At 65.4% G+C, this 55483-nt stretch carries 57 protein-coding genes (1 of these 57 cut by a window edge); 36 read left to right on the top strand and 21 right to left on the bottom strand.

The genetic code is table 11. The features are described 5' to 3' along the window. The 4 genes from FB478_RS03195 to FB478_RS03210 form a co-directional block, all read left to right on the top strand. Window positions 1–913 (top strand): DUF4389 domain-containing protein (locus tag FB478_RS03195; protein ID WP_144600038.1); only part of this gene is annotated, 913 nt, incomplete at its 5' end. A gap of 74 nt (window positions 914–987) precedes the next feature. Beyond that, the gene (locus FB478_RS03200) at window positions 988–1455 is read left to right on the top strand and encodes a universal stress protein (protein ID WP_056390546.1); all 468 of its coding nucleotides are present in this window, start codon (window positions 988–990) and stop codon (window positions 1453–1455) included. A 44-nt stretch (window positions 1456–1499) separates the two neighbouring features. Further along, entirely contained in the window at window positions 1500–2498 is a 999-nt protein-coding gene (locus FB478_RS03205; protein WP_056390549.1) for a polysaccharide deacetylase family protein, read from the top strand. Window positions 2499–2510: 12 nt separating this feature from the next. Next, a complete protein-coding gene (locus tag FB478_RS03210; protein ID WP_235509780.1) occupies window positions 2511–5327 on the top strand; it encodes an HAD-IC family P-type ATPase in 2817 nt (938 codons plus the stop codon). Here the strand turns inward: FB478_RS03210 and FB478_RS03215 are convergent. After that, window positions 5324–5986, bottom strand: coding sequence for a hypothetical protein (locus FB478_RS03215; protein WP_082581727.1), 663 nt, complete (start codon window positions 5984–5986; stop codon window positions 5324–5326). The two genes, FB478_RS03210 and FB478_RS03215, sit on opposite strands and share 4 nt — an antisense overlap. 258 nt (window positions 5987–6244) lie before the next feature. On the opposite strand from FB478_RS03215, the gene FB478_RS03220 reads away from it, so the two are divergent. The 3 genes from FB478_RS03220 to FB478_RS03230 are packed head-to-tail and all read left to right on the top strand — an operon-like array spanning window position 6245 to window position 7385. Next, window positions 6245–6502, top strand: a complete 258-nt coding sequence (locus FB478_RS03220; protein WP_082581719.1) for an SHOCT domain-containing protein — start codon at window positions 6245–6247, stop codon at window positions 6500–6502. Window positions 6503–6540: 38 nt separating this feature from the next. Continuing rightward, a complete protein-coding gene (locus tag FB478_RS03225) occupies window positions 6541–6858 on the top strand; it encodes a DUF3040 domain-containing protein (protein ID WP_018769383.1) in 318 nt (105 codons plus the stop codon). After that, entirely contained in the window at window positions 6855–7385 is a 531-nt protein-coding gene (locus FB478_RS03230) for a hemerythrin domain-containing protein (RefSeq protein ID WP_144599786.1), read from the top strand. The genes FB478_RS03225 and FB478_RS03230 overlap by 4 nt, the downstream gene beginning before the upstream one ends. Before the next feature lie 57 nt (window positions 7386–7442). On the opposite strand, the gene FB478_RS03240 is transcribed toward FB478_RS03230, so the two are convergent. Further along, entirely contained in the window at window positions 7443–7931 is a 489-nt protein-coding gene (locus tag FB478_RS03240) for a universal stress protein (RefSeq protein ID WP_144599787.1), read from the bottom strand. A 274-nt stretch (window positions 7932–8205) separates the two neighbouring features. Here FB478_RS03240 and FB478_RS03245 point away from each other — a divergent pair, with 274 nt between their 5' ends. Then, window positions 8206–8877 (top strand): response regulator transcription factor, encoded by a 672-nt coding sequence (locus FB478_RS03245; protein ID WP_051081367.1) that lies wholly within the window; start codon window positions 8206–8208, stop codon window positions 8875–8877. A gap of 9 nt (window positions 8878–8886) precedes the next feature. Here FB478_RS03245 and FB478_RS03250 read toward each other — a convergent pair whose 3' ends face one another. Next, window positions 8887–10569, bottom strand: a complete 1683-nt coding sequence (locus tag FB478_RS03250; RefSeq protein WP_018769387.1) for a GAF domain-containing sensor histidine kinase — start codon at window positions 10567–10569, stop codon at window positions 8887–8889. 240 nt (window positions 10570–10809) lie between these two features. On the opposite strand from FB478_RS03250, the gene FB478_RS03255 reads away from it, so the two are divergent. The 4 genes from FB478_RS03255 to FB478_RS03270 all read left to right on the top strand — a co-directional run bounded on the left by FB478_RS03255 (window position 10810) and on the right by FB478_RS03270 (window position 15259). Beyond that, window positions 10810–11268 (top strand): pyridoxamine 5'-phosphate oxidase family protein, encoded by a 459-nt coding sequence (locus tag FB478_RS03255; RefSeq protein WP_018769388.1) that lies wholly within the window; start codon window positions 10810–10812, stop codon window positions 11266–11268. 144 nt (window positions 11269–11412) lie between these two features. Next, window positions 11413–12279 carry a universal stress protein gene (locus tag FB478_RS03260; protein ID WP_018769389.1) on the top strand — a complete coding sequence of 289 codons (867 nt, stop codon included), beginning with the start codon at window positions 11413–11415 and terminating at the stop codon, window positions 12277–12279. A 24-nt stretch (window positions 12280–12303) separates the two neighbouring features. Then, window positions 12304–14823 carry a cation-translocating P-type ATPase gene (locus FB478_RS03265; RefSeq protein ID WP_261377344.1) on the top strand — a complete coding sequence of 840 codons (2520 nt, stop codon included), beginning with the start codon at window positions 12304–12306 and terminating at the stop codon, window positions 14821–14823. 13 nt (window positions 14824–14836) lie between these two features. Further along, a complete protein-coding gene (locus tag FB478_RS03270; protein WP_018769391.1) occupies window positions 14837–15259 on the top strand; it encodes an Hsp20/alpha crystallin family protein in 423 nt (140 codons plus the stop codon). Between the two features lie 122 nt (window positions 15260–15381). Here the strand turns inward: FB478_RS03270 and ppsA are convergent, their stop codons facing one another. The 4 genes from ppsA to FB478_RS03290 form a co-directional block, all read right to left on the bottom strand. Next, window positions 15382–17805, bottom strand: coding sequence for a phosphoenolpyruvate synthase (gene ppsA, locus FB478_RS03275; RefSeq protein WP_144599789.1), 2424 nt, complete (start codon window positions 17803–17805; stop codon window positions 15382–15384). 48 nt (window positions 17806–17853) lie between these two features. After that, window positions 17854–20409 carry a cation-transporting P-type ATPase gene (locus FB478_RS03280; protein WP_144599790.1) on the bottom strand — a complete coding sequence of 852 codons (2556 nt, stop codon included), beginning with the start codon at window positions 20407–20409 and terminating at the stop codon, window positions 17854–17856. Then, entirely contained in the window at window positions 20406–20867 is a 462-nt protein-coding gene (locus FB478_RS03285; protein WP_026265787.1) for a universal stress protein, read from the bottom strand. Before FB478_RS03285 ends, FB478_RS03280 begins: the two co-directional genes overlap by 4 nt. 106 nt (window positions 20868–20973) lie before the next feature. After that, entirely contained in the window at window positions 20974–22905 is a 1932-nt protein-coding gene (locus FB478_RS03290; protein ID WP_144599791.1) for a heavy metal translocating P-type ATPase, read from the bottom strand. Between the two features lie 183 nt (window positions 22906–23088). Between FB478_RS03290 and FB478_RS03295 the strand changes: the two genes are divergently transcribed. The 3 genes from FB478_RS03295 (at window position 23089) to FB478_RS03305 (ending at window position 24457) form a co-directional block, all read left to right on the top strand. Next, the gene (locus tag FB478_RS03295; RefSeq protein WP_056390564.1) at window positions 23089–23541 is read left to right on the top strand and encodes a flavodoxin domain-containing protein; all 453 of its coding nucleotides are present in this window, start codon (window positions 23089–23091) and stop codon (window positions 23539–23541) included. A gap of 17 nt (window positions 23542–23558) precedes the next feature. Further along, window positions 23559–23921 carry a DUF5655 domain-containing protein gene (locus tag FB478_RS03300; protein ID WP_018769397.1) on the top strand — a complete coding sequence of 121 codons (363 nt, stop codon included), beginning with the start codon at window positions 23559–23561 and terminating at the stop codon, window positions 23919–23921. Between the two features lie 65 nt (window positions 23922–23986). Further along, on the top strand, window positions 23987–24457 hold the full coding sequence (locus tag FB478_RS03305; protein WP_056390568.1) for a GyrI-like domain-containing protein: 471 nt from the start codon (window positions 23987–23989) through the stop codon (window positions 24455–24457). A 40-nt stretch (window positions 24458–24497) separates the two neighbouring features. On the opposite strand, the gene FB478_RS03310 is transcribed toward FB478_RS03305, so the two are convergent. Next, window positions 24498–24884: a hypothetical protein gene (locus FB478_RS03310; protein ID WP_056390848.1), complete on the bottom strand. Its 387-nt coding sequence runs from the start codon at window positions 24882–24884 to the stop codon at window positions 24498–24500. A gap of 286 nt (window positions 24885–25170) precedes the next feature. Here FB478_RS03310 and FB478_RS03315 point away from each other — a divergent pair, with 286 nt between their 5' ends. Next, complete coding sequence (locus FB478_RS03315; RefSeq protein ID WP_056390572.1) at window positions 25171–25443, top strand: DUF1508 domain-containing protein; 273 nt, start codon at window positions 25171–25173, stop codon at window positions 25441–25443. Window positions 25444–25476: 33 nt separating this feature from the next. Here FB478_RS03315 and FB478_RS03320 read toward each other — a convergent pair whose 3' ends face one another. Further along, entirely contained in the window at window positions 25477–26934 is a 1458-nt protein-coding gene (locus FB478_RS03320; protein ID WP_056390575.1) for a DUF5129 domain-containing protein, read from the bottom strand. A gap of 26 nt (window positions 26935–26960) precedes the next feature. On the opposite strand from FB478_RS03320, the gene FB478_RS03325 reads away from it, so the two are divergent. The 6 genes from FB478_RS03325 (at window position 26961) to FB478_RS03350 (ending at window position 31701) form a co-directional block, all read left to right on the top strand. Next, on the top strand, window positions 26961–27908 hold the full coding sequence (locus FB478_RS03325) for a universal stress protein (protein ID WP_223991733.1): 948 nt from the start codon (window positions 26961–26963) through the stop codon (window positions 27906–27908). Between the two features lie 64 nt (window positions 27909–27972). Next, window positions 27973–28497, top strand: coding sequence for a hypothetical protein (locus tag FB478_RS03330; protein WP_018769403.1), 525 nt, complete (start codon window positions 27973–27975; stop codon window positions 28495–28497). Next, on the top strand, window positions 28494–28685 hold the full coding sequence (locus FB478_RS03335; protein WP_018769404.1) for a hypothetical protein: 192 nt from the start codon (window positions 28494–28496) through the stop codon (window positions 28683–28685). Before FB478_RS03330 ends, FB478_RS03335 begins: the two co-directional genes overlap by 4 nt. 53 nt (window positions 28686–28738) lie before the next feature. Then, window positions 28739–29608: an HNH endonuclease gene (locus tag FB478_RS03340; RefSeq protein WP_018769405.1), complete on the top strand. Its 870-nt coding sequence runs from the start codon at window positions 28739–28741 to the stop codon at window positions 29606–29608. Window positions 29609–29639: 31 nt separating this feature from the next. Continuing rightward, window positions 29640–30725 carry an alpha/beta hydrolase gene (locus FB478_RS03345; protein WP_261377345.1) on the top strand — a complete coding sequence of 362 codons (1086 nt, stop codon included), beginning with the start codon at window positions 29640–29642 and terminating at the stop codon, window positions 30723–30725. Window positions 30726–30753: 28 nt separating this feature from the next. Further along, entirely contained in the window at window positions 30754–31701 is a 948-nt protein-coding gene (locus FB478_RS03350; protein WP_082581720.1) for an alpha/beta fold hydrolase, read from the top strand. A gap of 31 nt (window positions 31702–31732) precedes the next feature. Here FB478_RS03350 and FB478_RS03355 read toward each other — a convergent pair whose 3' ends face one another. After that, complete coding sequence (locus FB478_RS03355; protein WP_186447719.1) at window positions 31733–31885, bottom strand: hypothetical protein; 153 nt, start codon at window positions 31883–31885, stop codon at window positions 31733–31735. A 504-nt stretch (window positions 31886–32389) separates the two neighbouring features. On the opposite strand from FB478_RS03355, the gene FB478_RS21300 reads away from it, so the two are divergent. The 4 genes from FB478_RS21300 (at window position 32390) to FB478_RS03375 (ending at window position 34362) form a co-directional block, all read left to right on the top strand. Then, the gene (locus tag FB478_RS21300; RefSeq protein WP_261377346.1) at window positions 32390–32620 is read left to right on the top strand and encodes a DUF2087 domain-containing protein; all 231 of its coding nucleotides are present in this window, start codon (window positions 32390–32392) and stop codon (window positions 32618–32620) included. A 72-nt stretch (window positions 32621–32692) separates the two neighbouring features. Next, a complete protein-coding gene (locus tag FB478_RS03365; RefSeq protein WP_056390581.1) occupies window positions 32693–32971 on the top strand; it encodes a YciI family protein in 279 nt (92 codons plus the stop codon). A gap of 69 nt (window positions 32972–33040) precedes the next feature. Then, complete coding sequence (locus FB478_RS03370) at window positions 33041–33640, top strand: TMEM175 family protein (RefSeq protein ID WP_018769411.1); 600 nt, start codon at window positions 33041–33043, stop codon at window positions 33638–33640. A gap of 158 nt (window positions 33641–33798) precedes the next feature. Beyond that, complete coding sequence (locus tag FB478_RS03375; RefSeq protein WP_056390585.1) at window positions 33799–34362, top strand: hypothetical protein; 564 nt, start codon at window positions 33799–33801, stop codon at window positions 34360–34362. A 97-nt stretch (window positions 34363–34459) separates the two neighbouring features. On the opposite strand, the gene FB478_RS03380 is transcribed toward FB478_RS03375, so the two are convergent. Beyond that, complete coding sequence (locus tag FB478_RS03380) at window positions 34460–34675, bottom strand: hypothetical protein (protein ID WP_018769413.1); 216 nt, start codon at window positions 34673–34675, stop codon at window positions 34460–34462. Between the two features lie 262 nt (window positions 34676–34937). Between FB478_RS03380 and FB478_RS03385 the strand changes: the two genes are divergently transcribed. Together FB478_RS03385 and FB478_RS21035 are read left to right on the top strand one after the other, a co-directional pair. Further along, window positions 34938–35111 (top strand): CsbD family protein, encoded by a 174-nt coding sequence (locus FB478_RS03385; RefSeq protein WP_018769414.1) that lies wholly within the window; start codon window positions 34938–34940, stop codon window positions 35109–35111. A 283-nt stretch (window positions 35112–35394) separates the two neighbouring features. After that, window positions 35395–35571, top strand: a complete 177-nt coding sequence (locus FB478_RS21035; protein ID WP_018769415.1) for a hypothetical protein — start codon at window positions 35395–35397, stop codon at window positions 35569–35571. Window positions 35572–35697: 126 nt separating this feature from the next. On the opposite strand, the gene FB478_RS03390 is transcribed toward FB478_RS21035, so the two are convergent. From FB478_RS03390 to FB478_RS03410, 5 genes are all read right to left on the bottom strand, one after another. Beyond that, window positions 35698–36435 carry a PspA/IM30 family protein gene (locus FB478_RS03390; RefSeq protein WP_056390588.1) on the bottom strand — a complete coding sequence of 246 codons (738 nt, stop codon included), beginning with the start codon at window positions 36433–36435 and terminating at the stop codon, window positions 35698–35700. 93 nt (window positions 36436–36528) lie between these two features. Then, entirely contained in the window at window positions 36529–37761 is a 1233-nt protein-coding gene (locus FB478_RS03395; RefSeq protein WP_056390591.1) for an ABC transporter permease, read from the bottom strand. 8 nt (window positions 37762–37769) lie between these two features. Beyond that, complete coding sequence (locus FB478_RS03400) at window positions 37770–38696, bottom strand: ATP-binding cassette domain-containing protein (protein ID WP_018769418.1); 927 nt, start codon at window positions 38694–38696, stop codon at window positions 37770–37772. Between the two features lie 74 nt (window positions 38697–38770). After that, entirely contained in the window at window positions 38771–39580 is an 810-nt protein-coding gene (locus tag FB478_RS03405) for an IclR family transcriptional regulator (RefSeq protein WP_142072631.1), read from the bottom strand. A 37-nt stretch (window positions 39581–39617) separates the two neighbouring features. Beyond that, window positions 39618–40451 carry an NAD(P)-dependent oxidoreductase gene (locus FB478_RS03410; RefSeq protein ID WP_082581728.1) on the bottom strand — a complete coding sequence of 278 codons (834 nt, stop codon included), beginning with the start codon at window positions 40449–40451 and terminating at the stop codon, window positions 39618–39620. A gap of 99 nt (window positions 40452–40550) precedes the next feature. On the opposite strand from FB478_RS03410, the gene FB478_RS03415 reads away from it, so the two are divergent. From FB478_RS03415 to FB478_RS03435, 5 genes are read left to right on the top strand one after another with little or no spacing between them, the layout of a single operon-like run. Beyond that, window positions 40551–41882 carry an ABC transporter substrate-binding protein gene (locus FB478_RS03415; protein ID WP_144599792.1) on the top strand — a complete coding sequence of 444 codons (1332 nt, stop codon included), beginning with the start codon at window positions 40551–40553 and terminating at the stop codon, window positions 41880–41882. Beyond that, window positions 41879–42829 carry a carbohydrate ABC transporter permease gene (locus tag FB478_RS03420; RefSeq protein ID WP_056390598.1) on the top strand — a complete coding sequence of 317 codons (951 nt, stop codon included), beginning with the start codon at window positions 41879–41881 and terminating at the stop codon, window positions 42827–42829. The genes FB478_RS03415 and FB478_RS03420 overlap by 4 nt, the downstream gene beginning before the upstream one ends. Then, window positions 42826–43737, top strand: a complete 912-nt coding sequence (locus FB478_RS03425) for a carbohydrate ABC transporter permease (RefSeq protein WP_018769423.1) — start codon at window positions 42826–42828, stop codon at window positions 43735–43737. The genes FB478_RS03420 and FB478_RS03425 overlap by 4 nt, the downstream gene beginning before the upstream one ends. Before the next feature lie 40 nt (window positions 43738–43777). Continuing rightward, window positions 43778–45055 carry a glucarate dehydratase family protein gene (locus FB478_RS03430; RefSeq protein WP_144599793.1) on the top strand — a complete coding sequence of 426 codons (1278 nt, stop codon included), beginning with the start codon at window positions 43778–43780 and terminating at the stop codon, window positions 45053–45055. Between the two features lie 11 nt (window positions 45056–45066). Continuing rightward, a complete protein-coding gene (locus tag FB478_RS03435) occupies window positions 45067–46233 on the top strand; it encodes a hypothetical protein (protein ID WP_144600039.1) in 1167 nt (388 codons plus the stop codon). Window positions 46234–46256: 23 nt separating this feature from the next. Here the strand turns inward: FB478_RS03435 and FB478_RS03440 are convergent, their stop codons facing one another. Beyond that, window positions 46257–47132: a hypothetical protein gene (locus FB478_RS03440; RefSeq protein ID WP_056390603.1), complete on the bottom strand. Its 876-nt coding sequence runs from the start codon at window positions 47130–47132 to the stop codon at window positions 46257–46259. Further along, window positions 47116–48870, bottom strand: a complete 1755-nt coding sequence (locus tag FB478_RS03445) for an FAD-dependent oxidoreductase (RefSeq protein WP_144599794.1) — start codon at window positions 48868–48870, stop codon at window positions 47116–47118. The genes FB478_RS03440 and FB478_RS03445 overlap by 17 nt, the downstream gene beginning before the upstream one ends. A 233-nt stretch (window positions 48871–49103) precedes the next feature. On the opposite strand from FB478_RS03445, the gene FB478_RS03450 reads away from it, so the two are divergent. Together FB478_RS03450 and FB478_RS03455 are read left to right on the top strand one after the other, a co-directional pair. Further along, window positions 49104–49478 (top strand): UBP-type zinc finger domain-containing protein, encoded by a 375-nt coding sequence (locus tag FB478_RS03450; RefSeq protein ID WP_082581721.1) that lies wholly within the window; start codon window positions 49104–49106, stop codon window positions 49476–49478. Window positions 49479–49651: 173 nt separating this feature from the next. Next, window positions 49652–50206, top strand: coding sequence for a DUF3090 domain-containing protein (locus FB478_RS03455; RefSeq protein ID WP_056390609.1), 555 nt, complete (start codon window positions 49652–49654; stop codon window positions 50204–50206). 31 nt (window positions 50207–50237) lie between these two features. Here the strand turns inward: FB478_RS03455 and FB478_RS21040 are convergent, their stop codons facing one another. After that, window positions 50238–50636 carry a DUF4259 domain-containing protein gene (locus FB478_RS21040; protein WP_018769427.1) on the bottom strand — a complete coding sequence of 133 codons (399 nt, stop codon included), beginning with the start codon at window positions 50634–50636 and terminating at the stop codon, window positions 50238–50240. 174 nt (window positions 50637–50810) lie between these two features. Here FB478_RS21040 and FB478_RS03465 point away from each other — a divergent pair, with 174 nt between their 5' ends. Then, on the top strand, window positions 50811–52313 hold the full coding sequence (locus FB478_RS03465) for an HNH endonuclease signature motif containing protein (protein WP_144599796.1): 1503 nt from the start codon (window positions 50811–50813) through the stop codon (window positions 52311–52313). Window positions 52314–52389: 76 nt separating this feature from the next. Here the strand turns inward: FB478_RS03465 and nrdF are convergent, their stop codons facing one another. Both nrdF and nrdE read right to left on the bottom strand, forming a co-directional pair. After that, entirely contained in the window at window positions 52390–53364 is a 975-nt protein-coding gene (gene nrdF / locus FB478_RS03470; RefSeq protein WP_018769429.1) for a class 1b ribonucleoside-diphosphate reductase subunit beta, read from the bottom strand. A gap of 91 nt (window positions 53365–53455) precedes the next feature. Continuing rightward, a protein-coding gene (gene nrdE / locus FB478_RS03475; RefSeq protein ID WP_144599797.1) for a class 1b ribonucleoside-diphosphate reductase subunit alpha crosses the window boundary here: on the bottom strand, window positions 53456–55483 show its 3' portion. The gene runs 93 nt beyond the window's last position; 2028 of the gene's 2121 nt are visible here — the last part of the coding sequence; its start codon lies off the right edge, out of view — the gene reads right to left on this strand; its stop codon occupies window positions 53456–53458.

A 55483-nucleotide genomic window follows, 5' to 3' on the forward strand; every position in this document is an offset into this window, starting at 1 on the left:
GCAGGCGCCTGGGATGGCCGGACCGGGGATGCAGGCGCCTGGGATGGCCGGACCGGGGATGCAGGCGCCTGGGATGGCCGGACCGGGGATGCAGGCGCCTGGGATGGCCGGACCGGGGATGCAGGCAGTGCCGGCCGCACCCGGAGTGGTACCCCCGCCGCAGCCGTTCACCGTGGCAGCCGAAGACCGCCGCGCCTACCCCGCAAGGCTTTTCGGTGACATCGATCCGGGACTGTCACGATGGATGTGGCTGGTCAAGTGGTTCCTGGCCATACCGCATTTCATCCTTCTCTTCTTCCTCTGGTTTGCGTTCGTCATCACCACCATCGTGGCGGGCTTCGCCATCCTGTTCACCGGCCGGTACCCCAGGGCACTGTTCGACTTCAATGTGGGTGTCATGCGCTGGAACTGGCGGGTGGCCTTCTACGCCTACGCCGCCGTAGGCACCGACCTCTACCCGCCGTTTACGCTCAAGCGCACCAATTATCCTGCGGACTTTGACGTTGACTACCCGGAACGGCTGTCCCGCGGGCTGGTGCTGGTGAAATGGTGGCTCCTCTCGATCCCGCACCTGCTCCTGGTGGCCGCGTTTACCAATACAACGTGGCGGTGGCGGGCGGACAACACCTTCGTTGGCGCCACCTATGAGCAAAGTGCGGGACCGTCCCTGCTGGGACTGCTGGTTCTGGTCGCGGCAGTGATCCTGCTGTTCACCGGCCGCTACCAGCGCCCGCTGTTTGACTTCATCCTCGGCATCGACCGCTGGATCTACCGGGTCCTTGCCTACACAGCGCTGATGCGGGACGAATATCCACCATTCCGGCTGGACCAGGGAGCCACCGAACCTGAATGGCCCGGACCGGTGATTCCGCCGGCCGGGGCACCACCGGCGGGAGCCCCCGCGGCGCCGTGACCTTCGGCCCTAGCCCCGCAGCAGGCATCCGGGCATGATGGGCCTGACAGCGAGGGTCCGACGAGGGAGCAGACATGAGCATAGCCGGGGCACCAATTGCCAGGATCGTGGTGGGCGTCGACGGATCGGAACCGTCCCTGGAGGCACTTCGCCAGGCCCAACGGCTCGCCACTCCCCTCGGCGCCAAGGTCCAGGCGATCGCCTGCTGGGAGTACCCGCAGGTGTACTCGGGCTACGTCATGATGGGCATTGAGGGCTTCGAGGAAGGCGCCAAGAAGGTCCTGGACGACGCGATGGTGCAGGCTTTCGGCGCCGAGATGCCGGCCAACGTCACCTCGACCCTTGTCCGCGGCCATCCGCGTGAGGCGCTGATCGACGCCAGCCGGGACGCCGACATGATCGTGGTGGGGCGCCGCGGGCACGGCGGGTTCGGCGGCCTGCTCCTGGGCTCCGTCAGCTCCGCCATCGTGGCCCATGCCCACTGCCCGGTACTGGTGGTCCACACGCCCGAGAGCGGAGCCCACAGCTCCAAGGAGTCCTGAACGGTACGTCCGGGCGGGAAAGGTACTGACCTCCGGGACGGGTGATGGCATTGCCGCTCAGTGAGGCACGACGGCGGACACCCGCCATAGCGCTCGCCGCCGCCCTGGTGGTCCTCGCCATTTCACTGGCCCTGTTGCTCCCGGTGCCCTCGGCCGGTCCGCCGTCGGCATCACCGACGGCTCCCTCCCCGCTGCCCAGCGGCTCGAGCCAGCCCGGCACAGCCAGCCCAACCGTCTCCACCCCCGCGCCGGGGCCGCAGGAGACGGAGACACCCGAAGCGGGCCAGGCTCCCGTCGAGCCCCCGGTCGTCGTGCCGCCGGTTCCCGAACCGCAGCCCACGGAGCCACCGGCCGGCCCGACGCCACCCCGGGAGCCGGGTACTCCCCCGCAACCGGCGCCGTTCCCGGAATCCCTCCGCGGCCAGGACCTGACCGTCATCCCGGGGGCAGGCCGGGTGGTTGCCCTCACCTTCGATGCCGGAGCCAACGCGGCAGGACTGCCCAAAATCCTGCCTACCCTCGCCGCCAAGGGGGTCGCCGGGACGTTTTTCCTGACCGGCAACTGGGCGGCGAACAACCCGCAGGCCGTAGCGCAGATCGTGGCCGCCGGGCACCGGGTGGCCAACCACTCCATGACCCACCCGGGCTTCACCGGACTGGGCAACGACCAGATCTTCCAACAGGTGCGTGGTGCCGAGCAGGCCATCCTGGCAGCCGGCGCCGATCCAAGGCCGCTGTTCCGCTTCCCCTACGGCGAGCGGGACGCACGCACCATCGCTGCAGTCAACTCCCTGGGCTACGTGGCCGTCAGGTGGACCGTGGACACCCTGGGCTGGAAAGGCGCCAGTGGAGGTTCCAGCGTGCAGTCGGTGGCCGACCGCGTCCAGGCCGGCCTGCAGCCCGGTGAAATCGTCCTCATGCACATCGGGTCCAATCCCGACGACGGCACCACCCTCGACGCCGACGCCCTCCCCCGGATCATTGACCGCACCGCTGCCGCAGGATACGGCTTCACCACGCTCGATGCCCTGCCGGGGCAGTGAGGCCGCGGCACCATGGCGAAGACCCGGCCCTCCCGACGCGGGCACGTGCAGCCCCCGCGGCCGGAACCATCCTCCACCGGCCGCCAACCGGACGCTGTCCCTGATCCGGCACACCACGGGCTGCCGGTCCACGAGGTCGTCCTGCTGCTGGAAACGGATGCGGCCAGGGGCCTTGGCCAGGCGGAGGTAGCGCGCCGGCGCGCCCAGTTTGGCGCGAACGAGCTTCCCCGGTCCAGGGGCGGGGGAATCGCCCGCAAGCTGGGGCGCCAGTTCAACAACCCGCTGGTCTACGTCCTGTTGGCCGCCGCCGCCGTCACCGTGGTCCTTGGCGCGTTCCTGGACGCCGGCGTCATCCTCGCCGTAGTGCTGGTCAACACGCTGATCGGATTCGTCCAGGAAGTCCGGGCAGAAGCGGCCCTGGACGCCCTTCACTCGCTTGTCCGCACCCACGCCACCGTCATGCGCGGCGGCGAACGGAGGCAGGTTCCATCCGAGGACCTGGTCCCCGGCGACCTTGTGCTGCTGGAGGCCGGCGACAAGGTACCGGCTGACCTCCGCCTGGTGCGCCTGTCCGCCTTACGGGCGGACGAATCCGCGCTGACGGGAGAATCCGACCCCGTGCCCAAGGACGAGGTGGTCCTGCCCCCGGTCACGCCGGTGGCAGACCGGAGGAACATGCTGTACAGCGGCACCCTGGTGACCGCCGGCACGGGTGCGGGGGTCGTCGTCGCCATCGGCGGCGAAACCGAACTTGGCGAGATCCACCGCCTCATGGGGACGGTCCGGCCGGTGGCCACGCCGTTGACGGTCAAACTGGCACGCTTCAGCTCGACGCTCACCATAGCCATCCTGGCCCTCGCCGCCGTGGCCTTCCTTGCCGGGCTGGCACATGGCGAGCAGCCGGGGCAAATGTTTACTGCCGCCGTCGCCCTGGCCGTAGGAGCCATCCCCGAAGGCCTTCCTGCCGCCGTCACCGTGACGCTTGCCATTGGCGTCCGCCGCATGGCGCGCCGCCGGGCCGTGGTCCGCCGGCTGCCGGTGGTGGAAACGCTGGGCAGCACCACGGTGATCTGCTCGGACAAGACGGGCACCTTCACCGAGAACCAGATGACAGTCCGGGCACTCTGGACCCCTTCCGGGACGTATGACGTTACGGGTTCCGGCTACGGACCGGAGGGACGCATCGCCCCGTCGGCAGCACAGCACACCGGCGGCCGGCAGCACGTGGCGGATTCAGCGGAGCACCCGGCGGACGGGGACGCTGCGCTGCAGTGGTCCCTCCTGGGCGGTGCAGCCTGCAACGACGCCACCGTCCGCAGGGAGGGGCAGGGGTGGCACGTACGGGGGGACCCTACGGAGGCCGCAATGCTGGTGGCAGCAGGGAAGGGCGGGATGGACGTATCCGGCTTCCTGGCGGCCAACCCGCGGAAGCAGGAACTGCCGTTCACGTCGGAGCGGCAGTTCATGGCCACCCTGCACCTTTCCACGCTTCCGCACGGAGCCGGCGTGGTGTTCGTCAAAGGGGCCGCCGAACGGGTCCTTGACCTCTGCGGCACGGAAATGGACAGGTACGGTGCCAACAGGCCCCTCCACAGGCAGGCCGCGCTCAATGCCGCACATGCGCTCGCGGACAGCGGGCTCCGCGTGCTGGCCACGGCCATGATGCGCCTTCCCCCGGACAGCCGGCCTCTCTCCGCCATCCAATTGCGGGGCCGGATGACCCTGACCGGGCTCCAGGCCATGCACGACCCTCCCCGGGAAGCGGCCGCGGCGGCAGTGGCGGCCTGCCGGCGTGCCGGCGTGGCGGTCAAGATGATCACCGGAGACCACGTGCGGACTGCAGTGACCGTTGCCGCGGCGGTGGGCCTGGCCGCCGACCATGACAGCGGAACAGCCCTGACAGGCGCGGAGCTGGACGTCATTGCACCTGACCAGTTCGCCGATGCCGTGGAACGGGCCACGGTTTTCGCCCGGGTCTCGCCGGAACAGAAACTCCGCCTGATCGGGGCCCTGCAGTCCCGCGGACACGTGGCCGCCATGACCGGGGATGGCGTCAACGACGCACCGGCCCTCCGGCAGGCGAATGTCGGGATTTCGATGGGACGCACCGGAACGGAGGTGGCCAAGGAGGCATCGGACATCGTCCTCACCGATGACGACTTTGCCACCATTGAGGCCGCCGTTGAAGAAGGCCGGAATGTCTTCGACAACCTGACCAAATTCATCGTCTGGACCCTGCCCACCAACATGGCCGAGGGGCTGGTGATCCTCGTGGCCATCCTGCTGGGCGCAACGCTGCCCATCCTGCCCACCCAGATCCTCTGGATCAATATGACCACCGCTGTTGCCCTTGGACTCATGCTTGCCTTTGAGCCAAAGGAACCAGGACTGATGTCCAGGCCGCCACGGCCGCCGGACCGCCCCCTCCTGACGTGGGCGCTCACCGTGCGGATCCTGCTCGTTTCGGCCCTCCTCGTCGCCGGGGCATGGTGGCTCTTCGAACATGAATTGGCCGATGGTGCCTCTCTTGCACAGGCCCGGACGTCCGCCGTGAACCTTTTCGTGGGCGTGGAGGTGTCCTACCTCTTCAGCTGCCGGTCGCTGACCCGGCCGGCGTGGCGGATAAGCCCGTTCAGCAACCGCTGGCTCCTGGTCGGCGTCGCGGTGCAGGCGGCCGGCCAACTGGCACTCACGTATGCGCCGCTGATGAACGGGCTCTTCCACACCGCCCCCATCAGCGGCGAAGCGTGGCTGCGGATCCTTGGCCTGGCCCTGCTCGCATCCGTGGCAGTCGCCGTGGACAAGCGTTTGCGGCGCCGCGGCTTCTAGTGCGCATCCCCCGCGGCTGCAGCATCCGGCATAAGGCGCAGCAACACCAGGCCTGTGACCACGGCCATCACTGCCGCCATGAGGACCGCCGCCCCCACGCCAATCACCGCGATCAGCCAGGCAGGCTGGTCCGGCTGCCACAAAGGCGGGGCAACCAGCATGAACGCTGCAAGACCCGCCGCCCAGGCCGCGGCGTTGCCGGCGATCCACGGCCACGCCCGCCGGACATGGTGCCGCAGCTCAAACCACTGGGCAGTGCCAATGGATCCGAGCAGCAGGATTGCCGCCGCGCCACCCGCAGTCAGCCGGAGCGGAAGCGGCCAGTCCTGCCATTCCCCGAAGGTGGACGGCAGCATGCCCACGGACCAGGCGAATGCCGCGGCCACCGCGGTCAGCAGGACCCAGCGGGCCGCGGAGATCCCCGGCAACCGGTTCCGCAGGACGCGGACCTGGAACCATCCCAGGACAGCTCCTTCGGCGAGGCCGGCCAGTACCAGGAGTGCAAATTCCGCGCGCGGCCAGGCAGTGGCCGCAAGAAACCACGCAAGGACCGGGGCGAGGAAGCCCAAGCTCTCGCCCAGGGTCGCCCAGCCCACCCAACGGGTGAGGAACGCACGGCGGGCTGTCCCGCCGTCGTACGTGCTGTCCGCAACGGCCACGGTGCCATCCTCCCTTTCCGCTTTACTCTCCTGCAACGGAACCGGATGCTCATCCAGATTCACCGTGCCCGCGCCGCCACCGCCAGTGCCATAAGCCCCCGGTGCGGAAGTTCCGCACATTCCGGCAGCCGAGGACCGGAGCCTGGTACCCGGCCCCGGAACAGGACTAATGGCTCTGCCCTGGACACCGGCAGAAACCAATACTGGAAGGGAAGGCGGACGGCTGGCGTCCGCCTCCACTTCAGCGGAGGTCGTGACGTGTACGGCTGGAACGACGGCATGGGCCTGTGGGGCTATGTCCTGATGAGCATCAGCATGGTGGTGGTCTGGGGAGCAATCATCACCGGCATTGTCCTGCTGGCCCGTTCCCTGCGGGCTCCCTCCCCGGGTGCACCCCGGCCCCCGTCGCCACTAACGGCAGAAGACGTACTGGCCGAGCGTTTCGCGCGCGGCGAGATCGACGTCGCGGAATACCGGAACAGGCTGGCTGTCCTGCGCGGCCAGCCGGGTACCTGAGTTCCGGTTCCCGCAGGCAATGGATAGTGGGTGCAGCTGTGCCGCTCTCTGAATTTGAAAAACGCGAACTCGAACTGATCGGCCATGGCCTGGAGGAGGAAGACCCCGGATTCGCGGCCCTGCTCGGAAGGGATGCCTTCGTACTGTCGCTTCGCACCCGCGTCAGGCGCGGACTCCTGCTTTTCGCGGCGGGCGTGGGCGTCCTGCTCCTTGGCCTGGTGGTCCGGGCGCCCTACCTGGGCATCGCAGGCTTCGCCGTCATGAACGGCGGAGCGTACTGGGCCATCAAAGACCTCCGCTGGTCCTTGCGGGCCAACCACCGGCACGTCGCCCAACTGGAAGGCAACAACGAATGAACACCAACAGCGGTAACGGCACGGAAGCCGGCTCCGAGGCGCGTGCGCTGCAGGCGGTGGAAGCCCACCATGCCGACATGCTGCGGCAACTGAACGCGCTGGTGGGACTGCTGACGGAGGCCGTGGAGGCACGGGACCCTGCCGCCGGACAGGAAACGCAGGCTGCGTTGCTGGACTGGTGCGACACGGTGCTGGTGCCGCACGCCCTGGCAGAAGAAGGGCCGCTGTACAGCGGGCCCCACGGCCTGCCGGAAGCGAAGCTGCTGGTGGACGGCATGCTGGCCGAGCATCAGGTCATCGTGGGCCTGGTTGAAGAGCTCAGGACCGCCGAAGGCGTTGCTGCCGCCGTGGCCGCCGGGGCCATCCAACGGATTTTCGCCCTGCACCTGGACAAGGAGAACCGCCTCCTGATGCCCTTCATCATCCAATCCCCCGGCCTGTCACTCGCACGGGCAGTCGAAGGGCTTCACGAACTGGTGGGGGAAGGCGCGGCACACCATCATGGGGACGGCCAGCACAGCCACTAGGGCGGGATGACACGTACGACGGCGGGATGCCGGGTCGGTCAGTCAGGGCGCCTGCAATCAGGCCACCGGGTCAGGGCTCCCCGTCAGGGCGCTTGCCTGGCCGGTGTCCCCCGCGCCGTCCGCCTCCGGGGCGTGCACCACCAGCACGGGACAGTGGGCATGGCTCACGCACGTCGAACTGACGGAGCCAAGGACAAAGCTCCCATGTCCCCGCCTGCCCACGATCAGCAAGGAGGCGTTGCGGCTCGCGTCGATGAGTACCGGCCCTGGCTTACCCCGTACCAGGCGGGCATGCACGAAGGCCGGCAGCTCCCCGAATGCTTCTTCCAGTGCCTGCTGGAGGACCTGGTGGGCCGCGTACTTGAACCCTTCGATCCCTACGGCGAGGTAAACCCCGTAGCCGGCCGGGACGTCCCAGCAGGCCCAGGCCTCAACCGTCGCTGACAGGGGCTCCGCCATGGCCCGGGCCACCCGGAGCGCGGCGATGGAGGCGTCTGATCCATCCACCCCAACGATGATCCTGGGGTGCGTTTCAGGGGCAGTCATGCCGGCTCCATTCACTGTTGTTGCCGCATTCCCTCCTGCGGGCATCCTGCAAGCGTCGTCCCCAGAATGGAACAAGTGCGCTTTCAGGGGTAGGGCCGAAGGTCATGACAGGAACAGGGCCCAGACTTCGGGTGCCGCCCTGCGGATCGCCGGCGGACTTAGGTCCCTTCCGGCAGGACGCCTCCTGGGGAACAATGGGCTCAGGCCCTCCCCGGGGGCCGCCCCCGCACGAATGCGGGATTTGGTCCTGGAGATTTGGGAGCGATCAGTGCAGATGCATGAAGCTGGGTCTGAGGCGGCAGGATCTCCCGGGCAGGTCCGGGTGTTCATCCTTGATGACCACGAACTTGTCCGGCAGGGGTTGAAGGACCTGTTGGAGGGCGAAGGGTTCCTTGTGGTGGGCGAAAGCGGCTCGGCTGCCGAGGCCACGCGCCGCATACCCGCACTGCACCCCGACATCGCCATCCTCGACGGAAGGCTTCCCGACGGCACGGGAATCGAGGTGTGCCGGGACGTGCGTTCCCTGGACCCCCGCCTGCGCTGCCTGATACTCACCAGCTACGACGACGAGCAGGCCCTTCGAGGCGCTGTCCTGGCCGGTGCCTCCGGATACATCCTGAAACAGATCAGGAGCGATGACCTCCTGGCCGGAATCCGGAAGGCGGCTGCGGGCGAGTCCCTCTTCGATCCGGGAGTTGAGCAGCAGATCATTACCGGACTGTCCACGGCACACACCGATCCCCGCCTGGAGGGCCTCAGCGCACAGGAGAAGAAGGTCCTGGCCCTGATCGGGCAGGGCCTGACCAACAGGCAAATCGGCGACGAACTGTTCCTGGCCGAGAAAACCGTCAAGAACTATGTTTCATCGATCCTGGCAAAACTGGGCTTCGAGCGCCGGACGCAGGCCGCTGTCTACGTCACCAAGAGCTCCACGGACACTGCCTGAGCCGGCAGGTCAGGTGAGCCGGGCGGTCCATGTCACGGATGTGCCCTTGCCTGGCCCGCTCTCAATGATGCAACTGCCCTGCAACAACTCAGCCCGGTGGCGCATGTTCGCCAGGCCGCTCACCCGGGCAGGGTCGGCGAAGCCCCGGCCATTGTCGCGGATGAGAAGCTGGACCTGGTCCTTGCCCACCGCAACCGTGACCTCCACGTCGTCCGCGCCGGAATGCCGCAGCGCGTTACTGAGTCCTTCCGACAGCACGGACAGCAGATGGACGGCCACATCCTCCCGGATCGAGTCCACGGGGCCGTCCAGGGCCACCTTGGGGGTCAGGGCGTAGCTGCGCGAGTTTTCCCGGACCACCCGCAGGATCCGGCCCGTCAGCGGTTCGCGTTCCTCATCCGCCGTCCGGAGCGAGTAGATGGTGTCCCGCAGCTTGCGGATTGTTTCATCGAGTTCCGTGGTGACGGCGGCGATGCGCTCGTGCGCCACCGGGTCCACGGTGTAGCGGCGCAGGCTTTGGATGCTCAGGCCTGCGGCAAACAGGCGCTGGATGACGAGGTCGTGCAGGTCCCGCGCGATCCGTTCCCGGTCAGTGAACAGCAGGTTTTGTTCGCGCAGTGCGTTCACGCGCGCCAGGTCGAGCGCCAGCCCGATCCGGCTCCCGAAAATGGCACCCGACTCTGCGTCCGCCTGGTTGAAGGCGGCAGTTGCGTGTGCGCGGGCCAGCAGGAGAACGCCGTTGTCGCTGCTGCCATGCCCCAGGGAACACACGAGTACGGATCCGAGTTTCCCGGCCATTCCGGCCTCAAAGACCTGCCGCGGGTCCTTGGCCACAAAGGAGCCGCCGCCCTCGATCACGTCCCACACGGAGTGGGAGACCCTCCATTCCTGGCCTGCCTGGAGACCCTGCACACCAAGGCAGGACCGGCATCGAAGCACGCCTCCACCCGCCGGCACGGCCACCACTGCAAGTGCCGCATCCGATACCTTTAAAGCGGCGTCGGCAACGACGTCCAGGTTATCCGCGTCTCCGGGGCTGGACGCCATGATCAATCTGCTGCTGAGCTCCATGCCTGCTTCCAGCCACTTCTGCCGGCGCCCGCTGTCTTCAAAGAGGCGCGCGTTCTGGATCGCGACGCCGGCCGCCGCCGCCAGGGCAACGGCAAGGTCCTCATCGTCGGAGGTGAAATCCTCGCCACCTTGCTTTTCCGTCAGGTAGAGGTTGCCGAACACCTCGTCACGGACGCGGACGGGCACGCCAAGGAATGTCTTCATGGGCGGGTGGTTCGGCGGGAAGCCGGACGCAATGGGATGCCGGCCAAGGTCATGGAGCCGCAAGGGCTTTGGTTCGCGGATGAGCAGGCCAAGTACGCCGTGCCCCGTCGGCAGGTCGCCAATGGAGCGGATTCCGTCTTCATCAATACCCACCGTGATGAAGTGGCTCAGGGTGCGGTCTTCGCCAATGACGCCCATAGCGCCGTACCGTGCGCCGACCAGGGCGCAGGCCGAACGGACCAGGCGGTCAAGCACGGCCTCAAGGCTCAGATCCTCGGCGAGGGCCACCACCGCCGCCAGCAGGGCGTTGATGCGTTCCTGGGTATCCAGCTGTTCGTCGCCCCGGGCGGAAAAGTCCCGCAGCAGGTCTTCAACGGTGTCCCTAGTCGGCGGACGCCAGGGCTTCTCAGTGCTCACGTTCCACCTCCTGCGGCAAGAACCTGCCACGCTGCGGGTCCTTGGCGCGGTCCGGGGGTCCGGAACGGAAATGCCTGCCCCGGGCCGCAAGTCCGCCTTCACTTGGGCATGAAGACGCTACCGGCACAATTCTAGGAGGCCCAGGCGAAAATTACCTCCGACCGTCCCGGATGGGTGCCTTTGCTGGCGCGGGACCTTCTTCCCTATCCCCGGGAGGTTTGCCGGTCCTAGGCTACGGCCATGAATACCGCAGCCACAGAACCTGACATCAAGGAACTCGGCGTCCACGATTGCTGGCGATACCTTCGTTCAACTTCCCTCTGCAGGATCGCCTTCTCCGAGGGGGACGCAGTGGAAAACTATCCGGTGAATTTTGTCCCCACCAACGGCACACTGCTCATTCGTACCGGCCAGGGAACAAAGCTCGCCTCCCTTGCCGACCGGAAAGTGGTAGCCGTCGAGGCGGACGGAATGAACCAGTACGGCACCATCGCCTGGAGCGTCATCATCAAGGGGCACGCCAAAGTTGTAACCGATGCGGAGGAAGTCCAGGACGCCATGGAGGCGGGCTTGTCCCCCTGGCAACCCGGCCAAAAAAATGTCCTGATCCGGATCACGCCGCAGGATATCAGCGGCCGGAGGTTCGTCATCGCGGCGCCGACCCATTGGTGGCCGGCCCGGGAGCCCAGCGCCGACTGACCCAGCGCCCACTAGCCCAGCGCCGACTGGCCAACGCTGATCAGGCCAACGCGGATCAGGCACGCCGGTCAGGGCAACGTCATCCGGCTCCGCTCCACGCCCGCACCACACCCCTTCTCCAGCACCCCCTAAGGATGGTCCCCCATGGCAACTGCCAAGCCAATCGCCGTCGGCATCACTAATACTTCGGCCTCCAACGCCGCCCTGTTGTGGGCAGCTGCCCGGGCCAACAGGCTAAAGTGCCCCCTCGCCGTCGTAAATGTGGTGGACGACCGCTGGATGGCCGCCGAAGTGCTCCCCTACCTTGAAGTCCTGCGTGAATCGGGGCTGGCGCTGTTGAAGGAGGCCGGTGAAAAAGCCACCGCAGCCGAACCCGGACTGCAGGTAACCCTCCAACTGCTCGAAGGAGGCATCGGGGCAGCCCTGGGCGACTATTCCAGGAATGCCTCCATGCTCGTCCTGGGCACCAGCGGCCACACGCGCGGCGCCCTGACGGACCGGGCCCTCCAGGCCACGGCCACCGCGGAGTGCCCGGTGGCCGTCATCGGTGATGCCCAGGAGGCAGGCCGCGGCATCGTGGTGGGCGTGGATGGCTCGCGTGAAGCAACACAGGCAGTGGCTTTTGCAGCCGCGGAGGCTGACGCACTGGGCGAGGAGCTGACCGTCCTATATGCCTTCACCGGCCCCAACCGCTGGATTGCGGCAGGGCTGCCGCAGAGCAGTTTCGCCACCCACGTCGTCGAGGAGGAACAGATCGTGCTCGCCGAAACTGAGGCGGGCCTCCGGCAGGACTATCCGGACCTCGTGGTCAACACCAGGATGGAGACCGTTCTTGAGCCGGCGGACGCCCTGATCCGTGCTGCATCCGGCGCCCGGCTGCTGGTCCTGGGCAGCCGCGGAAAGGGTGGCTTCGAAAGGTTCGTCCTGGGATCCACGGCACACGCAGTGCTGTCGCAGCCGCCGTGCCCCACCGTGATCACCCGGGTGCACAAGCAGCAGCACGCCGACTGACCGGGTCAGCTGCCTGGCCACATCATGACAATCGCCGGGGACAACGGGAGACCGGTCCCGGGACTGGACGTGAGCCATCCCCGGGACGGACTCTCCACCGCAGAAGTGCGGGAGCGCACTGCCGCCGGCCGTGTCAACAGCGTGCCAACGGCAACCAGCAGGAGCGCCTGGGAGATTGTCCAGGCGAACGTGTTCACCCTGTTCAACGGCGTGGTGGGAGGCTGCTTCATCCTCCTGCTGGTCCTTGGCCAGTGGCGTGATGCGCTGTTCGGCTTGTCCGCCATCAGCAATTCGCTGATCGGGATCATCCAGGAGTACCGGGCAAAGCGTTCCCTTGACCAGCTTGCCATTCTGCAGGCCGCCCGGAACACGGTGGTCAGGAACGGGGCCAGGGAAGTCGTCTCCTCGGACGAACTGGTCCCTGACGACCTGGTGGTGCTCAACGCCGGGGACCAGGTAACGGCAGACCTGGAGCTTCTTGGCGGGGCACCGCTTGAGGTGGACGAATCCCTGCTGACGGGCGAGTCGGAACCCGTTCCCAAAGCCGGCGGTGCCGTGCTGCTGTCCGGCTCGCTGATCCTCGCCGGCAGCGGCCGGGCCAGAGTGCTCCGCGTGGGACCCGACACCTTCGCTTACCGGCTGGCAGCCGAGGCACGGCGGTTCTCCCTTGTCAGGTCAGAGATCCGCAGGGGCCTGGAGAAAGTCTTTATCGTCATCACCTGGCTGTTACTGCCCACCGCACTGCTGCTCACGAATGCGCAGATGCAGGACCAGGGCGGATGGGCTGGAGCCATGGGATCGGGGCGGTGGATACCTGCCGTCGTGGGAGCTGTTGCCGGGATCATGGCCATGATCCCCCTGGGCCTGCTCCTGATGACAAGCGTGGCCTTTGCCGTGGGCGGCCTCCGGCTCGCCCGCCAGAAGGTCCTGGTCCAGGAACTCGCCGCCGTGGAGGTATTGGCACGGGTGGATGTCCTCTGCCTGGATAAAACCGGCACCCTGTCCTCCGGCTCCGTGGTGTTTGACGCCGTCCATGAGGCCGGAACAGTTCCTGCGTCCGGGTGGCGGCCGGCGGTGGAATGGTTTGGTGCCAATGCTGAGGCCAGCAGCACCGCTGCAGCCATCGGCGCGGCCTTTCCCGTGCGGGTTCCGCTGCAGGAGCAGGATTCCGTCCCGTTCTCCTCCGCCCGGAAGTGGAGTTCGGTGACGTTCGCGCCGGGCTCCGCCGCCTCCGGGACGTGGATCCTGGGAGCGCCGGATACGGTCCTCGGGTCCGCTGACTCTGCTGATGCGCACGCCAGGGCGGCGGCCCTCGCTTCCACCGGCCTGCGGACCCTGGTTCTGGCGCACCTCCCGGCGCCGCTGCCGCCGGGCCCCCAAGAGGCAGGCCTGCCGTCCGGGCTGGTGCCGGTCATGCTGCTGACCTTCCGGGAGAGCATCCGCCGGGACGCCGCCTCCACCCTCGACTACTTCCGCCGGCAGGGGGTGACCGTCAAGATCATTTCCGGTGACGATCCCCGGACCGTGGCAGCGCTTGCGCGCGGGGTGGGTTTTGGAACCGGGGTTGCCTATGACGCACGCACGCTTCCCCGGGATCCGCTGCTGCTGGAGGAAACGGTGGAGTCGCAAAACCTCTTTGGAAGTGTGACCCCATCCCAGAAACGGGACCTGATCCAGGCCCTGAAGCGGCGGGGGCACACGGTGGCAATGACCGGGGACGGGGTGAACGACGTCCTGGCACTTAAGGATGCGGATCTGGGGATCGCCATGGACTCGGCCTCCCCCGCGACCAAGGCCGTGGCCCGCATGGTCCTCCTGGACGGGCGCTTTGAACGGCTGCCGGCGGTGGTGGACGAGGGGCGCCGGGCCATCAGCAACATTGAGCGCGTCTCCCTGGTCTTCCTGAGCAAGACTGTCTACGCCACGGTCATCTCCGTGGTGACCGGCGTCCTGTTGCTGGCCTTCCCGTTCCTGCCCCGGCAACTGTCCGCACTGGACGGACTGACCATCGGCCTGCCGGCGTTCTTCCTTGCCCTGCAGCCCGGCGGCCAGCGTTATGCCCCCGGGTTCCTGAGGCGTGCCCTGGCCTTCGCGGTCCCGGCAGGCATCTGCACGGCCCTGTGTGTCCTGGCGGTCAGCGCGTACGGGCAGTTGTGGGGCGGCCACAGCCTTGAGTCCGCCCAGTCCGCGGCAACGGTGACACTCGGTCTGGTGGCCGCGTGGATCCTGGTGATGGCATCACGCCCCCTCAACCGGATCAAGGTGTTGATCCTTGCCGGGATGTACGCGGGGCTGGTCCTGTTGTTCAGCGTTCCCTTAACGCAGGACTTCTTCCGGGTTGAGTGGCCGCCCGCCGGACTGCTGGCCGTCTCGGTTGCAGTTGCCCTGGCAGGGTGCCTGGCCATCGAACTGGTTGGCCGCCTGACCCGCCGGCCACCGGCGGGTCACGGCCGAACGGGGCTGGGACCTTTGCCTCTGGAGCCGGATTCATCGAAAGGGGATGGTGGAAGTGCCGGGCAACGCGATGGTCCGGCTTCCACATGAGCAGGAGGCAAGAATGACTGACCTGATGAAATGGTTTGATAACCGCCGCTCCCCCATCGATGTCATCGAACGGCTTTTCGAGGGTGACCTGGGGTCCTCCGCCATCAGGGTCGAAGAGATGGTGGACGGCAACACGCTGGTGGTGCGGGCAGAGCTGCCCGGCATCGATCCGGAGAAGGACGTGGACGTGACGGTTACGGACGGTGTCCTGACCATCAAGGGAGAACGGCAGGAAAAGAAGGAACACAAGGAGAAGGACAGCTACCGGTCCGAGTTCCGCTACGGTTCCTTCGTCCGGCGGATCCCCCTCCCCACCGGGGTGAAACAAGACGACGTAACGGCTGCATACAAGGACGGGGTCCTTGAAGTGCGGGCTCCCATGCCGGAGCAGGTGCAGGCAACCGGGGCGTCCAAGATCCCCATTACCAGGGGCTGAGCAGAGTCACGGTACGACGACGGTGCCTGGCTTCCGGGGAGACTGTCCCCTGGGGTGCCAGGCACTTTCCTGTGGCCGCCAGGGCAGTACGCGGGGACACGCAGTATGCCTTGGGCAGCGGGTCAGACGGCTTGTTCGTTGGCAGCCCGCGCCTCTGCTGCCGCAATAACCGGAAGCGTCCGCACGTACGTGTCCGGGTTCAGGGACACCGAATCGATCCCCTGGCTGACCAGGAACTCCGCAAGGTCCGGATGGTTGCTGGGCCCTTGTCCACAGATGCCGATCTTGATGCCGGCGGCATGGGCCTTGCTGATCGCCTGGGCAATCATGGACATTACTGCCGCGTCCCGCTCATCGAACAACCCGGCTAGTTCCTCCGAATCGCGGTCCACCCCCAGGACCAGCTGGGTGAGGTCGTTGGACCCGATGGAAAAACCGTCAAAACGCTTGGCGAATTCCTCTGCCAGGACCACGTTGGATGGGATCTCACACATCATGTAGAGCTGGAGCCCTTCGGCGCCGCGGACCAGCCCGTGCTCTTCCATGGCCTGGATGACCTGGTCCGCTTCCCGCACGGTGCGGCAGAAGGGGACCATGACAATCACGTTGCCGAACCCGGCCTGCTCCCGGACGCGTTTGAGGGCCTTGCACTCCAGCGCGAATCCTTCCCGGTAGGCGTTGCTGTAGTAGCGGGAGGCGCCGCGGAACCCCAGCATGGGGTTTTCCTCGGGACGTTCGAAAGCGCTGCCGCCGATCAGATGGCTGTACTCGTTGCTCTTGAAGTCGCTCAACCGGACGATCACCGGTTTGGGATGGAAGGGGGCGGCGATCTTGGCGATCCCCGTGGCCAGCACGTCGATGAAGTACTCCTGCGGGTCCTGGTAACCGCTGGTGAGCTGGCGGATGAGCGCGGCCTCCTGGGGGTCTGACACCCGTTCCGGATGGACCAGGGCCATGGGGTGGATGCGGATCAGGTTGTTGATGATGAACTCCATCCGGGCCAGGCCTACGCCGTCCGCAGGCAGCCGCCACCACTTGAACGCGGCGGCCGGGCTGGCGATGTTGATCATCACGTCCGTGCGGGTGGCCGGGAGGGCGTGCATGTCCACGTCCTCCACGGAGAACTCCAGCAACCCTTCGTAGACGCGGCCCTCTTCGCCTTCCGCGCAGGACAGGGTGACCTGGCCGCCGTCGGGAAGGACCTCTGTGGCGTTGCGCGTTCCCACCACTGCGGGCACGCCCAGTTCGCGGCTGACAATGGCGGCGTGGCTGGTTGTGCCGCCGTGGTCCGTGATGATGCCCGCGGCCCGCTTCATGACGGGAACCCAGTCCGGGTCCGTCATCCGGGTGACCAGCACGGAGCCGTCCACGAATGATTCGATGTCCTTGGCATCCCGCACCACGCACGCCTGGCCGCGCGCGATCGAATCTCCGATGGCGGCGCCGGTGACCAGGACCTTCCCGGGCCCTGCAAGGTGGTAGGTCCGGAAAGTTGATGTGCTCCGGCGGGCCTGGACGGTCTCCGGCCGTGCCTGCACCATGAAGAGTTCGCCGGTGACCCCGTCCTTGGCCCACTCCATATCCATGGGCCGGCCGTAATGTTCCTCCACCGCGACGGCCCAGCGGGCCAACAGGACAATCTCGCGGTCATCCAGTACCCGTGAGCTCTGCTCCCGCCCGGTCGTCTCCACCATCATGGTCCTGGCATCGCCACCGCGGCTGTACACCATTTTGCGTTCCTTGGCACCGACTTGCCGCTCGATCACGGGGCTGAAGCGCCGGTCTGCAAGGAGCGGCTTGAACACCTGGTACTTGTCCGGGTTGATGGTGCCCTGGACCACCGTCTCCCCCAGCCCCCAGGCGGCGCTGATGACCACCACGCCGGGAAAGCCGGACTCCGTGTCGATCGAAAACATCACCCCTGATGCGCCAAGGTCCGAGCGGACCATCCGCTGCACTCCAACGGACAGGGCAACGTCGAGGTGGTCGTAACCCTTCATTTCGCGGTAGCTGATGGCACGGTCCGTGAACAGGGAGGCGTAGCAGCGCCGGCACGCCTCCAGGACCGCGCGCTCCCCGGCCACGTTCAGGAAGGTTTCCTGCTGGCCGGCGAAACTGGCGTCCGGGAGGTCCTCGGCCGTGGCACTGCTGCGGACCGCAACGGCCACTTGGTCTTGCCCGGTGCGCTGGCAGAGGGCCCGGTAGTGCTCCTGGATGTCGGCAGTAATGTCCGCCGGGAAGGTGGCCTGCAGGAACAGTTCGCGGATCGCCGCCCCGGCCTGCCGAAGTGTTGCTGCCCCGGCGCGGTGGTCCTCCATGTGCTTCCTGATCCGGGGCTCCAGGCTGTTGGCAGCAAGGAAAGCGCGGTAGGCGGTGGCCGTGGTGGCGAACCCTTCCGGAACCCGGACTCCTGCCGGCTGCAGCGCACGGCTCAACTCCCCCAAGGAGGCGTTCTTTCCCCCTACGGAAGGGATGTCCGCGATCCCGGTTTCTTCAAGCCATTTGACGCTGACATCGGCCAGGGACGTTTCTGCAGCGGCGGTCATGGCTCGATTCTGGCCTTGGTGGCGCCGGGGCAGGCAGAGTCTTTGGTCCTAGCTCCGCCGCAGGCGCGCCCGGGCCGCTTTGTGGATCCAGTCTGCAAGAAGGACAGCGGGGGCCGCGAGAAGTGCCAGGAGGAAGCCCAGGGGAGGCGGCGGGGCCTGGCCCAACAGCGTGGCAAGGTAGGGCAGGAACAGGCACACCGCAAGGATGGCCAGTTCCGCAAGAACTGCCCATACCAGAAGCCGGTTGGTACCCCATCCCAGCTTCCAGGGCGGCACGGTGGCGCTCCGGCAGGCAAAGGCGTTGGCCAGCTGTCCCAGGACCACGGCGGTAAAGGCGGCGCCGGAGGCAGCCATGAGGAGCCCGGGCTGGGGAACCTGCCCCCGCATCCACCCGCCGGCAGCGAGGACAACGGAGAAGACGGCCATTTCCATGGCGGCCTCCGTGGGACCCAGGATGCAGAAGACACGGATGATCAGTTGCCGGTCCATCAGGTGCCGGCGTTCGGGCGGACGCGCCAAAACACGCCGGCCGGGCGGTTCGGCGCCAAGGGCCAGCGCGGGCAGCAGGTCGGTGCCAATGTCCAGGGCAAGGATTTGAAGGACACCGAGGGCAAGCGGGAAGTGGCCGCCGGAGAGCGCCCAGATGACAAAGGGAGTCAGCTCCGCCACGTTGTCGGTGAGATGGTAGGTGAGGAACCGGTGGATGTTGGCGTAGGTTGCCCTTCCTTGTTCGATGGCTGCCACGATGGTGGCGAAATGGTCGTCCAGGAGGACCAAATCCGCGGCCTCCCGCGCCACGTCAGTTCCGCTCCGCCCCATGGCCACGCCGATGTCGGCTTCGCGAAGGGCCGGGCCATCGTTGACGCCGTCGCCGGTCATGGCCACCACATGCCCACGGGCCTGCAGCGCCTTGGCCACGCGGAGCTTCTGTTCGGGCGAGACCCTGCTGACCACCACTCCGTCACGGTCCAGGAGTGCGCCGAGTATTTGCTCGTCCTCCGGAAGGTCTGCGCCTTCCAACACGTATTCAGGCGTTCCGGCAAGGCCGATCTGCCGGGCGATCGCTGCCGCCGTGGCAGGGTGGTCGCCGGTGATCATGGCGACCTTCAGGCCCGCCTGCCGCGCCGTTCGGATGACGTTGCCCACATCCGGCCGGGGCGGATCCTGCAGTCCGATCAGGCCCAGGAGTTCCATGTCCGTTTCAAGTTCTGCGGCAGGGCTGGTCTGCCATGTTTCGGGTGCTCCCGCGAGACGCCGCCGTGCCACCGCAATGACGCGCAGGCCACGCGTTGCCATCACCTCTACCTGTTCCTTGACCTGACCCGGCACGGATTCACACAGTGGGAGCACGGTTTCGGGGGCACCCTTGCAGAACAGCTCGGGCCCCACAAGGGCAGACTCCCTGCGCCGCACCGGATCGAACGGCAGCCGGCGCGATGCCGCGGGCCCGGACCCGGCGCCTGTCAGCCGGCGGGCCAGCACGTCCACGGCAGCTTCCATCGGGTCACCCTGTGCACGCCACTGTCCATCGTGCAGCTCGGCCCTGCCCTGTGAAGCGGTGCGGGCGGCGAGCGCCGCCTGGGCCGCCCTGGCCGTTCCCCGGCCCTCGATGTGCGCGTCCGGGTCATACCCCTGGCCCGTCACATGGACGGCCCCTTCCAGGGTGAAGACCTCGACGGCGTTCATTCGGTTCTGCGTCAGGGTCCCGGTTTTGTCGGTGCAGATGAAGGTGGTTGAGCCCAGGGTTTCCACGGCTTCAAGGTTGCGGACCAGGCCGTTGCGGGACGCCATGCGCTGGGCGCCCATGGCCAGGGACAGCGTGACAGTGGGCAGGAGCCCTTCCGGGACCAGGGCCACGGCCACGCCGATCGAGAACAGGAAGGAATCCCGCCACTGAAAGCCCACCAGCAGCGACGCCAGGAAGAAGACCGCTGCGATACCCAGCGCCATGCCCGCAGTAACGCGGACAATCCGCCGCAGTTCCAGGGACAGCGGCGTAGGAGGAGGAACCGCTCCGCTGGTGAGGGCGGCAATTCCGGCCAGCCTGGTCCTGGCTCCCGTGGCGGACACGGCGGCCTCTCCGTAGCCGTTGACCAGGAAGGTACCGCCCCACGCCGCGTCACCTGCGGCTTTCGGCACTGGCTCGCTTTCGCCCGTCAGCATGGATTCATCCATTTCGCAGGCCGATGCTGACAGCAGGACCATGTCTGCAGGCACACGGTCACCGGCACTGAGCAGCACCACGTCGTCAACCACCAGCTCGCTGGCGTGGACCTTGCGCACCGTCCCGTCCCGCCGCACCACCACGTCGGCGGGCAGCAGGCCGCGCAGCCTGGCGGCGGCATGCTGGGCGCGTTCCTGCTGGATGTGGGCGAACACCCCGTTGACAATGACGACGACGATGATCGCCACGGCCAGCTGCGGCATGTCCGCAACGAATGCCAGCGCGGCGGCGCACCACAGCATGAGGGCGAAGAAGTGCGTCATCTCCCCCCACAGCTTTCGCCATTGCGGGACGGGTTTCTCCGCCGGGAGCTGGTTGGGGCCCGCCTGCTTCAGGAGCTGCGCTGCCCGTTCGGAGCTCAGGCCCTCCGCAGTCCTCACACAGCGTCCGCCTCCTGGCCCACCAGGAGCACCGGGCAGGTTGAGTGGGCCGCGCACGCCTTGCTCACCGATCCCATGGACGACTTAAGCAGGCCGCCTTCGCCATGCCTTCCAACAACCAGCATCTGCGCGCGGCGGCTCTCCTCCACCAGCACTTTCGCCGGAGGGCCGAACTTGATGGTCACGTCGATGTTTTCGGGCCGTTCCCCGGAGAAGGCCCGGCCCAGAGCATCTTCGACCAGGCGGCCGGCGGCGTCCTCAAGCCTGGCGGTGAACTGCCGGTCCGCCCCTTCCAGGCGGGACATCACCAGGTAGTCCGGCATTCCGACGCATGAAATGACTTCCAGCCGCGTGCCCAGGCGGGCTGCCAGCGTGCCCGCATAGCGCAGGGCTGCGGAGGAGTATTCGGATCCGTCCACACCTACAATGACGGGTTTGGCCCCTGTTTCTGCGTTCATGGACACCACAATCCCGGCTGCGGGCGGCGCTGGGAAGGGCCAAAAGTCATGCCCGGCGGCCACACCACCTCCCGCTCCGGGCAGGCCTGGCGGAAGGAAGCCGGCATCAACCGCGTTGCCGTGCCTCGTCCCCTCCGCGCAATGCCCTGAGTCCGTTCAGGATGGTGGCCAGGTCAACTACCTCCTGCAGGAGGGCACCGGCAACAGCGGGAATGAAACCCGTCATGGCGATGGCCATCAGGATGAGGCTGAGCCCGATCCCAGTCCAGATACTTACCAGGGCCACAGCAACGGTCCGCTTTCCAATGGCCACGGCCAGGGCCACCTTGGACAGGTCATCGAGCATGATCACCACGTCCGCGGACTCGCTGGCCGCGGTGGCCCCCTTGGCACCCATGGCGATCCCAACGTCGGCGGCGGCAAGGACCGGGGCATCGTTGACGCCGTCACCCACCATCAGGACGGGTCGTTCCAAAATGGCCGCAACCGTGTTGACTTTGTCCTCTGGAAGGCATTCGGCCTGGACGTGGCCCATTCCCGCTTCCTCGGCGATGTGGGCAGCCGTCGCGTGGGCATCACCGGTCAGCAGCATGGTGTTCCGCACGCCCAGCCTGTGCAAGCGCGCCAGGGTGGCCACGGCGTTGCGGCGCAACGGGTCCTTCATGATCAGTGCACCCGCGTACTCGCCGTTGACCGCCACGTGGACTGCCAACTGGCCACTCTGGACTGCTGCTTCCCGGTATCCGCTGGCCGAACTGCGGATCAGGGCGGCTTTTCCCACCACCACCTGCTGGCCGTCGCAGACAGCTTCAACCCCGTGCGTGGCGTTTTCGGTCGCCTGCTGCACCTGCAGCAGTTCAATGTTCGCTTCCTTGGCGGCTTCGATCACGGATGCTGCCAGCACGTGGGAGGAATACTGCTCGGCGGAGGCCGCCAGCTGCAGGATCTTCCGGCTGCCAAGGGCTTCCCCCGGGCCCGGCGCCACCTGGATCCCGTCCAGGACCGGGCGGCCGGAGGTGAGTGTTCCAGTCTTGTCGAACACCGCTGTCTGCGCCTTGGCAAGCTGCTCCAGGCTTCTGGTGTTCTTGATGATGATGCCCTTGTGGGCGGCCTGGCTGGTTCCAGCCAGGAATGCCACCGGCGCTGCGATCAGGAGCGGGCACGGGGTGGCCACCACCAGCACCTGGGCAAAGCGGAGCGGCTCACCTGACAGGAACCAGCCGGCCCCGGCCATGGCCAGGGCGAGGAGGGTAAAGGGCACCGCGTAGCGGTCAGCGAGCCGGACTACCGGCGCACGGCTGTTGGACGCTTCCTCCACCAGGGCGATGATCCGGCTGTACTGGGAGTCAGCCGCGGTGGCCGCCGCCCGCATGCGGATGGCGGCCACGCCGTTCACCGAACCACTCAGCAGCAGCTCCCCCTTGCTACGCTCCACCGGCAGGCTCTCCCCCGTCAGCGATGATTCGTCCATGCTTGCTGAATCGGACAGGAGTTCGCCGTCAACAGGTACCAGCTCGGAGGGGCGGACCACCAGCACGTCCCCGGGCACCACCTCGCCTATCGGGGTGTCCTCCAGGACTGTGTCGGCACTTTCCCTGTGGGCAAAGCGGGGAGCCCGGTCCAGCAGGGACCGCAATTCACGCGCGGCGCGTCCCTGGGCAAAGTTTTCCAGTGCCTCCCCGCCGGTGAGCATCAGGATCACCACCAGGGCCGCGAGGTACTCCCCGACGGCCACCGTGCTTGCAACCGCCATCAGGGCCAGCAGGTCGATGCCCCAGCGTCCCTCCCGCAACGACCGGACCATGCCGGCCGCCCGCGCCACCACGATGATGGCAGCGTAGGCCGAGGCGAGCACGCGGACCTGCAGTTCCAGCCCAAACTGCAGCAGCACCAGGGCGGCAAGGAGTACCAGGCAGGTCAGCGCGACGACGGGATACCGCCGGAGGAAGCCCCACACCTTCTGCACGGGCGAGCCGACGCGTTCCTCGACCTCAACGCTGCCGGCGGTTGCCGCAGGCGGGACGGCCTGCTTTCTCATTCAGGACACTTTCAACATGGGCGGTAGCGGTCCTCACACATAAGACTGAAACTATCCTGATGCCGGCAGTACGGCTAGGGCATTAGGCCCCGGCCGGCGGCATGACCTTTGGCCCTGCCCCGCCGGCGGCCCCGGGAGCATGGTTGAGGGGCAACATGCCGCCTATCCGGACCGGGAGCCTCCATGAAAGCCGTCGTCCTCTATGACTCCGCGTATGGAAACACCAGGACCATCGCCGAGGCGATGGCATCGCGCCTGGGGCGGGACGCGGCCGCTGTTCACGTTGACGGTTTTGATGCCGACGCCCTGCACCCGGGTGACCTGCTCGTCGTCGGCAGCCCCATCAACGGCTGGAAGCCGACTGCCCGGATCACCGAAACGCTGGCAGACCTCGGGCGCCGGGGACTGGCAGGGGTGAAGGCAGCAGCCTTCGATACGAGGGTGAAGCTGTTCATCCACGGCGACGCTGCCAGGAAGATGACGAAGGCACTGACGGAGGCAGGTGCCAGCATCGTTGGCGGACCCATGGCTTTCTACGTCAAAGGCAGCGAGGGCCCGCTGGTCGACGGTGAGGCCGAGCGGGCGGCAGCCTGGGCCGCCGGACTTGCGGCCGGGGCGGGCAACGGTACTGCATAGGCGGGGACGCTGTTACTTTGCAGCCGTGGACGGTAGAGCGGTTCTTCGCCGGCGCTCCGGACGCCCTTGGGCTCTACCAGGCAGCGGAGCGGATGGCGGCGGAGCTGGGCCCCCATGAGGTCCGGGTCGGAAAGAGCCAAATCTCGTTCCGCCGGCGCCGGGGCTACGCCTACCTGTGGCGGCCCGGGGTCTACGTGAATTCCCCGGTTCCGCTGGTCCTGTCCCTCGCGCTGCCGCGGAACCTGGGCTCGCCGCGCTTCAAGCAGGTCGTCCACCCGGCGAAAGGAACCTGGATGCACCATCTGGAGCTCACGGACAGTTCCCAACTCGATGCCGAGGTCCGCGGTTGGCTGCTCGAAGCGTATGAGGCTGCGGCCTGACCTGGCATGCCCTTTAGAGTCCTATGGCCCTGTCACGTTGGCCGCGGGATGGCAAGGCTGGGGGCATGACTGAAAATGGCCAGCAGCCGCGAAAGATCCATGTCACCGAACAACCCGTCGCCGTGGTCCGTGAACGGGTTCCCATGGACGCTCTGACGAGCTTCTTCAGCCGGGCCTTCGGTGAGGTGATGGCCGCGGTGCAAACGCAGGGCGTCAGCCCGGCAGGACCGCCGTTCGCGCTTTACCACGGCATTCCCGGCGCCACGGTGGACGTCGAAGCCGGGTTCCCCGTCGCCGGGAACTTCCAGGGAACAGGCGAGGTGGCCCGCGGCGCGCTTCCCGATACTGACGCGTTCGAGGCCATCCACACGGGCCCTTACGACACCCTCGGCAGCACGTACGATGCCATCCGCGAACGGATGGAAGCCGAGGGCGCTGCCCCTGCCGACACCATGTGGGAGTACTACCTGACCGATCCGGAGCAGCAGCCGGATCCGGCCACGTGGCAGACCAGGGTCATCTGGCCGGTGGACTGAGTCGGCCAGGGTTTCGGCCGCCCCGGGGCCTGGTCCTGCATTATCTTCCGGGGCCGCGACTGAAGGTGAGGTCCCAGGGCTGCACGCCGTGGCTGGTTTCGGACCACCCGTCGCGGGCCAGCTCCCGGCGGAGCTGGCTGAGGCTGGCCTGCATGCCGGGAGCCCACGCCTCTTCGGGAGGTGTCGGGTTCAGCGGCGGACCGGGAAACGTATCGCTGGCATAGAGCCGGCGTCCGTCCCCGGTCCTGGCCACAAACTGCAGTTGCGTCCGCCCGTACTGTGAGCCCAGCGTGTACAGGATCCGCGCCCACCACTTGCGCGATGCGGCGTCCTCCAGCTCTATCCGGAGCCGCTCCTCGGGACCGGGACCTGCGTATCCGGGAGCTGGTTTGCCTGGGCGGCCAGGTCGAGGTGCATCTGTCGTCATGTCGTCCTCCGGGAACCGCAACATCGTGAACTCCCCAGTCTTCCGCGGCCCGGCTTAATGGGACAGGGCCCTTCGGCACTGAACTTCGGGGCATGCTGCCATCGCTAGCATCCCCGGAGCCGGCGATCAGGGTCTTTGGTCCCTAATAGCACGCCGCGGTCCTCTGAGATGGTGGTCTGGGCCGGAAGCACCACGCTGGGGTTGTGCATCCGGGTTTGCCGCGCCCGGTGTCGGCCGGCATGCAGCCTCATCAACGGAGGCGGGACGCTAGAGGAGAGCAAGGCTTATGGCAGGTACGTTCGAACTGTTTGTCGATGAAGATTCACAGATCCGGTTCCGGCTTGTGATGCCTGATGGACACGTACTGGCGGTATCCGGACAATTCGCGGACAAACGGGCGGCGGCCGCGGCCATCGAAGAGGTACGGGAATGTGCGGGAACCGGCCTGATCCGGGACATACCTTCACCGCCGCCGAACGTTGCCTGCAGCACCATCCCGCACGCGCGGCACGCGGTCCGGCGCGGGCCGCACAGGCTTGGCTCCCTGGGCGCCGCCTAGGGTGGAGGACGGTCGCGGCCAAAGCCCCGGTCATCAGAAGCTCGAGGAACTGCCCGAACCGGAGAAGCTTCCGCCGCTGCTGCCGTACCCTGTGGTGCTGCCGCCGCCCCTGGCGGAATTGACGCTGCTGACGCCCGTATTGAAGCCGGAGTTGAAGGTAGCCACGGAGAAAAACTGGTACGACGGGTACACCGTGCCCAGGATGCTCGGCTCATAGCTCCGCTGCCTGCGGTGGTCCAGGCCCTCGTGGGCCGTCTGCATCTGCTCGCGCATCAGCCGTGCCTCGCGCTCATTCCTGGCGAATCCCTGAATGACTGTTTCCGCATGGTTCTCCAGCAGTTCCGAGAGCCGCGACCGCGCCTCGTAGAGCCGGTCCAGCGCCTCTTCCGGCGTGATCCGTCCATCTGCCAGTTCCGAGGTCCAGCGTTCAATGTTCCGCAGGCTTTCGTCGCGGAAGGAACGAAGCGCCGAGGCGGTGGCCGAGTCCCCCTGCCCGTGGCGCTTGGCCAGGAGTTGCTCAAGGCCGGCCAGGTCCTTGCGGAGCGGGGCAAGCTGCCGGTCCCAGGCGGTAGGCCATGTGTCGGCACGGTTCAACAGGGCGTTGCTGTCGGCGATGACATCATCCAGGGCATCCAGCTCGGCGGCGCTGTCCGCGAACTGGCGGGCAAGCTTGAGGTTTTTCCGCCTGCTGAGGGACCGTTTGGCCAGGGCGTGCACCTGGTTGGAGAGTTCCGTGGCGGCGGCATAGCGGGTCAGGAAGGTGCGGTGTTTCTCCAGGACCCTGCTGCCGTAGCGGGATGATTCGGGGATGGTCCCGGCGTTCAGTTCCGTGACGTCCAGGTCCATGCTGACGTTGGAGTAGCTCCGGTCCCCCCGTTCGATTTGTTTGCGGCAGGCAGCCCTGGTCACCGCCCGCACAATCAACCACGCCGCTGCCCCAAGGGCCGCAAGTCCCCCGGTGACCCAGGCGGTGATCAGGAATGCGGCGGACCGGTACCAGGGCTGGTTGATGAGTTCGGCGGCACGGCGAATGCCGGCCACAGTACCGTCGGTCCACTGCGCGTCCCGGAACAGTTCCTTTGAGGCCTCCTGGATATCGCTGCGCTGCTCGAGCGACACTTTCCGGTCCTCCCCCATATAGGTGCCCACGTGGCGGCCCACCGGGTCAAGCGCGAAAATGAACAGCCCATCGGCCCACTTCTGTCCGTCGGCGCTGATCCACTCAGGGTGCCTGGAGCGTGCGAACCTCAGGACCTCTTCATTGAGGTTGTCCTCAGCCTTTCCGTTGTAGGTAAAGACAGCAACACGGGTGGGCTCGTAAAACTGGATCCGTTCGACGGCGGGGACCAGCGTATTCCGGTCAAGCACCCCCGCTGTGTCCTCCACGATGACGGCTGACGGGGACACGGCATCACTTGGGGCCGCAACCCCCAGCAGGGAGGCGGCCAGGACAAGCATGATCACCCCAATACGGCGCACCAGGGTGCCCATATGCCTCCCCGCTTCCTAGAATCAGGATGGATTCCTGGAATCAGGATGAAACCAAGGGGCAGGGCCGCCAAAGGGCCGAAGGTCCCGCCGGCGAGGATCGGTCTGATGAGGAGCGCAGCCAGGTGATGCAGGATGCGGGTTCGATTGTGGCCGGCTATGACGGTTCGGATGGAGCCGCGGCAGCCGTCCGGTGGGCGGCGCGCCACGCCCGTGCCACCAACTGCGCGCTTCATGTGGTGCATTGTTCCCTGTGGCAGCTGCTGACCAGGCACCTCGGTCCGGTTCCAGGTGTGTCAGGCAGCGGCCTTGAGCAGTCCGCCCAGGCCGTCCTGGAAGAAGGGGTCTCGCATGCTGCAGCGGAAGTTCCAGGGCTTCAGATCCGCGGCACCCTGCTCCACGGACTACCCGCACAGCTCTTGGCCGAAATTTCCGGCGGCAAGAGGATGCTCGTAGTCGGCAGCCGTGGCCTGGGCGGCTTCCTTGGCCTCCTGGTGGGATCCGTTAGCCTGGAACTGGCGGCCACCGCCACCTGCCCGGTGGCCGTGATCCGGGAGGACACCCATCCTGGCGGACCCGTCGTCGCCGCCGTCGATGCATCAGGTTCCCCCTCGGCACTGGAAGACGCGTGCGCCGTTGCTTCCGAGTGGCACGCACGCCTTACGGTGGTCCACGTCCATCACGAGCCCGCCGGCTACACGCGGCTGGACGGGAAGGAAGCAGCGGCTGGCGCCCGGGAAGTTCTCGAATCCGTTGTGGACCGTGCACGAACCCTGGCGCCCAATATCTCCGTTGACGGCAGGATACTCACGGACAGTTCGGTCCCGAACGCCATCCTGCAAGCCGCCTCGGAAGCCCGGATAGTGGTGCTGGGTTCCCAGGGCCGCGGCATCCTCCGGGAGACCATCGGATCAACCGCCCACGCAGTACTGCACCACGCGCACGGGCCGGTCCTCATTTCCCGGCGCGGCGCATGATGGAGAAGGCCGCGGCAGGAGTGTCGGCCGGGCCACAGGCCGTACCTCCTCCTAAGCTGGTTCGGTGACCCCTGTTCCCTCCCCCGGCCCGCTGGACGTCGTCGTCCATTCGGGCCCGGCGGACTGGTGGGTCATCCTTGCCGGGCTTGGACCCCTGGCCGTTCTTATCGCAGCCCTGCTGGCCTTCTACATCAACTGGCGCACGCTCAAGCAACGCACTGCCGCGGACAAGACCGCGCTGGACCAAAAGCGCGAAGCGGACGCCGACGCCCTGCGGCAAAAGACCGAAGCGGACAGCCGGGCGGAATGGTGGCGCCGCACCCAGTGGGCGCTCGACCGGGCGTTGGACCCGGATGCAGGGACAAAGGCGCTGGGCCTGGCGACGCTGGAAGTCCTTGCCAGGAGCGAACTGGCCCGCACCGAGGAACTCGAGTTGTTCGACATCGCCTGGAAGAGTGTGTCCGGGGACGAGAACGGGGACGATGCCGACGCCGGCCCAGGGCAGGAGAGTGCCGTCGTGGACGGCCCGGACAACTTAGGCGAGAATGGAATGACGGATGAAGACAGTGCCAAGGAGGCTGGACCATGAGCGCAGCATCGCCTGAACACCGCCTTGTCCACACTCCCCGAACCGGTACCAAGCCCGCGGGCAAAAAACCCACGCCTGCCGAGCACCGGGTCCAGGTTGCCGCGGCCAGGCTGCGCGTCACGCTTGATGAACGGCTGGGGCGGGAAACGCCCGCCAAGACCAAGGCGCTGGCCAAGGAACCGATCTAAATCCCGCTGCAGGGGCTTGGGGATCGACGGCGAATGGCTGGGTTTGGTGGGCAGTGGCGGCAGTAATTCTTGGCTGCGACACGAACGGGCTGCACCGCTGGGACTACGGAGCCGTCGTCGCGCAGGTGGCGCAGTCCGGCAGGTTCCTGGACCGCTGGCGCGTCGGCTTTTGCCCTGACATCCTCCCGGGGACCGAAGCGTGGCTCCTGGTGCAAGGCGGCAATGATGCAGGCAGCGGCCTCATCGGTCACGGGTCGGTGGCATCGGAGCCCTACCAGGCCGCCGCAGGCGATGATTCCGATGCCAACGACTGGTTCATCGCAGTCGCTTTCGACGCACTGCTCCCGCTGGGCGAGCAAATACGCCCCGGGACCCTGCGGGAGGCCTTTCCCGGTGACCTCTGGGCCAAGGCGAACGGCCCCTCCCTGGTGACCTTGCCGCCGTCGTCCTGGCCTGTTCTGCAACGCTTGTGGAGGGAATACGGGCCCACGACGCCGGATCCCACCGAGGTGGTTGCCGGAACCTTTCCGCCGGGCGGCGTCAGCCATATCCAGGTGAACCGCTTTGAGCGGGACCCCGACGCCCGCCGGGCCTGCCTGGCCTTCCACGGCACGTCGTGCGCCGCCTGCGGCTTCTCCTTTGAGTCCGCTTACGGTGAGGCCGGTACCGGAGCGACAGCCGTGCACCACGTGGTGCCGCCGGCCATGATTGGCAGCGGATACCAGCTTGACCCCATCGCCGACCTCATTCCGCTTTGCCATAACTGCCACGCCGTGGCGCACGGGGCAAACCCGGCGCGGACGGTTTCCGAACTCCGGAGCATCATGTCGGCCGCCGGGCATGTGCGGGGTGAAGTGGTCACTGACCTGGCCCTTCAGGCCCAGGAGGACGCACGGCGGATCCTCGGGGGCGGCAAGACGTAAGGGGCCAGCATTCGGGGATAAAATTGCAGGGATGACATTGGCTGCACGTTCCGGGGTGTTTCAGTCGGTCAGGAGCGCCCGGCCCCTGTTGCGCCACGTACCCGTATGGACATGGCGCGTCCTGATGCGCGCCGTGAGTGCCCGGGAGCAGGCGCGGTTCAACACCGACCCAATCACGGCTGTGGCATATGTGCACGACATTGACTACGTGGGTGATGCCCTCCGCGCCCACCGCCTCGACGTTTTGACACCGCTGCAGCCCGCAGCTGACTCTCCTGGTACAGAGGCTGTGGCGGCGGAGCTGCTTCCCGTCTACGTTTACTTCCATGGTGGCGGGTGGACATCCGGTGACAAGGCAGCCCTGACCAAGTACTGCGCCAACCAGGCAGTGGGCGGGATGGTGGTGGTCAACGTCAACTACCGGCACGCGCCCCGGTTCGCCATGGGGCATGTGCTCGAGGATGCCAATGCCGCCCTGGCGTGGGTTGCCGCCAACATCGAGGGGTACGGCGGGAATCCCAAGAGGCTGATCCTGGGCGGGGACTCGGCCGGCGGACAGATCGCTGCCCTGCTGACCGCAGCCAGCCTGCGTTCCGAACTGGCGGCGCATTATGCCCTGCGGCCCGCAGTTCCCGCGGGACACCTGAAAGGGCTCGTCCAACACTGCAGCGCAGTGGATTTCTCGGTCTTCTTTAACAGCGGATTTGTCCTCAGCCTGAACTTCGTCCGTATGCTGTTGCCGCCTGCATCCCGGGCAACGGCAGGTCCGGGAGCACGCAATGGCCGTAAGCGCCCCTCTCCACCACGGACCGTGGCGCGGCTGAGGAGCGCCGCGGGTTTCCTGTCCCCGATCGAGTGGCTGGACGGGACCCATCCGCCCGTGTTCCTCACCACGTCCGAGCGTGACTACTTCTACCGGGCAAACCTGAATTTCATCGAGCGCCTGCAACAACACGACGTTCCAGTGGATGCCCTGATCTACCCTTGGGACAGCCTCAACACCGAACACACCTGGCAACAGGATTACCGCTACCCCGAATCCCAGGAAGTCTACCGGCGCCTTCACGCGTTCGTCCGCGGTGTGGCTGAACGGTCCACCGGTCCTGCCCCTGAATAAATTCAAGGCACTGGACTATGTTGGGACCATGGCAGAGCTGGACCGGAACGGGTACGGGATCGACCCCGAGGAGTTTGGCTCCGCCCTGGTGGACGCGGCCGCCTTGCTCGATGCGGAGCTGGGGGACGTTGACTGGTTCACTCCACCGCCGGGCGCTGTCCACCGATCCATTGATGTCCCCAGTGGCAGGCTCGCCGCCATGACGCTGGGCAATCCTGGCAATCCCAGCGTTGTGCTGGTGCCCGGAGCAACCGGTTCCAAAGAGGACTTCTCCCTCATGATGCCCGACCTGGCCAATGCCGGTTACTTCGCACTGAGCTACGATCTGGCGGGACAGTACCAGTCAGCGGCAGCGGGCCCCGAGAACCTGGTGCCGCCACGCAAGCATTATGACTACCGGCTTTTCGTGGACGACTTCCTTGCAGTTCTGGAGACCACTGCCACCCCAGTCCATGTTGTGGGTTATTCCTTCGCGGGAATCATTGCCCAACTCGCCTTTGGGGAGCGGCCGGAGCTCTTCAGGTCCCTCACGTTGCTTAGCTGTCCGCCGGAGCCAGGCCAGAGTTTCAGGGGGGTGGGCCGCATCGGCCGGTTCAGCACGTGGGTGAACGGCCGGGTGGGTGCTGCCTTGCTGATCTGGGGCATCCGGAGCGGCAAGGTGGTGCACGTACCGGAGGGCAGGCGGCGGTTCGTCAACTACCGGTTCCGCTTCACCCGCCGCGCCTCGGTCCGGGACATCTATACGCTCATGCAGAACGTTCCGGATCTTCGGCAAAAACTGGCGGAGGCGCCCCTTCCCAAGTTTGTGGCCGTGGGCGAACACGACCTGTGGCCGCTCCAGCTTCACCGCGTCTTCGCCCAGTCAATCCGGGCCCGGATCGGCGTCTACAGGGGTGGCCACAGCCCCAGCGAAACGTCGCCCCACGAATTCAGCCGCGACCTCCTGGCTCTTTATGCCAAGGCCGGGAAGCGGTAACCGACGGCCCGTGCTTGCGCCGCCACTGGGCTCATTCCCGCCGGTGGCGCAACGAAGGCTGGTCCTTGAACTCGACGCGGAACGTGACAAGGGACATCTCGAGCCGGCGTCGGAACGCGGACCAGCTGGCGAAGGGGCGCGCGGATACGCCCACTTTGAGCGTGGGATCGTAAATGACGTCCATGTCCGGCCGGAGTCGGTGTGAGATTCCCTAGTGGCGTTGAAGGCTGGTTTCGGCACGAGGTTATCGCCGGGCAGGGGACGGGAGACCTCGTCGGGCGTTGCGCCCCAGCTGCATGTCCCCGGCGCCTGTGCTTCCTGGAACCAGGGCATCGGCGCTACTATCTCCCAGCACGCCGCGACGCAGCGGCGTGGGCCAGCGGTTGAGGGGAGCGTGGACGTGGGCGGAGGCAGGGGAACTAGCGGCCCGCACTGGCGGCGTGTGCTGGCGACGCTTGGCAACAACGATGCCAGGACCGCTTACGCCCAAATCGTGCTTGGAGCTGCGGCGCCAGACGTACTGCCCAACGTGAAGGAACAGCGGCGAAACCGGGCCATCGATAGTCTGCTTGAATCCGGACTCGTGGAACAGCACGCGCCCGGGCGGCTGGTGGCGGCCCAGACGATTTTTCGCGACCTTCTCGCCCAACAGCCCAAGCGTCAACCACAAATCGGGACAGATCGGTTCATGCGGCTTGGACGCATCGAAAGGTACCCGTCAAACTTGGCGCAACGGCGGGAACTCCTTGCCCGGATCGCGGACGAGGTCATGGCGCCCGGAGAACAACTCACTGAGAGGCAGGTCAACGAACGGCTTCTCAGTTACACGGACGACGTGGTGCTGCTGCGAAGGTACATGGTTGACTTCGGACTGCTGCAGCGAACCCCCTCGGGCTCCTCCTACACCCGCCACGTCTAGTTCCGCCTAGTGGGGTGCTCCTCACCGGATTCCTGCCGTGCCGTAGGTGCAGGAGGTGGTAAGTTCGGCCGCATGGAATGCGTCGTCATCTACACCGTCCGTGAAGGCATCGACCGCTCGCGTGTCATGGAGACGTACCCGCGCCACAAGGCCTACTACGAGGCGTTCCACGCGGAAGGCGGGGGGCTCGTGGCCCTGGGTCCATTCCAAACGGCTGACCCGGAGCTTAGTGCCATGGGCATTTTCACTTCCCGACGGGAGGCCGAGCGTTTCGTCGCTGCAGACCCTTTAATTACCGAGGGACTGGCCGAATGGCGGCTCTTGGAGTGGAACGCTGTACACCTCGGGTAGTGGCGCTCCATGGCGTGTCGCACGCAGCCACATAAGAAGTCGCAGAGTCACCCGAAGGAAGCATGCCCAATGAACAAGAACCGGCTGGAAGCGTTCAGCGACGGTGTCCTGGCGATCATCATCACCATCATGGTGCTGGAACTCCATACCCCGGAGGAACCAACGTGGGAAGGTGTGGCCAGCGTCCTGCCCACCCTCTTCAGCTACCTGTTGAGCTTCGTGTATGTCGGAATCTACTGGAACAACCACCACCACATGATCCATTTGGCGAGCCGCGTTAATGGAGCCATCCTGTGGGCGAACCTCCATCTGTTGTTCTGGCTGTCGCTGTTTCCTTTTACAACCCGATGGATGGATGAGTCCGGCTTCGCGCAGGTCCCTGTGCTGCTGTACGGGATCAACCTGCTGTGCGCAGCAATCGCATACTTCATCCTGGAGCGCCGCCTGATTGCTGCTCAGGGCAAGGACGGGGCCCTCGCCAGTGCTGTCGGCCGGGACTGGAAGGGCAAAGCGTCGCCGCTGATCTATCTCCTTGGCATTGCGCTAACCCCTGTCCAGCCCCTGCTCGGGCTCGCCGTTTACACCATCGTGGCCCTTATCTGGCTGGTCCCGGACCGCAGGGTCGAACACTTTGTAACCCGGTCACATCAGAATGGGGCCCACGATTAGCCCGATGGAGATTGGCGCCAGATTCGATGGCCGCCTCCACCATTGGAGCCGTCATACCTCCGTGGTGCGCCTTGCCGCCGAGAAGACGGCCGGGCCGGGTAGGCGAATTCCGCAGGGTCGTGGTTGATTTGAACCGCGGGCGTGGCCACCATGGAACCGTGGAAACGAAAGGCCTCCGGCGCCGGCTCGCCTTTCCCCTGTGCCTGCTGGTAACGGCAGCCGGCACGGCAGGGTGCTCCTATGACTTCCCCGATCCGGCACACGCCCCGGCAGCCGAAGCTGACCGCACGGCCGCACCTGAACCCTCCCGGATGACGGCATCCGCTACCCGTCCCACTGACCCCCTGGTCCTTGAGCGGGAGGCCAGAAACTACCAGGACCTGGACAGCTTTCTCCTGGCCGTGCAGGGCCCGGTTCTCCTTTTTCAAAAGGGTCCGCTGGACGGCCCCGGCAGGGGCTTTGGCACGACGGAAGAAGTCCCCGCGGCGGGCACGTACACGGTCACTGCTGCGTGCGTCGGTGCTGCCAACGCCAAAGTCTTCATCCGGCAGGAGAATCCCAAGGTTATACTCTGGCCCGTCGAGCTCACAGTGGATTGCCCAGGGTCCACGTCCCAAGTCATCACGCTTCAACAGGGCTACGTTTCCGCACACCTGTCCCTGCCCGCGGCGGGAGACGCACCCTGGACGGGAGCTGTTGCCGGAGTACGGGTGACCGGCTGAGGCTGTCACCCCTGCCCGCCGTCAGCATCCCCGGCCTCCCCCGGGCGACGATCCGTTCGGCTGGAGCGCGCTGCCCGGTGAGAGCTAAGAGCCCTTGTCAGGCCATGGAGGCGCCTTTTATCTTCGAGCGGATGAAGTCGTGATCCTCACCGGAGACGAGCGCCTGCCCGTGCTGCCCTGTGGCCAGGTCCTCCCCGGTTTCCTTCGAGATCACCGCCGTGATGGTCCTGGGCAGCATCTGGCACCCCGGGTTGTCGATCAGCCACTTCTGCGTGGCAGGGTCAAGGCGGTCCCAACGGTCTTTGAGGTTCATTAGCGGGGCATCTCCGTGCTCGGTCCTGCAGAGCCACAACGCTCTGCAGACAGGCTTCGCCTGTCCCAACGCACCAGTAAACCCCGCCCTTCACCGGGAACACAGGGACCAAAGTCCCCACCTCAGGCGGGGCTTCCGGAACGCCTCCTTGTTGCCCGGCCGGTGCTGCTGTGGATACCCATCACTTGCCAACCCATTGGTAAGCATGCTTATTATGAGCGAAGCCGAATGCGAACGGCTGCCAACCAGAGGAGGAGACACCATGGGACTAGGCGACAAGATTGAAAACGCTGCCGAGAAAGCGGGCGGAAAAGGCAAGGAAGCTGCCGGTAACGCCACGGGCGATGACAGCCTGAAGGCGGAAGGCCAGGCGGACCAGGCCAAGGGCGATGTGAAGCAGGCCGGCGAAAAGGTCAAGGACGCATTCAAGCACTGACACCGTTTACGGGAAGGGCGCGCTCAGCGAACGGGGCGCGCCCTTCGTCGTGTCGGGGTGCACTCCAGCCACCCCTGATTGACCTGCGTGCTCGCCCCCTACGTGTTTGGTGCCGCCTGGCTTGCCCTGTTTATCACGGCCCGCCGGCTCCACTTGGCCAGCCGCGCACCGCCCCGAACCAGGCCGCCCCAGCCCCGACCCATGGGTGGCTTGTACAATCTTTCGGCTCTTCGGTGCGGAGTTGCTTCCGCAACTCCCAGTTGCGCCGTCCTAAACTTTGGCCATGCACCCCTTAGCGGCAATAGGGCTGGTTTTTCTCGCCGGGCTTGCCTGGTTGGGCACCGTCCTGACCCTGCTCGTTGCCTTGGCCAAAGCCCGACGCCGGCTGCCGGCTGACGTCGGGCAGGCAGCCCAGAGCGTGGAGACGCAAGGCTCCGCTGGCAGTGGGGCCATAACGTAAACGGCATGGCACATTGCTGCCGACGGCGACCTGTCGCCGGCCTGACGCGACCGCCCGGTATTACCTGGCGGCCGCGGCCCAGCAGTCAGCCATGCCCCGACGGTGGACCGGCGGGATCCCGGGGCTTCAAGGAGCCTGGGAGTCAATGGCCTTCCGGTCGATGGACTTGAGGGCGGCCAGACGTGCTTCCACTTCGGTCTGCTCTCCGAGGTCTTCCAGGGAGGCGAACTGGGCATCGAGGGATGAGGCTGCGAGTTCCTGCTGGCCGCGAACGGTGGCCTCTTGGCGTCGGATCCGCTCCTCATACCGCCCGATGGCCGACGTCGGATCACCGGCGTCCAGGGATTTGAGGGCATCGTGGACCTGGGACTGCGCGGCCGCCGTCCGGGATCTGGCTACCAGCTCGTTGCGCTTGGCCGTCAGCTCGTGCAGCTTGCCCTTCATCTGGTCGAGCCCGCCCTTGAGCTTGTCGACCACTTCGTTCTGGGCCGCAAGCCCGGGTACGGCGTCTTTCACGAGCTTCTCGGCGGCCATCTGCCGCTGCAGGGCAACCTTGGCGAGGTTGTCGAACTTCTGCGCATCGGCGAGGTTGCCGGCGGACCGGAACTCGTCGCCCTTCCTGGACGCGGCCAGAGCCTTGCGGCCCCATTCGTTGGCGTCGGCGACGTTACGTTTGTGGTCCTCCTCCAGCATCCGGAGGTTGCCTATGGTCTGGGCGATCGCGGCCTCGGCTTCGCGGATATTCTCCGAGTAATCCCGGACCATCTGGTCCAGCATTTTCTGCGGATCCTCCGCGGAGTCCAGGAGGGCATTGAGGTTTGCCTTGGCCAACTGGGCCACGCGGGCGAAAATACTCTGCTTCACGGGATTCTTTCTATCAGTAGTGGAATTCGCATCCTATGTGTTCGGCACCGCAGGGGACCAGATTCCCTACGCTATGCCTGCCACCCGCCCCGCCTACTTGGTGGCCAGGTCGTGGCGGCGGAAGGTTCCGGCGATGGAGAGTTTCCGGCCGTATTCGATGGACCCGTACCGGAACAGGTGGACAGCCAGCCGCAGGATAATAAGGCCGACGACGAAGAGTTCGACGATGACGATGGCGGATTCAACTGGGTTCAGGGTGCCGAACCCGTTGCGGAGCAGGGCGGTCACCGGAGCGGTCAGCGGGAAGTAGGTGAAGATCTGCACGATCAGCGCGCCCGGGTTGGAGATGATCAGGCTGAATGTGTAGAAGGGGATAAACATCATGGCCACAAGCGGGCCGAAGACGGTCCCGGCTTCCTTGGCGGTCGGCATGATCGCCCCTATAGCCACCAGGACCCCGGTAAAGACGGCGAATCCACCCAGCGTGAGAAGGGCCCCTGTGATCATGGGGCCGGGTTCGAAGACCAGGGATGACAGGTCCACCTCGGGCAGGGCAAGGCGGTTCCGGAATAACAGGTAGGCCAATCCGACCGGGGCCAGGAACACCAGGATCTGGACCAGGCCGACGGCGAACAGCGAGATGATCTTGCCGGTGATCAGGGTGGTTGGATTTAGGGTGGTCAGGATCATTTCAGTGACCCGGTTTTCCTTCTCCTCCAAGGTGGAATTCAGCATCTGGTTCGAAAGAAGGATCATCGAAAAATAGAAGATGACCAGGAACAGCAGTGGTGGAATGATCCCGCCGACGCCCGCGGCGGCCTTGCCGTCCTTGAATATTTCGGAGTCAAATTTTACGGTCCCGGTCAGGGCCGCCGTCAGCTGGGGTGAGCCGACTTGGTGCTGGGCCGAGACCGCGAGCAGCTGCTTGGCCACGGCCTCGTACTTGTCGTTCTCAAACGTGCCTTTGTCCGCACCGTACACCTTCACCGGCTCTTTGGCCGGATCGGCAGGGTAGGCGAAGTATGCCTCCGAGGCGCCGTCCTTCACGGCAGCGATCGCGGCTTCGGGGTCGCTGGCAGTTGTTCCGCCGGCCAACTCGGCGGCAGACGCCATGATGATTCCAGAGGCGTCCGTGTACATGAAAGCGAACGTCGCACTCTTCTGGGCGGCGGCGCTGTCCTTTGTGCTGGCGTTGGACGCGTACACGAGGGCGAAGATAATGATGAGAATGACCGGCAGCGCCAGGGTTGCGATGACGAAGCCCCGTTTCTTGATGGTCCGGAAGAACTCGAACGCGATCACGGTCCCAAGGTTGTGCTGTCCCAATGCCCTGTTCAGCCTTCCGCCAGTTCGTGCTGTTCGCCGTACACCTTGATGAAGATCTCATCCAGGGAGATCCGGGCCGGCGTGAATGACCGGACCACGGCCCCGGCTTCGACCAGCTCGCGCAGCACCGCGGCCTCACTGGACCCGGGGCGCGGCGCCAGTTCGGCGACCCCGTCCACGTCGTCGACGACGTCGAACAGTGCCGATGCGGGCAACGGTCCGTCGTGGGTGACCCGGTAGACGGTGCCGCCGAACTCTTCCTGGACCTCTTCCACCGTCCCGTAAGCGTGGGAGACTCCGTCTTTGAGCAGGATTACCCGGTCACACAGCCGTTCGACTTCTTCCATCTGGTGGGTGACCATGATGACGGTGGCGCCGGCCCGCTTGTGCTCTTCGATAATGTCCATCAGCAGCCGCCGGTTCACGGGGTCAAAGCCCTTGGTCGGCTCGTCCAAAATAAGCAGTTCGGGATCGTTCATGATCGTCACGCCCAACTGGACCTTTTGCTGTTGGCCGCTGGAGAGCTTGTCCAACCGGGACTTTGCCTTGTCGGCCAGACCCACCCGCTCCAAATAGTGTCCGGACCAGGACCGGGCCGCGGCCTTGGACAGGCCCTTGAGCCGGCCGAAGTAGACCATGACATCCAGGACGTGTTCCTTTTTGTACAGGCCGCGCTCTTCCGGCAGGTATCCGAGACGGGCCCCGTCGCGGGGCTCAAAGGCTTTGCCCCCTATGTGCAGGATCCCCGCGGTGGGCTGGTAGATGCCCAGCAGCGCCCGCAAAGTGGTGGTCTTCCCGGATCCATTGGACCCCAGGAAACCGAACGTCTCCCCCGCGTGCACGTCGAAGGACAGATCCCGGATGACCGTGGTGTCCCCGAAGTCCATCCGGAAGTCCTGAATGTGCACCAGCGGCTCCTGCGCCGTGTCCCCCATCGTCATGGTTTCAGACTAGCGGTTACCGATCTGCTCGTGTCGCGCAAGTGCCCGGTTGGGCTCAGACTCCGGACCTACCGGATCCCCGCGGCACGAAGGGTCCGGGCCAGTTCACCTGCGGCTGAGTGGAGCGTCTCCACGGTTTTCGCGATGACGTCGTCTGTGGCAAGTTCCACCGGCATGGAGCAGCTCATGGCGTCCGTCCCGGGGATGCGGTACGGAACCACCACGCTAACGCAGCAAAGCCCCACAGTGTTTTGCTCCCACTCAATGGCATGGCCCGTCTTCCGGAACTCAGTCAGCTCGGCCTGAAGCGCCTCGAAATCAGGGACGCTGTTCGGGGTCAGCTGGGGATAGGGCCCGCCGCCAAGCCGCTGCCGGACCTCCGTATCCGTGTACTCGGAGAGGATGGCTTTGCCCAGGGCCGTCACTTGGGCCGGAAGCTTGCGCCCTACCCTTGAGGACAGCCGGCGCCGGTCTACAGCCTGCCGGGTTGCAAGATAGATGACGTCGGACCGGTCGATGCGGGCGTAGTGGGTAGTGAAGGTCGTGGCATTGCGGACCTTTTCCAGAATGGCCGAAACGTGTTCCATCACCGGATCCCTGTCCAGGTACGCCGTACCGCACAGCAGGGCATGCGTGCCGATCCTATAGGCGCCCTCCGGTGTTTGCTCGATCCAGTTGAGCTCCAGGAGCGTCAACAGCAGCCAGTGCAGGCTGGAACGGGGATACCCGGTCTGCTTGAAGATCTCGGCGGTGGTGAGCGGCTGCGGAGCGGACGCCAGGAGCTCAAGGATGGCGATGGTCCGCTCTGCGGACTTGACCAGTTTGACGTCGCCGGGCGCGTCCCCCCGCGTGCCGGCCTGTACATCCAGCGGTGCCATTACCGCTCCCCCTTTCGCCGCACCGGACTGCGGCAGCTCATTTCGCGGCCAGGTGCGGGTAGTTGTCCATACCTACCCTATGACCATCGCTGGCCCAAAACCCGCCAAGGAGTCCCGTTTCAGCGTTCCCCCCGGAAGTATCGACCTCATTGGCATAGAGCTCCGCGTCGTCCTGCGGGTCGTAGCCGATGCGCCGTCCTGCCTGGAGGTTCGCCCAGCCGCGGGTGTTGGCCGAGACAGCCCACACCACGTGATGGCCCGGGGCACCGAGGTCGTTCAGCGCCGCCTCCACGAGCCTGAACGAATCCGCCGGGGAAAGCCACGAACCAAGGGTCCTGGCGTTGCCCGGGCGCTGGCCGCCGGTACCTATCCGGGCACTGACCACTTTCATTCCGTACTTGTCCGCATACAGGCTGCCGAGCGCTTCCGCGGCCACTTTGCTGACCCCGTAGTACGTATCGGGCCGCGGCGGAAGTACAGCATCCGCCGCGGCATCAGCAAGGTCGTGGAAGCCCACGGCGTGCGTGGAACTGGCCAGCAATACGCGTTCGACGCCGTTGCGGCGGGCTGCTTCCAGCGTCACCTGGGTGCCGGTGATGTTGGTGGCAACGATTTCCTGCCAGGTCATTTCCCGGTGGAGTCCGCCCAGGTGGACAACCCCGGATGTGGCCCTGAGGGACGTGTTCATGAAATCTGGATCAGTTACGGATCCCACCAGGGCAACCTCGTTGGGACGCAAATTCCGGGCTTCCACTAGGTCCAGCAGCCGGACTTCATATCCGGCATCAGCAAGGTAGGGACGCAGCAACGTGGCCATCATGCCGGCACCACCCGTCATGGCGATCGCCTGTGCTTTCTGTGCTGCCGGCAAGTTTCCTCCAATGGTTGACAGCCTGTGATGCTAATCATACTCTCATGAAGTATGTTTCACATGATAGCAGATGTTCATATATGTAAAAGGAGAATCAGAGTGGATTCGAAGCTCAAGGCACGCTCCCGTGCGGCTCTGGCATTGGCGGTGACCTCAGCCACCCTGCTGACGGGCTGTGGCAGCGGGTCGTCCGCCCCTGCGGCCAAGGATGACGGCCAGCCCATCGAGGTCTGGGCGCGCGCCGGCACCGACGCCTCCACGACCTACGCGGCGCTGTTCAAGGAATTCACGGCAAAGACCGGTATCCCGGTCAACTTTCAGGGGGTGCCGGACCTGGACCAGCAACTGCAGACCAGGGCGGCCTCCAAGAAGCTTCCGGATATCGTCATCAACGACTCCGCGGCTCTTGGCAACTACACTTCCCAGGGCTACCTGCAGAAACTGGACAAGTCAGCGGTGGACGGAGGCGACAAGATCTCCGACTCCCTGTGGAATGAGGCAGTGGGCCAGGACGGGGCTACTTACGGGGTCCCGTTCTCTCGCCAGACGATGGTGACCATGATCAGGAAGGACTGGCGCGAGAAGCTGGGTCTCCCCGTTCCCAAGACGCAGGAAGACCTCGCGGCGCTGGCCACCGCATTTGCTACACAGGACCCGGACGGAAATGGCCAGGCAGACACTTTCGGGATGACCGTTCCGGGATCCACCGAACGTGGATACCTGGGTTGGTGGGCCTCATCGTACCTTTGGCAGGACGGCGGCGCCTACCTGAAGGACAACGGCAACGGAAAGTACACCGCTTCCGCCGCAAGCAGTGAAAGCCAGAAAGGCGTCACCTGGATCAAGCAACAGTTCTGCACGCCCGGCAGCACGCAGCCGGGCGCACTGACGGCGGCCACCAGCGCTGCGTCACCCTTTTTCCAGACCGGAAAGACCGGGATCATTCTCACCGGCCCCTACAACTTCTCCTCGTTTGATACGGCGCTGGGCAAGGACCGGTACGAAGTCATCGAAACTCCCAAGGGTTCGGTGGACAACACAGTCCTGGCCGAAGGCGAGAACATCTATGTCACTGCCACCAACGGCAAAAAGGACCAGACAAAGCAGGTTATCGACTACCTCGTGTCCGCCGACGGGCAAAAGGCGGGCATGACCGCCGGCAAGCAGCCGATTGTCCGCGTACCCGTCAATTCCGACGTCGATGCTGCCGCCGTCTACAACGATCCCCGGTGGACCGTCGTCCAGGACGCGCTGAAGAACTCGTCAAAGTCCTTCCCCTCGGCCATCAACTTCGTGCCGATCAAGCAGGCAGCCGCCGAATCCCTGAACAAGATCTTCTCGGACTGCGCGGCGGATAACGTGGCGTCCGGCCTTAAGGATCTCGACTCGGCCATCACCAACGAACTGACAAGCCAGAACGCCAAGTCATGACCGCAACACCAACGAAACCGGCAGGTGCCTTGACGGCGGAGCCGGAGTCAGCGCCACCGGCCCCCCGCAGCAAACGCCGCAACGGCAGACAGACCATGGCCATCTGGTTGTTCCTGGTGCCGGCCGCCGTCCTGGGCCTCTACTTCAAATTCATCCCCATGGCCGAAGGCATTCGGCTGAGCTTTTTCAAAGTGCAGCCGTTCCTGGGTGACGTTTTCGTCGGCTTCGACAACTATGTTGGCGTGCTGACGGATGCACGCTTCTTGGAGGCCCTTGGACACACTGTGGTCCTGGGCGTCACCCAGACCCTCGGCGCACTGGTGGTGGGCTTTCTTCTGGCCCTGCTCCTGGAAGGGCAGGCACGGTCACTGTGGATCCTCCGCACCACCATTTTCCTGCCTGTCGTCACGGCGCTGGCTGTGGTGGGCGAAATCTGGCGCCTGTTGTACTTCCCCACACCGGACGGACCCCTCAACAGCATCCTGGGCTGGCTAGGACTCGGCCCGCTGCAGTTCCTCAACGGTACGGACACGGCACTGTGGTCCATCGCCGTCGTCGGCATCTGGAGCGGCGCGCCCTACAACATGGTGATCATCCTTGCCGGGCTTACCGGGGTGGACCGCTCCCTGTATGAGTCTGCGGGCGTGGACGGAGCCACGGTCTGGCAGCGACTGCGGTACATCACGCTGCCGGCCCTTCGTCCTTCACTGGTGATCGTCCTGACGTTGGCAGCCATCCGCAGCCTGCGCAGCTTCACGGAAGTGTACGTACTTACCGGAGGCGGCCCGGCCGGCTCAACAGAGGTGTGGATGACCCGCATGTATTCCCTGGGATTCCAGCGGAACGATATTGGCGTGGCCTCTGCCGCGGCAGTCCTGCTCCTGGTGGCCACCCTGCTCCTGACCGTTGGAACCCAGCTCCTGGCCAAAAGGAAGGCAGCACGATGAGCCAGACACTGACCCGAAAGAACTCCCGCACGGCCAGGCCGTCGTCCTCCGCCAGGTTCGACACGGCCCTGGGATGGTCGCCCCGTTTTGGACCCAACATGGTCCTGCGGATGCTGCTCTGCGCACTGGTGTTCTGCATTTTCGCCCTGCCGTTCCTGGCCATCATCTCCGGCGCTTTTGACCGGAACTCCAGCCCGACCGAGATTTCGCTGCTGCCCAAGACATTCACGCTCCAGAACTTCCAGGCAGCACAGCAGCAGGGTCTGTGGGGTTACCTGCTGAACTCCCTGGTGGTGGCCGGCGGCGGGCTCCTGCTCCAAATGACCGTTTCCGTGTTCGCCGCCTACAGCCTCAGCCGCAGGAAATTCCGGGGACAGGCCCTGGTCCTCCTGCTGGTCCTGATGACCATGATGCTCCCCGAAGAGATCATCGGCATCCCCCTGTCCCTGGTGTTGGGTGACCTCCCGCTGCTGGGCATCAGTTTGCGGGGAACCGTCCTTGCCGTCATCCTGCCGGTGGGCATCTGGGGCTTCTCTATCTTCATCATGAGCGAATTCATGAAGGAGATTCCCGCGGAAATCGAGGAGGCTGCCCGGCTTGACGGGGTGGGTGAGTTCCGCATGCTCTTCACCATCATCCTGCCTCTGTGCAAGCCGGCGCTGGGCGTCATCGGGATTTTCGGCTTCATGATGGTCTGGGACCAGTACCTCCTCCCCCTCATCGCGGCCAATGACCCCGGAGACTACACCCTGACCGTGGCACTGGCGGTACTTCGCAACGACACCACAGTCGGACCCGGCGTGCTGCTGGCGGGTGCCCTGATGGCCATGATTCCCAGCCTCCTGGTGTACCTCTTCCTGCAAAGCTCCATGATCCGCGGCATCACCTCGGGCGCAACCAAGGGCTAGGGAAGGCCCGGCCTCCCCAACCCTCCACGAAAGAATTTCCATGAATATCAGCTCAATTGTTCCTGCCACCGCGGCAGACCTGACGATCAACGACATCACCATCACACCGATCGCCTTTTCCGATCCACCGCTCCTGAACGCCGTCGGCGTCCACGAGCCCCTGGTCCATAGGGTGGTCATTGAAGTCCGCACCGCCAACGGGCTCCTGGGCCTGGGCGAATGTGCCGGCGGCCAGAGCCGCCTGGACAACCTCGCCGCCGGCGCCAATGCCATCAAGGGCGTCAGTATCTTTGAAACCTCCACAATGGAGCGGCTCATCAACCAGGCGCTGGACCCAAATCTCTCTGCCTTTGAACGGGCTGCCGTCTTCTCCGCCTTCGAAGTCGCTGCCCTGGATATCCAGGGGCATGCAACGGGCAGGACCGTGAGCGAACTGCTCGGCGGCACTGTGCGGGACGAGGTCCCCTTCAGCGCCTACCTCTTCTACAAGTGGGCTGAACACCCTGCTCACGATGGACGCCCGGCCATTTCCGACGGCTGGGGCGAGGCGCTGGATCCGGAGGGCATCGTCCGGCAGGCTCGCCGGATGATCACCGAGTACGGATTCAAATCCATCAAACTCAAGGGCGGCGTCTTTCCACCCGCCCATGAAATTGAAGCTATCCGGGCTTTGCGTGAAGCGTTCCCGGACCTTCCGCTCCGGCTGGACCCCAACACTGCCTGGACGGTGGAGACCTCGAAATGGGTGGCGGCCGAAACGAGCGGGCTGCTTGAGTACCTGGAAGATCCGACGCCGGGCCTGGAGGGAATGGGCCAGGTCGCGGCTGCTGCCCCCATGCCGCTTGCCACCAATATGTGCGTCGTGGCCTTCGACCACATCAAAAGGAGTGTGGAACTCGATTCCGTCCAGGTAATCCTCGGTGACCATCACTACTGGGGCGGCCTCCGCCACACCCGGGAACTGGGCACCATCTGCGAAACCTTCGGAATAGGATTGTCCATGCATTCCAATTCCCACCTTGGCATCAGCCTTGCTGCCATGGTCCACGTCGCCGCCGCGACGCCTGCCCTGACGTACGCCTGTGATACCCACTATCCCTGGAACGGGCACAACGACGTGGTCAAGCCCGGAGCCCTGAAGTTTGTGGACGGCAGCGTGCCGGTTCCCACCGGCACCGGCCTTGGCGTGGAGCTGAACCGGGAGAAACTGGCTGAACTCCACCAGCAGTACCTGGACGCCCGCATGACGGCGCGGGATGACACGGGCTACATGCAGCGTTTTGTCCCCGACTTCACGGCTGCCCTCCCCCGGTGGTAGGTCCGCAGGTGATGCAGGTTACCGGCTATCTCTATCCGTGGGATGTACTGGGCGACCCGAAGGCGGTGTCATGGGTCAGGGACACCGGCGTTGACCGCGTGGCGCTTGCGGCCGCATACCACTCGGTGCGGGCCGGAACCCCACGGCATCCCACCCGGCGCGTCGTGGACGCCCGGTCCGCAGCCCTCTACGTTCCGGAAGGCGGTGCTTTCGCAGGCCGGCAGCTGATACCCGGCAACGCGAGGGAATGGACCGGGACGGAGAACGGATTCGGCGAGGCCGCAGCGGCATTTCAGGCGGAGGGCCTTCCCGTGGACGCGTGGACGGTGCTGACCCACTCCAGCGCAGTGGGCGGAAACAGCCCCGGCCTCTGCGTACAAAATGCCTTCGACGAGGTCTACAGGTACGCGCTGTGCCCGTCGCAGCCTCAGGTCCGCTCCTACGCTGCGTCCCTGGTGCGCCAAGTCCTGGAGATGGGACAGCCGGATGGGTTAATCCTCGAAGCGGCGGGTCCGCTGGGTTTCAGCCACCAGAACCGGCATGAGAAGACCGAGGGAGCCGAGTACTCAACCTGGGTGCAGGCGCTGTTGTCGCTGTGCTTCTGCGATGCATGCGCCACCGGGTACGAGGCCCGCGGGTTGCCCGCCGCCGGGTATCAAAGCCGGGTCCGCTCTGCCGTCGCGCAGGCCGATGATGCCCGAATGACAGCTGCATTTGCGTCCGGGGCAGCGGCGTTCCTTCCCCTCCTGGAGGTCCGGTGGGCTGCCACGGCGATGCTGCTGGATGAGTGCTTGGCAGCGATCGAAGCCACCGGCTCCCGCCCCCGGCTGTCGCTGCACGCCACGCCGGACCCCTGGGCCACGGGGCCCTTCGTTCCGGTGGAGGCGCTCCGCAGGAGCAGGCTCTGGGGGCACCGGGGTGACCTCACCGCCGTCGTACCTTGCTGGGGCGAGCCCAGCGAAGGCGCCGTGACGGTCGAAGCCATGTTGGCCGCCGGTTTGCGGGTGGGTGCGTATGTCCTGGCGCTGCCGCCGAAGACGGCCGACGGCGGCAGGCTGGCAAGCGAGTGGCAGGTGCTTTGTGCAGCGGGAGCCAGGGAACTGCACGTGTATCACCTCGGGCTTGCCTCCTCCCGGCGCCTCTCCGCTGTTGCGGGAGGACTGATGAGTCTGCGCTGAGGTTTCAGCGCTGCCGATCAGGCTCACGCAGATGGAACGGGACCCCGGGAAGAAGTCGCCGAACGGGAAAGTCCGAGTGCCCATCCGCCGGCAACTCCAATAGCAAGAAGCATGGTGACGAAGCCGATTGCGGGGGCGCTCTGCCATGCCAGGGCACCGCCGTACCGCAGCAAGGCAAGCGCCTGCAGAATGACGAAGACAACGGAGGTCAGGGCCACGGGCCGGACGGTATGGAGGTAGCGGCTCGACTGGCCCTGCGCGGCAGACCACCCAAGACCGATCAGCCACGCCCCGATCGCCCTCGCAGTGAGTTCGGACAGTGGCCACGGCCACCACTTCGCGGCAGGAATGGGTGCCGCCAGGAGTGCCAGGCCGTAAATGAGCAGCACCCCGGCAATACCCACCATGAGCATTCGGAGCGCAGGCGGCAGCACTGGCAGTCCCGCCGTTACGGATTTGGGGGCAGGACGCCGGGACCGGATCTGCATCCAGCTGGTGACGGCCATTGCCACGGGCACGATGGCGTAGATTGCCAGCCACGCCCAGGTGGCTATTTGGGCGGTGGGGGCCGTGTCCGGTGACAGGTGGAAGCGGTTGAGATGCAGCAGGGTGACTCCCAAGGTCAGTGTCGTGAAGACGAACACGGGCCATACTGCCAGCCTCGCCGACTCCCAACCTGCCGAACGGGCGCCCGCCACCTCCAAGCCGGCGCTCGACCAGTATGCCGCCCCGAGGAAGACCGCCGTCATGGGCGGATTGACCGTCCATGCAAAGAATTCATCGGTCCGGAGCGGAAACACGAACAGCACGAGCCCGGCAAGAAACACCAGGAATGCAGCGACGTAGAGCAGCCACCGCATCGGTGCAATCAGTGGAATGGCCTCAGTTGAAGCGGACATCACCGGGCTGCTCCTCGGGTGCGGCCGGCCCGCCAGCGGCAGGGGGCGAGGCCGGGAGGGGGTTTTCGGCCAGGTAGGCGTGAAGCATTGAGACCACGGTGGCACCGTCCCCGACTGCGGTGGCCACTCTTTTGATGGAACCGGCCCGCACGTCACCGATCGCGAAGATGCCGGGCATGCTGGTTTCCAGCGCCAGCGGAGCCCTGTCCATCCCGGCGTCACTGACAGCCCTGGCACCTGTAAGGAGAAAACCGGCCGGATCACGCTCTACGGTGTCGGGCAGCCAGGAGGTCCGCGGCACTGAACCGATCAGCACGAACAAGCCGCCCGCTTCGATCTCCTCGCCCGCGATTGCTTCGGCTGCTCCGGATGCGGCGACCCTGACGGCGGCAAGGAATCCGTCCTGGTCCCGGGCCCCCACGATTGCGGTGCCAAAGCGGATCGCGACGTTCCGGGTGGCTTCAAGTTGGGAAATGAGGTATTCCGACATGCTGGCGGACAGGGTGGGTCCACGCACCAGCAGCGTTACCTTTTTCGCATACCTCGCAAGGTGCAGAACCGCCTGTCCGGCCGAGTTGCCGCCCCCCACGACACAGACATGCTTTCCGGCCATCGACGGCGCTTCGGAGACTGTGGCCCCGTAGAAGACGCCTCTGCCCACCAGATCCTCCAGTTGGGGTATGCCGAGGCGGCGGTAGTCCACACCGGTGGCCACCACAACTGCGCGGCACCGCACCGCACTCCCATCGGAAATCGACACAGTGTACAGCGGGCCGTCCGCGCTGAGCCCCGCCACCTTCCGCAGGAACAGGAAGTCAGCGCCCAAAGTCCAGGCCTGGTGAAATGAACGGTAGGCCAGGTGGGCGCCGCTCACACCGCGTGAAAAGCCAGGGTAGTTGCGGATCAACGAGCTGGTGCCGGCGTGGCCTCCCACAGCCTCCCCCTCCACCACCATGGTCGAAAGGCCCTCGGAGGAGGCATACACGGCGGCCGCGAGACCGGAGGGGCCTGCTCCCACAACCACCACATCGAAGATCTTGTCCGCCGGAGGAGGCCGCGTCACCCCCATCGCTTCGGCGATCTCCAGGTCACTGGGGTTCTCAAGGACAACTGGTGAAGCAGTGAACTCCAGCACCAGGACCGGCAACGCGGGATGGCGCAGGCCCAGGCTCTCCAGCGTCCGTTCCGCCGTCTCGGACCCAGCTGGGTGGAAGCCCACCGGGATGTGGTTCCGGCTCAGGGAGTCGCGCAGCGTATGCGTCCTTTCGTCGCCTATGTCCCCGATCAGCCGGACCGCCTCAAACCCCACCCCTTGGGCCAACTGCCAGTCATCAAGGGCGTCGGTTATCGCCCCATGGAATTCTTCGTCGCGTGAACGTTCCGGACGTATGATCACCAGCTCGGCGTACCCCTGCCCTACCGCCCGGAACACAGTCGGGGCGCTTTCGAAGTCACCCCATGTCACCACAACACCGCGTTTGGCGGCCGGGTGGAAGCCGTAGGCACGCCGCAAGAAATCAAGTCCCCCGCGGTCAGCCGGACCGTAGCACCCGAGAATGAGGGCGACCTGGCGGTTCCAGCGACGGAGCCCCTCCAGCACCGCCCGTCCGTGGGCGTGGCCGTCGCAGGCCACCACCTCGTAATCGGCACCGTACCGTCGGCGCAACTCATCTCCGAGCATGCGCCGGGAGGTCGCGTCGGTGGTGGCAATCAACATGATCGGAACCGGGTCATCCATGGCCGCCGTCTTTCCGGTTCTATGGTTCGGTGGCGCTCACGATACTCGCGCAAGGACATTGGGGACAAGGGTTCTCCCTTGCCTCCCGGACGTTCCTTCGCCACCGGGGACGGAGTTGTCTGGGACCCCGTTTTACCTTGATTCTGTCATTCCGGGGGCGCCCGAATTCTGCCAGAATGGCTCCGACGGCAGGCAAGCAGGGACCCGAACTTGAGCAGGACCGGAGGGATGAAATGGAAGACCCCGAGGAAAACCGCCCTCCTCCTGGAATCAGCCTCGCCGCCAAGCCCAGCGGATCAGGGTGCCTGGACTGCCTCAACGGTGACGGCCAAGGCTGGTGGCTGCATCTTCGCCGCTGCGCCCAGTGCGGCCACATTGGATGCTGCGATTCATCTCCCTCGCAGCATGCCAGTGCCCACGCGCGCGCCACCGGCCACCCTGTCGTACGGTCTTTCGAACCCGGGGAGGAATGGTTCTACGATCACACCACGAAGAAGTTCTTCCGTGGTCCAAGGCTTCCGGATCCCCAGTCCAGGCCACCTGAGCAGCCAGCACCTGCACCGCCAGACAAGGTACCCGCAGACTGGCGTGAGCGCCTGCACCGGTAACCACGGACCGGGTATCACCCCTGCTGTCACCGGGGCCGGCGAGAATTCCGTTGAGGCTGGGTGGATGGCAACCTCTTTTGTGGCCCTCGAAAGGCACCAACATCGGCGATGCGCGGGTCGGCGGCGCCGCCGGGCAAACGGCGCACGAAGCCTGATGTGCCTAAACTACTGACATGCCCACACGTGTTCATGAGTTTGCCTGGCCTGACCGGGTCGTCATCGGCACCATTGGTGTTCCAGGGGCGCGAACGTTCTACCTGCAGGTACGTGCAGGTAGGCAAATTGTGAGCATCGCACTGGAGAAGCAGCAGTCTGCCCAGCTCGCCGAAAAGATTGACGAAATCCTCGACGAGCTCATCGCCCTTGACGGCAATCCCTTCAGTGTTCCCACGGGTACTCCCATCGAGCTCGTCGACAATGACCAGCTCGAGGCAGTCCAGGAGCAGTTCAGGGCCGGCGCCATGAGTTTGGGCTGGGACCCGACAACGGCGCAGGTTGTGATAGAGGCCTACCCGATCATTGAAGTCGGTGCTGATGAAGACGTCGAATTGCTTGCTGGGAACGCCGCTGACGTGGCCGAAATGTTGCTGGTGCGGATGCCGGTGGGCACCGCCCGCGCATTCGCCAAACGGACCCGGGAGGTAGTGGGTGCCGGGCGTCCGGCATGCCCGCTCTGCGGTTATCCCATGGACGCCGACGGGCATACCTGCACTCTTCCTGAAGTCTGATGCCAGGGAGCCTGGACGGTAACTGGCGGGTCTACCGCAAAGCTGTCCGCAGCCGTTCCTTGAGGTCTTCAAGTGATTCACGCCATTCCGGTTCGTCAGCGTTGTCCCACAGTTCAGCAAGCTCGGACTTCTCCCCGGCAACCCGTTCAACTGCTTCCAGTGCCATCTCCACGTCTTCGGCGGTGACCTCTGCCCCGCGGGCAGCCACCCAGGTCGCCACGGTCTCCGGGAGATCGCCCAGCGGGTTGCCTTGGCTGGCGGAGGTCACTTCGGCGGCGGCGATAGCGACAGCCCCTTCGGGTGCCTCGACATACCTGTGACCTGCCTTCGCCAACGCCTGGCGCACGACGTCGACCCCTCCGGTCTCCAGCTCGTCCAGCCAGTCCAGCGCGTCGTCGTTCTCAAACGGCAGGTAGCCCCATGCACCCACGTGGTTCCCCTTCCGGTTAACGGCTAGTGGCTCCAAATATGCCAGACCGCGCCGTTGCAGGTCATACACGCGGTGGATGCCTGCAAAGCTTTTCGAGAGTGCGTGCTGAAAGTGCGGTTGTTGGCGCGGAGTGGTGGCCCGCAAAATGTCACACCCCCCTTGGATGATGAGTACATGGGAAGCGAAGCGGTGGTTAAGGCTTTTGAGGCGATCGACGCCTCGATTGCCCTGCTCCGCGCCGAGGTGGCTGAGTCCCGTAACGGGTTCCCCCAGCACACCGACCCCTTGGCCGCCGTCGCTGACGGGTGCCTGGACATCCTTGCCGGAATTTCACGAACCGAGGCCCGGGTCGCTGCGTTGAAGGCGGAGGCAACGGCCAGATATGCGGATTCCGCGCGATCTGCCGCGCCTCCTGACATGCCCGTCCAGGCGCAGGAAATGGCAATAGCGGCCGAGGTGGGCTGTGTACTGGCCATCGGCGATCGGGCTGCAGGCATGCTGTTGGAGCAATCCCATGCTTTGGCTACGTTCTTGCCACTCACCCTGGCAGCATTGCAGGCGGGAACTGTCTCGTGGCAACACGCCAGGGTGATGGTGGACGAGACCGCCACCCTTGACTGTGACGCAGCGCGGGTACTCGAGGCACACTTCCTCGGCGCTGACGCGGCCAATCCTGCCCGCGGCTGCCCGGCCGGCGAGATGCCCGCCTTCAGGTTCCGGCGGAAGGCCAGGACCTGGCGCGAACGGCACCACCCGGACAGCATCGAAAAACGCCATGCTAAGGGAGCGCGGGACAGGTGCCTGGAATATACCCCGGAGCAGGACGGCATGGCGCGGGTGTCTGCCTACCTGCCCGCGGACCAGGCGGCTGCGATCTGGAACCGCATTACCGCCATCGCCCGGGGCCTGCAAGGGCCCCACGAGAACCGGACGCTCACCCAGTTACGGGCAGACGTATTTGCTGCGGCAGTCCTGCGAAGCGACAACGGCATCAGCGGCGGCGGGGCTGAGGCCGGAGGACCCGGCATGGCCGATGTCCCTACGCCCCGGGCCGAGGTCCTGATCACCGTTCCCGTCTTCTCACTGCTGGGGCTGACAGAGGAACCGGCCACGCTGGACGGGTTCGGACCCATCCCTGCCTCCATGGCCCGGAATCTCCTAACCAATGGAGCGGATTCGTTCCATCGGGTGCTCATAGATCCACGGGACGGGGCCCCGTTGGAAATCGGCCGCACAAGCTACCGGCTGACGAAGGCCATGCGGAACTGGCTACGAATGCGCGACGGCAGATGCCCGTTCCCCGGGTGCAGCAACCAGTCCCTGGACAACGAAGCAGACCACCTCCTGGCCTGGCATCACGGCGGAACCACCGGGATCAGCAACCTGGGACAGCCTTGTCCCCGGCACCACAGACTCAAACACGCCAGCGGCTGGACACCGACCCCCGCATCACAGAACGAGCCGCCCGGCTGGATTTCACCATCAGGGCGGAGATACAAAAGCGAACATCAGGACTGGGAAGCACCTCACTGGCCGTGTTCGTTGGGGCAGCAAGCCACAGAACGGCAACATCCATATCCTCCTATGCCCACCGCGGTGAGGGGGACCGTGGACTATTTTCGGGAACCACCATCTGCGGGAGACGAATTCCTTCGTACCTACCTCGATGCCAAATGAACTGCCGGATATGACAGCAAGGGACCCCGCACAAAGCGTGCGGAGTCCCTTGCTGTCGGATCCTGAAAAGAAGAAACTAGAAGTCCCAGTCCTCGTCTTCCGTGTTGACGGCCTTGCCGATCACGTAGGACGAACCTGACCCCGAGAAGAAGTCGTGGTTCTCGTCAGCGTTCGGGGACAGGGCCGACAGGATGGCCGGGTTCACGTCGGTGACGGACGCCGGGAACATCGCCTCGTAGCCCAGGTTCATGAGGGCCTTGTTGGCGTTGTAGTGCAGGAACTTCTTGACGTCCTCGGCCAGGCCCACGCCGTCGTAAAGGTCGTGGGTGTACTGGACCTCGTTTTCGTACAGCTCGAACAGCAGTTCGAACGTGTAGTCCTTGATCTCCTGGCGGCGTTCCTCGGAGACTTTTTCCAGGCCCTTCTGGAACTTGTAGCCGATGTAGTAACCGTGAACAGCTTCGTCACGGATGATCAGGCGGATCAGGTCGGCGGTGTTCGTCAGCTTGGCGCGGGAGGACCAGTACATGGGCAGGTAGAAGCCCGAGTAGAACAGGAAGCTTTCCAGCAGCGTGGAGGCCACCTTCCGCTTCAGCGGATCGTCACCCTGGTAGTAGTCCATGACGATCTGCGCCTTCTTCTGAAGGTTCTCGTTCTCGGTGGACCAGCGGAATGCCTCGTCGATCTCCTTGGTGGAAGCCAGGGTGGAGAAGATGGAGGAGTAGCTCTTGGCGTGCACTGACTCCATGAAGGCGATGTTCGTGTACACAGCCTCCTCGTGCGGAGTGAGGGCATCCGGAATCAGGGACACCGCACCGACCGTGCCCTGGATGGTGTCCAGCAGGGTCAAGCCGGTAAATACGCGCATGGTGAGCTGCTGCTCGGCCGGCGTCAGCGTGTTCCAGGACTGGACGTCGTTGGACAGCGGCACCTTTTCCGGCAGCCAGAAGTTGTTGACCAGGCGGTTCCAGACGTCGACGTCCTTGTCGTCCTGGATGCGGTTCCAGTTGATGGCCTCGACGTGGCTGAGCAGCTTGACCTTCTCGGTCATGTCATCCCCTATGCGTTGGGTGGGTTTTCTCTAAGTTAAAGCGTACGACGGGGGGCGGGCGCCCGCCGTCGTACTGTCGCGTTGGTTGAAGCTACAGCATGCAGCTGACGCAGCCCTCAACTTCGGTCCCTTCCAGCGCGAGCTGGCGGAGACGGATGTAGTAGATGGTCTTGATGCCCTTCTTCCAGGCGTAGATCTGGGCCTTGTTGATGTCGCGCGTGGTGGCGGTGTCCTTGAAGAACAGCGTCAGGGACAGGCCCTGGTCCACGTGCTGGGTGGCGGCGGCGTAGGTGTCGATGACCTTCTCGTAGCCGATCTCGTACGCATCCTGGTAGTACTCCAGGTTGTCGTTGGTGAGGTACGGCGCCGGGTAGTACACGCGGCCCAGCTTGCCTTCCTTGCGGATCTCAATCTTGGACGCCACCGGGTGGATCGAGGAGGTGGAGTTGTTGATGTAGGAGATCGAGCCCGTCGGCGGCACGGCCTGCAGGTTCTGGTTGTAGATGCCGTGCTCCATGACCGAAGCCTTCAGCGCGCGCCAGTCTTCCTGCGTGGGGATGTGCACGTTCTTGAAGAGCTCGCGGACCTTCTCGGTCTGCGGAACCCATTCCTGCTCCGTGTACTTGTCGAAGAACTCCCCCGACGCGTACTTGGACTTCTCGAAGCCGCCAAACGTCTGGCCGGTTTCGATGGCCAGCAGGTTGGAGGCGCGGACGGCGTGGTACACCACCGAGTAGAAGTAGATGTTGGTGAAGTCCAGGCCCTCTTCAGAGCCGTAGTGGACCCGCTCCCGCGCGAGGTAGCCGTGCAGGTTCATCTGGCCCAGGCCAATCGCGTGGCTCTGGTCGTTGCCCTTGGCGATGGACGGCACCGAGGTGATGTTGGACATGTCCGAGACAGCCGAGAGGGAACGGATGGCCGTCTCGATGGTCAGGCCGAAGTCCGGCGAGTCCATGGTCTTGGCGATGTTCAGTGAACCAAGGTTGCAGGAGATGTCCTTGCCGGTGTCGGCGTAGGACAGGTCATCGTTGTACGTGGTGGGCTGGGAAACCTGGAGGATCTCCGAGCACAGGTTGGACATGATGATCTTGCCGTCGATCGGGTTGGCCCGGTTCACGGTGTCCTCGAACATGATGTACGGGTAGCCGGATTCGAACTGGATCTCGGCGAGGGTCTGGAAGAACTCGCGTGCCTTGATCTTGGTCTTCTTGATCCGGGAATCGTCAACCATCTCGTAGTACTTCTCGGTGACCGAAACGTCCGAGAACGGCATGCCATAGACGCGTTCGACGTCATAGGGCGAGAACAGGTACATGTCCTCGTCCTTCTTGGCCAGTTCGAACGTAATGTCCGGAATGACGACGCCCAGGGAGAGGGTCTTGATGCGGATTTTCTCGTCCGCGTTCTCGCGCTTGGTGTCCAGGAACCGGTAGATGTCCGGGTGGTGCGCGTGCAGGTACACGGCGCCGGCACCCTGTCGGGCACCGAGCTGGTTGGCGTAGGAGAAGCTGTCTTCGAGGAGCTTCATCACGGGAATGACGCCGGAGGACTGGTTCTCGATCTGCTTGATGGGCGCGCCCACCTCGCGGATGTTGGTCAGCGCGAAGGCCACTCCGCCGCCGCGCTTGGACAGCTGCAGGGCGGAGTTGATGGAGCGTCCGATCGACTCCATGTTGTCTTCGATGCGGAGAAGGAAGCAGGAGACCAGCTCGCCGCGCTGCTTCTTGCCCGCGTTCAGGAACGTGGGGGTGGCCGGCTGGAAACGGCCTTCGATGATTTCATCCACCATCTGCAGGGCCAGCTGCTCGTTGCCGCGCGCCAGGTGCAGTGCCACCATGCAGACGCGGTCCTCGTAGCGCTCCAGGAAGCGCTTGCCGTCGAACGTCATCAGCGTGTAGGAGGTGTAGAACTTGAAGGCACCCAGGAAGGTCTCGAAGCGGAACTTCTTCTTGTAGGCGCGGTTGAACAGCTCACGGATGAAGTTCATCGTGTACTGGTCCAGCGTCTCGCGCTCGTAGTACTGGTTCTTCACCAGGTAGTCGAGCTTCTCCTCCAGGTCATGGAAGAACACCGTGTTGTTGTTCACGTGCTGCAGGAAGTACTGGTGCGCGGCCTCGCG

This window comes from Arthrobacter sp. AG367, from assembly GCF_007828995.1.
Lineage (GTDB): Bacteria > Actinomycetota > Actinomycetes > Actinomycetales > Micrococcaceae > Arthrobacter.

What these genes read in the sequence shown, in the direction of transcription:
- FB478_RS03200 (WP_056390546.1), top strand. Translation starts at nt 988, where the DNA reads ATGAGCATAGCCGGGGCACCAATTGCCAGGATCGTGGTGGGCGTCGAC.
- FB478_RS03205 (WP_056390549.1), top strand. Translation starts at nt 1,500, where the DNA reads ATGGCATTGCCGCTCAGTGAGGCACGACGGCGGACACCCGCCATAGCG.
- FB478_RS03210 (WP_235509780.1), top strand. Translation starts at nt 2,511, where the DNA reads ATGGCGAAGACCCGGCCCTCCCGACGCGGGCACGTGCAGCCCCCGCGG.
- FB478_RS03230 (WP_144599786.1), top strand. Translation starts at nt 6,855, where the DNA reads ATGAACACCAACAGCGGTAACGGCACGGAAGCCGGCTCCGAGGCGCGT.
- FB478_RS03240 (WP_144599787.1), bottom strand. Translation starts at nt 7,931, where the DNA reads ATGACTGCCCCTGAAACGCACCCCAGGATCATCGTTGGGGTGGATGGA.
- FB478_RS03245 (WP_051081367.1), top strand. Translation starts at nt 8,206, where the DNA reads ATGCATGAAGCTGGGTCTGAGGCGGCAGGATCTCCCGGGCAGGTCCGG.
- FB478_RS03255 (WP_018769388.1), top strand. Translation starts at nt 10,810, where the DNA reads ATGAATACCGCAGCCACAGAACCTGACATCAAGGAACTCGGCGTCCAC.
- FB478_RS03260 (WP_018769389.1), top strand. Translation starts at nt 11,413, where the DNA reads ATGGCAACTGCCAAGCCAATCGCCGTCGGCATCACTAATACTTCGGCC.
- FB478_RS03265 (WP_261377344.1), top strand. Translation starts at nt 12,304, where the DNA reads ATGACAATCGCCGGGGACAACGGGAGACCGGTCCCGGGACTGGACGTG.
- FB478_RS03270 (WP_018769391.1), top strand. Translation starts at nt 14,837, where the DNA reads ATGACTGACCTGATGAAATGGTTTGATAACCGCCGCTCCCCCATCGAT.
- ppsA (WP_144599789.1), bottom strand. Translation starts at nt 17,805, where the DNA reads ATGACCGCCGCTGCAGAAACGTCCCTGGCCGATGTCAGCGTCAAATGG.
- FB478_RS03285 (WP_026265787.1), bottom strand. Translation starts at nt 20,867, where the DNA reads ATGAACGCAGAAACAGGGGCCAAACCCGTCATTGTAGGTGTGGACGGA.
- FB478_RS03290 (WP_144599791.1), bottom strand. Translation starts at nt 22,905, where the DNA reads ATGAGAAAGCAGGCCGTCCCGCCTGCGGCAACCGCCGGCAGCGTTGAG.
- FB478_RS03295 (WP_056390564.1), top strand. Translation starts at nt 23,089, where the DNA reads ATGAAAGCCGTCGTCCTCTATGACTCCGCGTATGGAAACACCAGGACC.
- FB478_RS03305 (WP_056390568.1), top strand. Translation starts at nt 23,987, where the DNA reads ATGACTGAAAATGGCCAGCAGCCGCGAAAGATCCATGTCACCGAACAA.
- FB478_RS03310 (WP_056390848.1), bottom strand. Translation starts at nt 24,884, where the DNA reads ATGACGACAGATGCACCTCGACCTGGCCGCCCAGGCAAACCAGCTCCC.
- FB478_RS03315 (WP_056390572.1), top strand. Translation starts at nt 25,171, where the DNA reads ATGGCAGGTACGTTCGAACTGTTTGTCGATGAAGATTCACAGATCCGG.
- FB478_RS03320 (WP_056390575.1), bottom strand. Translation starts at nt 26,934, where the DNA reads ATGGGCACCCTGGTGCGCCGTATTGGGGTGATCATGCTTGTCCTGGCC.
- FB478_RS03325 (WP_223991733.1), top strand. Translation starts at nt 26,961, where the DNA reads ATGGATTCCTGGAATCAGGATGAAACCAAGGGGCAGGGCCGCCAAAGG.
- FB478_RS03335 (WP_018769404.1), top strand. Translation starts at nt 28,494, where the DNA reads ATGAGCGCAGCATCGCCTGAACACCGCCTTGTCCACACTCCCCGAACC.
- FB478_RS03345 (WP_261377345.1), top strand. Translation starts at nt 29,640, where the DNA reads ATGACATTGGCTGCACGTTCCGGGGTGTTTCAGTCGGTCAGGAGCGCC.
- FB478_RS03350 (WP_082581720.1), top strand. Translation starts at nt 30,754, where the DNA reads ATGGCAGAGCTGGACCGGAACGGGTACGGGATCGACCCCGAGGAGTTT.
- FB478_RS03355 (WP_186447719.1), bottom strand. Translation starts at nt 31,885, where the DNA reads ATGGACGTCATTTACGATCCCACGCTCAAAGTGGGCGTATCCGCGCGC.
- FB478_RS21300 (WP_261377346.1), top strand. Translation starts at nt 32,390, where the DNA reads ATGCGGCTTGGACGCATCGAAAGGTACCCGTCAAACTTGGCGCAACGG.
- FB478_RS03365 (WP_056390581.1), top strand. Translation starts at nt 32,693, where the DNA reads ATGGAATGCGTCGTCATCTACACCGTCCGTGAAGGCATCGACCGCTCG.
- FB478_RS03370 (WP_018769411.1), top strand. Translation starts at nt 33,041, where the DNA reads ATGAACAAGAACCGGCTGGAAGCGTTCAGCGACGGTGTCCTGGCGATC.
- FB478_RS03380 (WP_018769413.1), bottom strand. Translation starts at nt 34,675, where the DNA reads ATGAACCTCAAAGACCGTTGGGACCGCCTTGACCCTGCCACGCAGAAG.
- FB478_RS03385 (WP_018769414.1), top strand. Translation starts at nt 34,938, where the DNA reads ATGGGACTAGGCGACAAGATTGAAAACGCTGCCGAGAAAGCGGGCGGA.
- FB478_RS21035 (WP_018769415.1), top strand. Translation starts at nt 35,395, where the DNA reads ATGCACCCCTTAGCGGCAATAGGGCTGGTTTTTCTCGCCGGGCTTGCC.
- FB478_RS03400 (WP_018769418.1), bottom strand. Translation starts at nt 38,696, where the DNA reads ATGGGGGACACGGCGCAGGAGCCGCTGGTGCACATTCAGGACTTCCGG.
- FB478_RS03405 (WP_142072631.1), bottom strand. Translation starts at nt 39,580, where the DNA reads ATGGCACCGCTGGATGTACAGGCCGGCACGCGGGGGGACGCGCCCGGC.
- FB478_RS03420 (WP_056390598.1), top strand. Translation starts at nt 41,879, where the DNA reads ATGACCGCAACACCAACGAAACCGGCAGGTGCCTTGACGGCGGAGCCG.
- FB478_RS03425 (WP_018769423.1), top strand. Translation starts at nt 42,826, where the DNA reads ATGAGCCAGACACTGACCCGAAAGAACTCCCGCACGGCCAGGCCGTCG.
- FB478_RS03430 (WP_144599793.1), top strand. Translation starts at nt 43,778, where the DNA reads ATGAATATCAGCTCAATTGTTCCTGCCACCGCGGCAGACCTGACGATC.
- FB478_RS03435 (WP_144600039.1), top strand. Translation starts at nt 45,067, where the DNA reads ATGCAGGTTACCGGCTATCTCTATCCGTGGGATGTACTGGGCGACCCG.
- FB478_RS03440 (WP_056390603.1), bottom strand. Translation starts at nt 47,132, where the DNA reads ATGTCCGCTTCAACTGAGGCCATTCCACTGATTGCACCGATGCGGTGG.
- FB478_RS03445 (WP_144599794.1), bottom strand. Translation starts at nt 48,870, where the DNA reads ATGGATGACCCGGTTCCGATCATGTTGATTGCCACCACCGACGCGACC.
- FB478_RS03450 (WP_082581721.1), top strand. Translation starts at nt 49,104, where the DNA reads ATGGAAGACCCCGAGGAAAACCGCCCTCCTCCTGGAATCAGCCTCGCC.
- FB478_RS03455 (WP_056390609.1), top strand. Translation starts at nt 49,652, where the DNA reads ATGCCCACACGTGTTCATGAGTTTGCCTGGCCTGACCGGGTCGTCATC.
- FB478_RS03465 (WP_144599796.1), top strand. Translation starts at nt 50,811, where the DNA reads ATGGGAAGCGAAGCGGTGGTTAAGGCTTTTGAGGCGATCGACGCCTCG.
- nrdF (WP_018769429.1), bottom strand. Translation starts at nt 53,364, where the DNA reads ATGACCGAGAAGGTCAAGCTGCTCAGCCACGTCGAGGCCATCAACTGG.